The organism is Malonomonas rubra DSM 5091, assembly GCF_900142125.1.
In the GTDB taxonomy this organism is placed as follows: domain Bacteria; phylum Desulfobacterota; class Desulfuromonadia; order Desulfuromonadales; family Geopsychrobacteraceae; genus Malonomonas; species Malonomonas rubra.
This window is the reverse complement of the sequence record NZ_FQZT01000009.1, coordinates 57,672-114,226: the sequence shown is the minus strand read 5'-3', so window position 1 is coordinate 114,226 and position 56,555 is coordinate 57,672. Positions and strand designations below refer to the sequence as shown.

The 56,555-nt window shown below is 51.0% G+C and carries 63 protein-coding genes (2 of these 63 cut by a window edge); 6 read left to right on the top strand and 57 right to left on the bottom strand.

The annotated features are described in order from the left end of the window. The 4 genes in view from BUB13_RS12720 to BUB13_RS12705 are tightly spaced (at most 24 nt apart) and all read right to left on the bottom strand, a layout consistent with a single transcriptional unit that may run on beyond the window. Positions 1–240, bottom strand: partial view of a hypothetical protein gene (locus BUB13_RS12720; protein ID WP_072909145.1) — the 5' portion only. It extends 120 nt beyond the left edge of the window; the window shows 240 of its 360 coding nt (coding positions 1–240); the start codon lies at positions 238–240; its stop codon lies beyond the left edge, outside the window. Between the two features lie 5 nt (positions 241–245). Beyond that, positions 246–710: a CYTH domain-containing protein gene (locus tag BUB13_RS12715; protein ID WP_072909144.1), complete on the bottom strand. Its 465-nt coding sequence runs from the start codon at positions 708–710 to the stop codon at positions 246–248. A 24-nt stretch (positions 711–734) separates the two neighbouring features. Continuing rightward, positions 735–1,139 carry a YchJ family protein gene (locus BUB13_RS12710; RefSeq protein ID WP_072909143.1) on the bottom strand — a complete coding sequence of 135 codons (405 nt, stop codon included), beginning with the start codon at positions 1,137–1,139 and terminating at the stop codon, positions 735–737. Position 1,140: 1 nt separating this feature from the next. Further along, the gene (locus BUB13_RS12705) at positions 1,141–1,605 is read right to left on the bottom strand and encodes an LEA/WHy family protein (protein WP_244151871.1); all 465 of its coding nucleotides are present in this window, start codon (positions 1,603–1,605) and stop codon (positions 1,141–1,143) included. Positions 1,606–1,698: 93 nt separating this feature from the next. Between BUB13_RS12705 and BUB13_RS12700 the strand changes: the two genes are divergently transcribed. Then, entirely contained in the window at positions 1,699–2,991 is a 1,293-nt protein-coding gene (locus BUB13_RS12700) for a hypothetical protein (RefSeq protein WP_072909141.1), read from the top strand. Here BUB13_RS12700 and BUB13_RS12695 read toward each other — a convergent pair. The 25 genes from BUB13_RS12695 to BUB13_RS12575 form a co-directional block, all read right to left on the bottom strand. Further along, complete coding sequence (locus BUB13_RS12695; RefSeq protein WP_072909140.1) at positions 2,985–3,863, bottom strand: amino acid ABC transporter permease; 879 nt, start codon at positions 3,861–3,863, stop codon at positions 2,985–2,987. The genes BUB13_RS12700 and BUB13_RS12695 overlap by 7 nt on opposite strands. A 15-nt stretch (positions 3,864–3,878) precedes the next feature. Then, positions 3,879–4,703 (bottom strand): transporter substrate-binding domain-containing protein, encoded by an 825-nt coding sequence (locus BUB13_RS12690; protein WP_072909139.1) that lies wholly within the window; start codon positions 4,701–4,703, stop codon positions 3,879–3,881. Positions 4,704–4,727: 24 nt separating this feature from the next. Further along, entirely contained in the window at positions 4,728–5,477 is a 750-nt protein-coding gene (locus tag BUB13_RS12685; protein WP_208610168.1) for an amino acid ABC transporter permease, read from the bottom strand. A 63-nt stretch (positions 5,478–5,540) separates the two neighbouring features. Beyond that, a complete protein-coding gene (gene msrA, locus BUB13_RS12680; protein ID WP_072909137.1) occupies positions 5,541–6,011 on the bottom strand; it encodes a peptide-methionine (S)-S-oxide reductase MsrA in 471 nt (156 codons plus the stop codon). 1 nt (position 6,012) lies between these two features. Further along, entirely contained in the window at positions 6,013–6,900 is an 888-nt protein-coding gene (locus BUB13_RS12675) for an ATP-binding protein (RefSeq protein WP_072909136.1), read from the bottom strand. Positions 6,901–6,985: 85 nt separating this feature from the next. Then, on the bottom strand, positions 6,986–8,578 hold the full coding sequence (locus tag BUB13_RS12670) for a DUF445 family protein (protein WP_072909135.1): 1,593 nt from the start codon (positions 8,576–8,578) through the stop codon (positions 6,986–6,988). Positions 8,579–8,586: 8 nt separating this feature from the next. Further along, positions 8,587–9,582, bottom strand: coding sequence for a sugar phosphate nucleotidyltransferase (locus BUB13_RS12665; RefSeq protein ID WP_072909134.1), 996 nt, complete (start codon positions 9,580–9,582; stop codon positions 8,587–8,589). Between the two features lie 42 nt (positions 9,583–9,624). Continuing rightward, positions 9,625–10,197 (bottom strand): Gx transporter family protein, encoded by a 573-nt coding sequence (locus tag BUB13_RS12660; protein ID WP_072909133.1) that lies wholly within the window; start codon positions 10,195–10,197, stop codon positions 9,625–9,627. Next, positions 10,178–10,570 carry a NusG domain II-containing protein gene (locus tag BUB13_RS12655; protein WP_072909132.1) on the bottom strand — a complete coding sequence of 131 codons (393 nt, stop codon included), beginning with the start codon at positions 10,568–10,570 and terminating at the stop codon, positions 10,178–10,180. The genes BUB13_RS12660 and BUB13_RS12655 overlap by 20 nt, the downstream gene beginning before the upstream one ends. Further along, positions 10,570–11,553, bottom strand: coding sequence for an FAD:protein FMN transferase (locus BUB13_RS12650; RefSeq protein WP_072909131.1), 984 nt, complete (start codon positions 11,551–11,553; stop codon positions 10,570–10,572). Before BUB13_RS12650 ends, BUB13_RS12655 begins: the two co-directional genes overlap by 1 nt. Before the next feature lie 3 nt (positions 11,554–11,556). Then, complete coding sequence (rimO, locus tag BUB13_RS12645; RefSeq protein WP_072909130.1) at positions 11,557–12,897, bottom strand: 30S ribosomal protein S12 methylthiotransferase RimO; 1,341 nt, start codon at positions 12,895–12,897, stop codon at positions 11,557–11,559. Between the two features lie 11 nt (positions 12,898–12,908). Then, entirely contained in the window at positions 12,909–13,394 is a 486-nt protein-coding gene (locus BUB13_RS12640; RefSeq protein ID WP_072909129.1) for a YajQ family cyclic di-GMP-binding protein, read from the bottom strand. A gap of 127 nt (positions 13,395–13,521) precedes the next feature. Beyond that, positions 13,522–14,256 (bottom strand): LolA family protein, encoded by a 735-nt coding sequence (locus BUB13_RS12635; protein ID WP_072909128.1) that lies wholly within the window; start codon positions 14,254–14,256, stop codon positions 13,522–13,524. A gap of 63 nt (positions 14,257–14,319) precedes the next feature. Further along, positions 14,320–14,901 carry a chemotaxis protein CheC gene (locus tag BUB13_RS12630; protein ID WP_072909127.1) on the bottom strand — a complete coding sequence of 194 codons (582 nt, stop codon included), beginning with the start codon at positions 14,899–14,901 and terminating at the stop codon, positions 14,320–14,322. Beyond that, the gene (locus BUB13_RS12625) at positions 14,902–16,734 is read right to left on the bottom strand and encodes a chemotaxis protein CheA (RefSeq protein ID WP_072909126.1); all 1,833 of its coding nucleotides are present in this window, start codon (positions 16,732–16,734) and stop codon (positions 14,902–14,904) included. A gap of 27 nt (positions 16,735–16,761) precedes the next feature. Beyond that, positions 16,762–17,127 (bottom strand): response regulator, encoded by a 366-nt coding sequence (locus BUB13_RS12620; RefSeq protein WP_139249379.1) that lies wholly within the window; start codon positions 17,125–17,127, stop codon positions 16,762–16,764. A 1-nt stretch (position 17,128) separates the two neighbouring features. Then, complete coding sequence (locus tag BUB13_RS12615) at positions 17,129–17,560, bottom strand: chemotaxis protein CheW (protein ID WP_072909125.1); 432 nt, start codon at positions 17,558–17,560, stop codon at positions 17,129–17,131. Continuing rightward, on the bottom strand, positions 17,557–18,840 hold the full coding sequence (locus tag BUB13_RS12610; RefSeq protein WP_072909124.1) for a methyl-accepting chemotaxis protein: 1,284 nt from the start codon (positions 18,838–18,840) through the stop codon (positions 17,557–17,559). Before BUB13_RS12610 ends, BUB13_RS12615 begins: the two co-directional genes overlap by 4 nt. Positions 18,841–18,912: 72 nt before the next feature. Continuing rightward, positions 18,913–19,812: a CheR family methyltransferase gene (locus BUB13_RS12605; protein WP_072909181.1), complete on the bottom strand. Its 900-nt coding sequence runs from the start codon at positions 19,810–19,812 to the stop codon at positions 18,913–18,915. Further along, on the bottom strand, positions 19,796–20,776 hold the full coding sequence (gene thiL / locus BUB13_RS12600; protein WP_072909123.1) for a thiamine-phosphate kinase: 981 nt from the start codon (positions 20,774–20,776) through the stop codon (positions 19,796–19,798). The genes BUB13_RS12605 and thiL overlap by 17 nt, the downstream gene beginning before the upstream one ends. Before the next feature lie 130 nt (positions 20,777–20,906). Next, positions 20,907–22,490, bottom strand: a complete 1,584-nt coding sequence (pckA, locus tag BUB13_RS12595) for a phosphoenolpyruvate carboxykinase (ATP) (protein WP_208610167.1) — start codon at positions 22,488–22,490, stop codon at positions 20,907–20,909. A gap of 294 nt (positions 22,491–22,784) precedes the next feature. Next, on the bottom strand, positions 22,785–23,264 hold the full coding sequence (locus BUB13_RS12590) for a HyaD/HybD family hydrogenase maturation endopeptidase (protein ID WP_072909122.1): 480 nt from the start codon (positions 23,262–23,264) through the stop codon (positions 22,785–22,787). After that, positions 23,264–23,917: a Ni/Fe-hydrogenase, b-type cytochrome subunit gene (gene cybH / locus BUB13_RS12585; protein WP_072909121.1), complete on the bottom strand. Its 654-nt coding sequence runs from the start codon at positions 23,915–23,917 to the stop codon at positions 23,264–23,266. The genes BUB13_RS12590 and cybH overlap by 1 nt, the downstream gene beginning before the upstream one ends. Positions 23,918–23,933: 16 nt before the next feature. After that, on the bottom strand, positions 23,934–25,646 hold the full coding sequence (locus BUB13_RS12580; RefSeq protein ID WP_072909120.1) for a nickel-dependent hydrogenase large subunit: 1,713 nt from the start codon (positions 25,644–25,646) through the stop codon (positions 23,934–23,936). A gap of 3 nt (positions 25,647–25,649) precedes the next feature. After that, complete coding sequence (locus tag BUB13_RS12575) at positions 25,650–26,774, bottom strand: hydrogenase small subunit (protein ID WP_072909119.1); 1,125 nt, start codon at positions 26,772–26,774, stop codon at positions 25,650–25,652. 287 nt (positions 26,775–27,061) lie between these two features. Here BUB13_RS12575 and BUB13_RS12570 point away from each other — a divergent pair, with 287 nt between their 5' ends. Next, positions 27,062–27,949, top strand: a complete 888-nt coding sequence (locus tag BUB13_RS12570) for a complex I NDUFA9 subunit family protein (RefSeq protein WP_072909118.1) — start codon at positions 27,062–27,064, stop codon at positions 27,947–27,949. An 82-nt stretch (positions 27,950–28,031) separates the two neighbouring features. Here the strand turns inward: BUB13_RS12570 and BUB13_RS12565 are convergent, their stop codons facing one another. Then, positions 28,032–28,742 carry a GntR family transcriptional regulator gene (locus tag BUB13_RS12565; protein ID WP_072909117.1) on the bottom strand — a complete coding sequence of 237 codons (711 nt, stop codon included), beginning with the start codon at positions 28,740–28,742 and terminating at the stop codon, positions 28,032–28,034. A gap of 160 nt (positions 28,743–28,902) precedes the next feature. Between BUB13_RS12565 and BUB13_RS12560 the strand changes: the two genes are divergently transcribed. Together BUB13_RS12560 and BUB13_RS12555 are read left to right on the top strand one after the other, a co-directional pair. Continuing rightward, positions 28,903–29,901 carry a potassium channel family protein gene (locus BUB13_RS12560; RefSeq protein ID WP_072909116.1) on the top strand — a complete coding sequence of 333 codons (999 nt, stop codon included), beginning with the start codon at positions 28,903–28,905 and terminating at the stop codon, positions 29,899–29,901. Positions 29,902–29,904: 3 nt separating this feature from the next. Then, positions 29,905–30,681: a sugar phosphate isomerase/epimerase family protein gene (locus BUB13_RS12555; RefSeq protein WP_072909115.1), complete on the top strand. Its 777-nt coding sequence runs from the start codon at positions 29,905–29,907 to the stop codon at positions 30,679–30,681. A gap of 66 nt (positions 30,682–30,747) precedes the next feature. Here BUB13_RS12555 and BUB13_RS12550 read toward each other — a convergent pair whose 3' ends face one another. The 27 genes from BUB13_RS12550 to rpmH form a co-directional block, all read right to left on the bottom strand. Continuing rightward, positions 30,748–31,221, bottom strand: coding sequence for a hypothetical protein (locus tag BUB13_RS12550; RefSeq protein WP_072909114.1), 474 nt, complete (start codon positions 31,219–31,221; stop codon positions 30,748–30,750). A gap of 64 nt (positions 31,222–31,285) precedes the next feature. After that, a complete protein-coding gene (locus BUB13_RS12545; protein ID WP_072909113.1) occupies positions 31,286–31,942 on the bottom strand; it encodes a cytochrome b/b6 domain-containing protein in 657 nt (218 codons plus the stop codon). A gap of 15 nt (positions 31,943–31,957) precedes the next feature. Continuing rightward, on the bottom strand, positions 31,958–32,998 hold the full coding sequence (locus tag BUB13_RS12540; protein WP_072909112.1) for a cytochrome C: 1,041 nt from the start codon (positions 32,996–32,998) through the stop codon (positions 31,958–31,960). A 24-nt stretch (positions 32,999–33,022) separates the two neighbouring features. Further along, a complete protein-coding gene (locus BUB13_RS12535; protein WP_072909111.1) occupies positions 33,023–33,289 on the bottom strand; it encodes a hypothetical protein in 267 nt (88 codons plus the stop codon). Positions 33,290–33,332: 43 nt separating this feature from the next. After that, positions 33,333–33,578, bottom strand: coding sequence for a hypothetical protein (locus tag BUB13_RS12530; RefSeq protein WP_072909110.1), 246 nt, complete (start codon positions 33,576–33,578; stop codon positions 33,333–33,335). A gap of 40 nt (positions 33,579–33,618) precedes the next feature. Continuing rightward, on the bottom strand, positions 33,619–34,014 hold the full coding sequence (locus tag BUB13_RS12525) for a response regulator (RefSeq protein ID WP_072909109.1): 396 nt from the start codon (positions 34,012–34,014) through the stop codon (positions 33,619–33,621). A gap of 15 nt (positions 34,015–34,029) precedes the next feature. Further along, on the bottom strand, positions 34,030–34,284 hold the full coding sequence (locus BUB13_RS12520; protein WP_072909108.1) for a hypothetical protein: 255 nt from the start codon (positions 34,282–34,284) through the stop codon (positions 34,030–34,032). A gap of 262 nt (positions 34,285–34,546) precedes the next feature. Next, positions 34,547–35,626 (bottom strand): sigma 54-interacting transcriptional regulator, encoded by a 1,080-nt coding sequence (locus BUB13_RS12515; protein ID WP_072909107.1) that lies wholly within the window; start codon positions 35,624–35,626, stop codon positions 34,547–34,549. Positions 35,627–35,823: 197 nt separating this feature from the next. Further along, positions 35,824–37,236, bottom strand: a complete 1,413-nt coding sequence (locus tag BUB13_RS12510) for a sigma-54-dependent transcriptional regulator (RefSeq protein ID WP_072909106.1) — start codon at positions 37,234–37,236, stop codon at positions 35,824–35,826. Beyond that, positions 37,211–39,562, bottom strand: coding sequence for a hybrid sensor histidine kinase/response regulator (locus BUB13_RS12505; protein WP_072909105.1), 2,352 nt, complete (start codon positions 39,560–39,562; stop codon positions 37,211–37,213). Before BUB13_RS12505 ends, BUB13_RS12510 begins: the two co-directional genes overlap by 26 nt. Positions 39,563–39,859: 297 nt before the next feature. Continuing rightward, the gene (locus BUB13_RS12500; RefSeq protein ID WP_072909104.1) at positions 39,860–40,267 is read right to left on the bottom strand and encodes a F0F1 ATP synthase subunit epsilon; all 408 of its coding nucleotides are present in this window, start codon (positions 40,265–40,267) and stop codon (positions 39,860–39,862) included. 41 nt (positions 40,268–40,308) lie between these two features. Further along, the gene (atpD, locus tag BUB13_RS12495; RefSeq protein WP_072909103.1) at positions 40,309–41,715 is read right to left on the bottom strand and encodes a F0F1 ATP synthase subunit beta; all 1,407 of its coding nucleotides are present in this window, start codon (positions 41,713–41,715) and stop codon (positions 40,309–40,311) included. Between the two features lie 57 nt (positions 41,716–41,772). Next, positions 41,773–42,642 (bottom strand): F0F1 ATP synthase subunit gamma, encoded by an 870-nt coding sequence (locus tag BUB13_RS12490; protein WP_072909102.1) that lies wholly within the window; start codon positions 42,640–42,642, stop codon positions 41,773–41,775. A gap of 20 nt (positions 42,643–42,662) precedes the next feature. Next, a complete protein-coding gene (gene atpA / locus BUB13_RS12485) occupies positions 42,663–44,171 on the bottom strand; it encodes a F0F1 ATP synthase subunit alpha (protein ID WP_072909101.1) in 1,509 nt (502 codons plus the stop codon). A gap of 10 nt (positions 44,172–44,181) precedes the next feature. Beyond that, positions 44,182–44,724 carry an ATP synthase F1 subunit delta gene (atpH, locus tag BUB13_RS12480; protein ID WP_072909100.1) on the bottom strand — a complete coding sequence of 181 codons (543 nt, stop codon included), beginning with the start codon at positions 44,722–44,724 and terminating at the stop codon, positions 44,182–44,184. Continuing rightward, positions 44,721–45,299: a F0F1 ATP synthase subunit B family protein gene (locus BUB13_RS12475; RefSeq protein WP_072909179.1), complete on the bottom strand. Its 579-nt coding sequence runs from the start codon at positions 45,297–45,299 to the stop codon at positions 44,721–44,723. The genes atpH and BUB13_RS12475 overlap by 4 nt, the downstream gene beginning before the upstream one ends. 25 nt (positions 45,300–45,324) lie before the next feature. Further along, positions 45,325–45,753: an ATP synthase F0 subunit B gene (locus tag BUB13_RS12470; protein WP_072909099.1), complete on the bottom strand. Its 429-nt coding sequence runs from the start codon at positions 45,751–45,753 to the stop codon at positions 45,325–45,327. Positions 45,754–45,969: 216 nt separating this feature from the next. Beyond that, positions 45,970–46,383 (bottom strand): bactofilin family protein, encoded by a 414-nt coding sequence (locus tag BUB13_RS12465; protein WP_072909098.1) that lies wholly within the window; start codon positions 46,381–46,383, stop codon positions 45,970–45,972. 28 nt (positions 46,384–46,411) lie between these two features. Next, positions 46,412–47,278, bottom strand: a complete 867-nt coding sequence (locus BUB13_RS12460; RefSeq protein ID WP_072909097.1) for a ParB/RepB/Spo0J family partition protein — start codon at positions 47,276–47,278, stop codon at positions 46,412–46,414. Next, positions 47,271–48,041 (bottom strand): ParA family protein, encoded by a 771-nt coding sequence (locus tag BUB13_RS12455; protein ID WP_072909096.1) that lies wholly within the window; start codon positions 48,039–48,041, stop codon positions 47,271–47,273. The genes BUB13_RS12460 and BUB13_RS12455 overlap by 8 nt, the downstream gene beginning before the upstream one ends. 116 nt (positions 48,042–48,157) lie before the next feature. Next, the gene (gene rsmG / locus BUB13_RS12450; RefSeq protein ID WP_072909095.1) at positions 48,158–48,796 is read right to left on the bottom strand and encodes a 16S rRNA (guanine(527)-N(7))-methyltransferase RsmG; all 639 of its coding nucleotides are present in this window, start codon (positions 48,794–48,796) and stop codon (positions 48,158–48,160) included. After that, on the bottom strand, positions 48,774–50,663 hold the full coding sequence (gene mnmG / locus BUB13_RS12445; RefSeq protein ID WP_208610166.1) for a tRNA uridine-5-carboxymethylaminomethyl(34) synthesis enzyme MnmG: 1,890 nt from the start codon (positions 50,661–50,663) through the stop codon (positions 48,774–48,776). Before mnmG ends, rsmG begins: the two co-directional genes overlap by 23 nt. A 28-nt stretch (positions 50,664–50,691) precedes the next feature. After that, positions 50,692–52,053: a tRNA uridine-5-carboxymethylaminomethyl(34) synthesis GTPase MnmE gene (mnmE, locus tag BUB13_RS12440; protein ID WP_072909093.1), complete on the bottom strand. Its 1,362-nt coding sequence runs from the start codon at positions 52,051–52,053 to the stop codon at positions 50,692–50,694. 17 nt (positions 52,054–52,070) lie between these two features. Next, a complete protein-coding gene (yidC, locus tag BUB13_RS12435) occupies positions 52,071–53,687 on the bottom strand; it encodes a membrane protein insertase YidC (protein ID WP_072909092.1) in 1,617 nt (538 codons plus the stop codon). A gap of 1 nt (position 53,688) precedes the next feature. Continuing rightward, positions 53,689–53,922, bottom strand: a complete 234-nt coding sequence (gene yidD / locus BUB13_RS12430) for a membrane protein insertion efficiency factor YidD (protein WP_072909091.1) — start codon at positions 53,920–53,922, stop codon at positions 53,689–53,691. Beyond that, positions 53,915–54,265 (bottom strand): ribonuclease P protein component, encoded by a 351-nt coding sequence (gene rnpA / locus BUB13_RS12425; protein WP_072909090.1) that lies wholly within the window; start codon positions 54,263–54,265, stop codon positions 53,915–53,917. The genes yidD and rnpA overlap by 8 nt, the downstream gene beginning before the upstream one ends. 6 nt (positions 54,266–54,271) lie before the next feature. Next, complete coding sequence (gene rpmH / locus BUB13_RS12420) at positions 54,272–54,430, bottom strand: 50S ribosomal protein L34 (protein ID WP_072909089.1); 159 nt, start codon at positions 54,428–54,430, stop codon at positions 54,272–54,274. Positions 54,431–54,722: 292 nt separating this feature from the next. On the opposite strand from rpmH, the gene dnaA reads away from it, so the two are divergent. Next, positions 54,723–56,075 carry a chromosomal replication initiator protein DnaA gene (gene dnaA / locus BUB13_RS12415; protein WP_072909088.1) on the top strand — a complete coding sequence of 451 codons (1,353 nt, stop codon included), beginning with the start codon at positions 54,723–54,725 and terminating at the stop codon, positions 56,073–56,075. Positions 56,076–56,300: 225 nt separating this feature from the next. Then, positions 56,301–56,555 carry the 5' portion of a DNA polymerase III subunit beta gene (gene dnaN / locus BUB13_RS12410; protein WP_072909087.1) on the top strand. Its footprint extends 861 nt past the window's final position, so only the first 255 of its 1,116 coding nucleotides appear in the window; it begins with the start codon at positions 56,301–56,303; the stop codon falls past the right edge of the window.

Here is a 56,555-nt window from a genome sequence, read left to right as displayed (position 1 = left end):
CCCCGGTTCTTTTTCGCGCAAGCGAACAAGCAGAGAGACAGACCCCATGGCCCAGAGTGCTGGCAGCAGAAGTGAGAGCGGCCGGGCAGTAAGCACGTACTGGGTCAGCGCCGGCAGTTGCGGCAAATCGGCATCGGCGTATTGGACGAAATGATTGTAGGCCGGCTCGGCCAGCAAGGCAGCAAAAACCCAGAAAAGCAGCATCAGAAAACTATTCGCAATAATCGTCAGTTTCCACATCGCTGCTACCACTCGGTAAACGGATCTTTCACCAGATTAGAATTATAGTAGCGCGGATTATCAGAGACCTCCTGCCCAGCCCAGTCGGGGAGCTCAAACTCAGCGTCTTCCGAATCAAGCTCAACCTCTGCTAGAATCAATCCTTCGTTGGCGCCGTAGAATTCATCTACCTCCCAGACCATTCCGGCATGTTCAACCCGGTAGCGGGTTTTTTCAATCAGGGGTTTCAAACAAAGCTTATCAAGCAGCTCCATGGCATCCTGCTGCGGAATTTCGTATTCATACTCGCTGCGGCTGATCCCCCGAGATTTCCCTTTGATCGTCAGCTTGCCTTTATCCCCTTCAAGACGCACCCGCAGGGTGCGATCCGCTTCGGCCGAGAGGTAGCCTTGGCGGAACAGGATACCCATGGCATTCTCTCGCCAGCTATCATTCGTCACCAGAAATTTTCGCTCTATTTCGATGGCCATTGCTTTTCTCCAAACCGGTCTTTTTTATTCGATGACACCATCAACATAGACCCAACGCTTCTGGTAACGTTTGAAGCGGGAAAGTTCGTGCATCTGTTTTTCCTCACCAAACTGGCGATAGTAGGCGATAAACTCAACCTTGCCTTCTTTATCGAGAGCGCCGCCCTGCTTTTTCCCCAAAATTTCCAGATCGGTGAATTCCGCCCGGTTGGCCCAGGCCTCCATCTCGGTCCGGAAATTTTCATCCCGCTTGTTCGGGTGCGTCGTCTGGTAGAGATAATCGATGTCTTTTTTGGCATAAGCGGAAAAGCGCGAACGCATCAATTGTTCGGCGGTTTTCGCCACAGCTTCGCCACGGTGAAACGGGCCACAACATTCAGCATATTGCTTGCCGCTGCAACAGGGGCATTCTTCAGTCATATTCAGCATTTTAGCGGTTTTTGACAGGAAATGAGATTAAACCCGATTTTTCAACACTGATTTTCGGCAGGAGCTTGCCGACATCGAGTCGGGCGGAAAAATTGTAATTGAACTGCTCGCGCGGCTGATTGAGCAGCTCGGTAAACAGGCCGATAGTGCTGAACAGGTCGGGGGTCGCCCGCAGCAGGACATCGCCCTCCCCGTATGCTCCGATCAAGGGGAGCTCACTGGCAACCCCGGTCAACACCCGATGCCCTTCCAGCTCAACCTCGTAGCTTAAACCGAACAGTTTCAGCGGCACCCGGTTGGGATTGATCACATGCAAGCCGATTTCGAACTGCGGCAGGACACCGTCCGACGGGAGCATGCGAATACTGCTGAGACTGACCTGCGGCTGTTCAAAAACCGGTGAAAGGGTCGCGCAACTGCAGAGGAGTAAAAGCAGCAGAGCAAGAAAAATATGTCCTTTTCTCATCATTCGCCTCATATTTCCGTTGGGGTTCAAAAAGCGCGCTTGATGGTCGATAATACAACGATAACATTTGAACGAAAGAGATTTCTTAATCCGATGCTGCGAAAAACCATTATCATCTGCCTGCTGCTGACAATCCTTCTGCCGATCTTTGTTATCAGCCAGGTTATCGACGACCAGCCGACCGTGACTTCTGCGCGCACACCCGAAATCGCTGATGCACAACGAACCAAAAGGTTGCTGCAGAACAGCTGGGATATGTTGAAACAGAACCGGCGGGCCGAGCTGATCGTCGCGGTTGATGATCTCAATGCAGCGATCTCCTTTCTTGCCCGTGGAACCTCCTATATTTCTGGAGGATTTAACCTGCAGCAAAAACAGCTGGAGGGAACATTTTCTCTCAAAATACCCCGAACTCCTTTCGGTGAGTACATCAATCTCAAAATGACCATTTTACCCAGCGAACAGGGACTGGACCTGGGCAGCTGCAAAATAGGCAGTATACCCGTCCCGGGCTCACTATTACTGCTTCTCGGCCGCAGCGGGCTTGATCTGCTCAGTGGCGACCAGCTCGGCAGCCAACTGCTCGGCACCGTTGAGCGGATCTCTTTTTCTCCCGGCCAACTGCAGATCGGTTTCCGTTCCGGTCAGGAGTTTGCAACGCTGAAAAACCGCCTGATTACCCAGCTGAAAAAGATGCGCGGTGACCCCGACAGCAGTGAGGAACTAAAACGAATCCATTTTTACCTGCATCAACTGGAAAACATCAACAACCGCCAGACAGAACGATATGTCTCATTCGGCAACATTATCAATCCGCTCTTCCTGCAAGTGGTGGAACAATCCAGAACCCACTCTGCGTTAGAGGAAAATCGGGCAGCGCTCTATGCGTTGGCAATCTATCTCGGCGGACGCGAATTTCGCCAACTGGCAAGCTACTTGCTGAATCCAGAACAGCCCTTCCCCCGCAACCGCACCACTCGCTATACCCTGGCGGGTCGGCGAGACCTGCTGAAACATTTCCTTGTTTCGGCCGGGATCAAACTGATATCAGACGTGCAGATCGGTTTTGCCGTTGGCGAATTCAAGGAGATGCTCGATGCTTACAATGGCGGTAGCGGTTTCAGCTTTATCGATCTGGCCGCCGATCGCAGTGGGCTGCACTTTGCTGAAAGTGCAACAGCTTCCGCTGCGGAAGCCAAAAGGTTTCAACAGAGAATCCTGGCCATCAGTCACGAAAGCGATTTTTTTCCAAAAATCAGTCTGCTGGAAGAAGGTTTGAGCCAAAGGAAGTTCATCGACCGCTATGGCAATGTCGATACCGAACGCTACAAAGAAGTGGTGTCGCTCATCGATCAACGACTGGCGGTGTTGCCGCTTTATCAATAGCTCCGGCGTAGCCGCAGTTCCACCCATCCAGCCAGCTGAGAACAGCTGAAGGTCAGGATGAAATAGAGCAGGGTAACGGTGATCCAGACCTCGAAAGTCAGGTAGGTGGCGGCCATCAGCTCCATCCCCTGAAATGTTAATTCTTGAATCGAGATGACCGAAACGATGGCCGAATCCTTGATCGTCGAGATCGCCTGTCCGGCCAGCGGCGGGATCATCTTCTGGAACGCTTGCGGTAACACGATATACCGTAGCAGTTGCCAACGCCTCAAACCCAGAGCCTTTGCAGCTTCCCACTGTCCGGTTTCTATCGAGTTTATTCCGGCCCGAACGATTTCGCCGATGTACGCTCCTTCGAATAATGCCAGCGTCATCACCGCGGCAAGAAAAGCTTCAAGCTGATCAGCCGGTGCGAGCAATACGACAGAAAGAGCTTTCAGCCACTGAGGTGCAGCCTCCAAGCGTTCGCCAACCTGCAGAAGCGGCAAAATCTGATCACTGAGAAAAAAATAGAAGATCAGTACCAGCACCAGCGGTGGCAGGTTGCGCAACAGAGTGACAAAGGTGCCGCCGAGCAGGCGATTGAACAGGTGCAGGCTGGTGCGCAGCAGACCGGCGGCCAACCCGACCGGCAAGGCAAGCAGCAGACTCCAGAAACTGAGCCGGATGGTGGTCAGCAGCCCCTGCAGCAACAGGTTCGTAGTCCAGCCATCAGTTTCATCAAAACGCAGCAAGTACTGGGGGATGACCGACCAGTTCCAGCGGTACTCCAGGCCCGCTTCAACCCGGTAGCCGAGATAACCGACTACGGAGATCAGCAGCAGCAAGAGAAAAGTATCAAGGCGGCCCCAGCGGAGCCGCCGTTGCATCATCACGAGGATCTGTTCCTATTCGACCTGGCTCTTCCAGTCCTGGGTAGTGAACCAGTAGTCGTAGCGTTCCTGCAGCCAGCCGTCGGAGTTTTTGACCAGAACCCAGTTGTTCAGGTAGTTGAGAAAATCGATATCCCCTTTGCGGATGGCGAAACCAATCGGTTCTTTCGTGAAGGTTTTGCCCGCAAGCGGCAAATAGGTTTTGTCGGCATACTTCAACGTCTGGAACTCCGGGAACGGCTGTGAAGAGACCATTGCAGCAGCACGGTTATTCAACACCTCTTGTAGCGCCTGGCCTTCATCATCAAACAGTCGAAGTTGCGCTTTCGGCAGAAACTTCTTCGCGGCCGCCGCAGCTGTCGTACCGATTCGAGCCGAGATTGTCATCTCAGCAGTATTGAAGGCTTCCAATCCCATCTTGCTGCCTGCCAGCTTTTTATTGGCGATAATCGACATCCCGGTAAACTCGTATGGGTTGGAGAAATTCACCTTCAGGTTGCGCTCCGGGGTGATTCCCATGCCACCGATGATGATATCGAACTTGCCGGTCAGCAGCGCCGGGATGATACCGGACCACTTGGTCGGAACGAACTGAACCTCGACTCCCATATCGGTCGCCAGCTGCTTGGCGACTTCGATCTCGAAGCCGGTGTAACCGCCCTTTTTATCCTTCATCGCCCAGGGCACGAAAGTGGAAAAGCCGACTCGCAGTTTGTTATCGGCGATCACTTTCGCCAGGGTACTCGCATCAGTCAGCTCTTTGCGCACTTCGCTGGCACAGAGCGGCGATGCCAGCAGAGCAAACAACACCAATAAAATCAGACCGATTCGCATTTTCATGGGAAAACCTCCGAGAATTTCAGGTTATTGAACAGAAAACAAAGATTCCAGATATCTTACCAGAAGAGAGAGTAATGTGGTGACCAGCAGGTAAATCGCTGCCACCGTGAACCAGATTTCAAAAGTAAGGAAGGTTTCTGCCACGATCTGTTGCCCCTGCATGGTCAGGTCGTAAATAGCGATAGTCGACACCAGCGCGGAGTCTTTGATCAGCGAGATCCCCTGACTGGTCAGCGGCGGAATCATCTGCCGGATCGCCTGCGGCAGAATGATGAAGCGATAAATCTGCGGCGGCTTGAGGCCGAGAGAGGCGGACGCTTCCCACTGACCAAGCGGGATCGCGAGAATTCCTGCACGGATGATCTCCGAGGCGTAAGCGCCTTCGAACAGGCTGAGCGCCAACACCGCAGAACTGAAACGGCCGAGATCAAGGATCGGTGCGAAGACGAAATAGATGATGAAAATCTGGATCAGCAACGGCGTATTGCGGATCGCCTCCAGGTAAACCCAGGCGATCCCCTTTGCCATTGGGCTGCGGGAGAGGCGCATCAGCGCCGTGAGCAGACCGATCACTAGCGACAGTAGCAGGCTGACAACCGTAATTTCCAGCGTCAGCCATAATCCTTGCAACAAGGGGCCGGCCTGCCAGCCTTCATCAGTGATTTTGTAGAGGTAGCGCGGTACCCGGGTCCAGTGCCAGCTATAACCGAGGTTTTCTGCCCCCTGCAGCAATCCCCAGAAGCAGCCGAGAACGACCAGCAGGAAGGCGGCCAACTGAAGCAGATTGGTTAAACGCAGCGATTTTTGCAGCGAGGAAAAAAGGATCGTTCTGCTCCTTTAGCCACCGCAACTGGAAGGCTTGTTTTTCAGAATGTAGTGCTGATGATACTCTTCCGCGCGCCAGAACGGCCCTGAAGGCGTGATTTCCGTCACAATCACGTCGTCATAGCGGTCACTTGCGTCCATCTCTGTTTTCGACTGCTCGGCAACAGTGCGCTGTTGCTCACTGTGATAAAAAATCGCGCTGCGGTACTGCGTGCCGATATCCCAGCCCTGCCGGTTGAGTGTCGTCGGGTTGTGCTTGCGCCAGAAAATATCCAGCAGCTGTGCATAGCTGATCACCTCTGGGTCAAACCGCAGATCGACCACCTCGGCATGGCCGGTCTCGCCCGTACAAACCAATTGATAGGTCGGGTTTTCGACACTACCCCCCATGTAGCCAACCTGGGTTTCAATCACCCCTTCGGTGGTGCGGAAGACTTCTTCAATGCCCCAGAAACAACCAGCGGCAAAAGTTGCTCGTTCCATCTCAACTCCGTTTCAACAGCTGCTGACCGACCCAGTAGCGGGAAAATTGTAATGCCGTCCGGCCACAGCGCTTGCTCTTGTCATGCGACCAGCGCAAAGCCGCGTCGCGTAATTCCTTGTTCCATTCTACGCTGATTCCGCTCTCTTGCGCCAGTCGGCCAGTGATCTGTTTCACCAGTTCAAAATACTGATCCTGGGTAAAAAGATGGAAAGGCACCCAGAGACCGAAGCGATCAGCCAGCGAACTTTTTTCTTCCACCCCCTCACCAGCGTGCAGCTCGTTGTTGACCATTTTGAAACCAAGGTTGTCGGTCTCATACTCCGGCAAGAGGTAGCGCCGGTTGGAGGTGACGTAAAAACGGACGTTCTGCGGTGCGGCGTAAACCGAGCCGTCGAGAGCGCTTTTCAACATCTTGTAACTCGATTCCCCGGCCTCGAAGGAAAGATCATCGCAAAGAATGATAAAGTGATACTCCTGCCCTTTGATCGCGGAAAAGATATCGGGCAGATAGATCAGGTCATCTTTATCGACCTGAATAACCCGCAAACCACGATCAGCATAGGTGTTAAGCAGCGCCCGTACCAGCGTCGATTTACCGGTGCCGCGCGTCCCCCAGAGCAACACGTTGTTGGAGGGATAGCCGCTGACGAACTGGCGGGTGTTTTCATCGAGGACCCGCTTCTGCTTGTCGATGCCGAGCAGGTCATCCAGCTGCACTGGATCGACCTCATCGACCGGTTCCAGGTAACCGGCAAAAGAATGGCGACGCCAGTTGGCGGCTATGGTCCCGCTCCAGTCGACCTCGCCCACCGCCTGCGGCAGCAACTGCTCCACCGAAGCCAGAACCCGCCGTAACTGCCCTTTCAGATCCTCGTCATTTTCGAACATCCGGCTCTCCTTTTACCATTGAATGTAACCATTCAGCACGGCTCAGAGTGGGCAGGAGCTCCCCAACGAACCGCTACAATTCAAATCACATAAACTGCAACGCCAACAGGTTGATAAACCCGATCAGGAAACCGAGCAGCGCCCCGAACAGGTTGATGTACTTGAACTGCTCTTTCATGATCCCCATCAACAGGCCTTCAACCTGCAGGATATCAAGACCGTTAACTTTCTCCTCAACCATCTTCTTGACGTTGAGGGTCTCGACCAGGCGCGGCGCTTCCTTTTTCAGCAACTCTTCAACCAGTTGGCAAACAGCCGCTTCCAGCTCGCTGCGCAGGTCCCCCGGCAAACGGGCGGAGAGCAGACCGAGCGGTTTTCGGTAAATCCATTCCTCGCTCTGTTCAGTGAGGATGGTTTCCAGCGCCTGTCGTGCTTCCGCGGAACGGATCACCGACAGCAGCTTCTCAGCGAGTTGATTGCGTGCCCGCTCGACCCCGCCGTCCGGCATCGTCGTACGCAAAAGGTTGTCGAAGGAGCGATCCTTGATCCGGTCGATGGCGCTCTCGGTGAGAATCAGTGCGGTGTCGATGGTTTTACGCGACTGAATCGTCTCGACCACCTGGTTGCGGATAAACTGCCGTGTACCGACCACTTTTTCGTAGGGTAGCTTCTCCAGATAGCTGGCTAGAGAACGTTCAAGTAACATATCGACCCGCTCGCGCAACAGCTTCGCCAGTTGCTCCTGGGTTTCCGCTTCGCGCAGCCACTTGGCGATCTCGTCACCCGCCTTGTCGAGAAATTCAGGAATTTTATCGTAAATCTTGTTCAGGTCGATAAAACCGCTGAGCAATCCGGCCAGCCCACCGAGAGAATCGAGGAAGGAATCGATCGCCTTTTTGCCCTTTTTCACCAGCCGCTTGCGAAACTGCGGATCGTACAACATGCCACCGAACTTCTCCGCCAACGGTGGCAGTTCCTTCTCCAGCTGGGCCAGAAGCAACTCGACCAGATCTTTCGGTAGCACATCCTTCAGCGGCTTATCGCTGGAAAACAGTTTCTCGGTCTTGGCATCGATATAGTTGCCGACGGCGTTGGCTACCTTCGGCGACTGAAAGAACTCGGCGTATTTGCCATCGAGGTGCAGCTGCAGGTCGCGGTAACGTTGCGGGGTGAGGAAGCTGGCGAGATCGCGCGCCAGCAGCTGATCCCCCTGCCGCTGCAGGTAATCGCGCAGCTTCTGCTCAAAGGCATCGCTTTGCAGGTAATCGAACACCAGCTTGACCACTTTGCCACGCAGCAGGTCGACCAGTTCGCGGAAACGGGCACGGAAACGATCCGGTATCAGCGACTCCAACGGACCCAGTTCACGGTCAAGGAACACACCAAGCTTGTCAGTCACTGCCAGCCGGAGCTCACGCTGAATTGAATCTTTTTCAAACGCCCGGCCGACATCATCGACCGTCAGCAGATGTTCACCAACCATCTCGCCCATCTTGCGCGCCAACTCACCCCGTTTGGACGGGATAATTCCAGGCGTCAGCGGAATGCGGATACCGAGAAAGCGCCAGGGGCGTAGCGGCCGGAACAACATGCGGATGGCAATGTAGTTGGTCACGTAACCGATCAAAGCCCCGAGCAGAGGAGGAATCAGATATGGCAGATACTGCTGGTAGTCCATAATTTCTTTTACTGGTCCATTTCTATCAACGAATGATCGCCGATGTTCATTCTACGGGGAGAGCCGACGAGCGTCACGGAATCTCCCAGCAACGACTCCTCCAGAATCAGGTTGCTGACTTTGTTTTCGGCGTTGATGATCGAATTGCTAATAACGGAATTTTCAATCCGGCTGCCGGCGGCGACTGAAACGTTCGGGCCGATAATCGAGTTTCTGACGATCGCACCGCGCTCGATATGCACCGGTTCGATCAGCACGCAATTGACCGCTTCGCCATGAATGTGATGCCGTCCCTTGAGCAGAAAACGATTAGTTTCAAGCAGAGTTTCCGGCTTGCCGCAATCGAGCCAGTCATCGATCTCCGGTGCTTTGAACTTGGCACCTTCGCCGATCATGCGCATGAACACCGATGGCAAATAATACTCACCCTTGACCGTTTCACCCGCTTCGATCGTCTTTTCGATCGCCCGAATGAACCCGGCGCCATCCTTCATATAATAGAGACCGACCTGCGCCAGCCTGGAAATCGGCGTATCCGGCTTCTCCACCATATCGACAATGTAACCATCGCGCATCACGTTGACGCCGAAGCGTTGATAATCTTCGACCTCTTTCGAATAAATCAAGCCGTCGGCATCTTCACAAAGCTTGGGGATCTTCGCCAGATCGGTGACAAAAATAGTGTCGTTGAAGACCACCAGCAAATCATCCCCCTCGCTGACCTGTGGAGCCGCCAGAGCAACCGCGTGCGCCGGACCGAGCCGCTCTTTCTGCACCAGGTAAGAGCACTTGAGCTCGGGAAACTTACTCTGCATAAAATTGGCAACCTGCTGACCGTTCTCATCTGTAATGAAAATGAACTCTTCAACATCGATCGCCTGCAGGCGTTCGATGATGTGTTCCAGGACGGTCTTACCGGCGACATGTACCAGTGACTTGGCCTTGGTATGCGTATGCGGGCGCAAACGGGTGCCTTTGCCAGCGACGGGAAGAACAACTTTCATTCTGATTCTCCATTATCAATGTAAGGGTTGAATAAAAACATCTCACCCCTGTTTTGCAAACATTGTGCGCAATCGGCCAAAGGCCGGATGTCCGCTCAAGGCTTCCAGCAAATAATCGGCGACCAACCCATTGAGCATACCACTGATCAGGGCGAACAGCAGGAAGAAAGGCAGCATCATCCAGATTGAGGGGTGACGCACAATCAGCAGCCAGGCGATCAGCATTTGACCGCCGATATGACCGACAGCACCACAGAGCGAAACCCCGACAGGGCCGATCTTCGGCCGAAAGAGACGAAACGACAACCCCATCAGCAAGGTTGCCAGCAGACCACCGGAAAAAGAGAGCAGAAATGCCGGGGAAAACAGGTTGCCGAGCAACAGGCTGCCAACCAGAATGCGCGCCATGTTGACGATCCAGAGCGCCTGCACTCCGTAAATAAACAGCGCTGTTAGTGCCATAATGTTGGCCAGACCGATGCGGAACCAGGGCAACGGGTTCGGCAAAAGTGCCTCAAAAGTGTGCAACGCCACTGCCAGAGCGATAAAGAGCGCCATGAAAACCCGCTGCCGGGTCTGCTCAAGGGCAACCGGATCAACGGCTGAGGAGGTCATAACCCCGCTCCTTTTCTTCGTCCCCTTCGATCCGGATCACCAGCCTGTTCGGCACACAGGCGAGCAGGTCGCCGGAGTGCTTCGCTTTGCCCAGCCCGATGCAAATCTTTTGTGGGCAAGGGGAACTGATAACCCGCGCTGCATGATCCTCGATCTGCAGTACGGTAACACCGAGCGGTCCCTGCAGCTCAACCTGCTGATCATGATCTAAATCAGCGGTATAAATCACCTTACCATCCCGTTCAACCAGGACTCGCGCCCCAATCCCCTGCCGCAGCGGCAACAGAAAGCTTATGAAAACACAAATTGCCAGTATGGCCGTCAGCTTTCGATCGAACGGAGTCAACCGCCGTCGCCAACCGAAGACTTTCATCATTGGCTCTGTGGCAAACCGCTCGTTTGCCATTCTTTGCCGTTGTTCGCAATGATCAATCCTTCGACGTCCGGCAATTGTTCAAGCAACTGTAACCCCTCTTCCGGGCCAAGCACAAAGGCAGCAGTGGCCAAAGCATCGGCACTGGCGGCATCGGCGGCAACCACGGTCACACTCTGGCAGAGTCGGGCCGGCTGGCCACTACGGGGGTCGAAGATATGATGATAGCGGATGCCATCCTGCTCAAAGAAACGCTCGTAATCACCGGAGGAAACCACCGCCCGGTCGCTCAGCTCGAGAGCCGCCAGCAGTTCGCCCGATTTGCGCGGATGCTGGATGCCGATGCGCCAGGGGCGGCCATCGTGATCGCCCAGCAGGGCGATATCGCCGCCAGCATTGACAGACGCGGAGGTGATTCCAGCCGCGCGCAGAAGCGCCAGCGCCCGATCGACAGCGTAGCCTTTGGCGATACCACCGAGATCAACCTGCAGGCCTGGCAGTTTTTTGCGCACCCGGTTGCCATCCAGTTGCAAAGCTTCCGGCCCGACGCCCTGCAAGGCTACGGCAATCTGCTCCTCGCTGGGAACTTGTGGATTCTCACTCTCGATCGCCCAAAGCTTTTTCAAGGCTCCGAGGGTCATATCGAACGCGCCGTTGCTGCGTTCGGCGATCTTTCGCCCCAAGCTGATCAATTCAATTGTTTCCGGGCTGGCAACAAATTCATCAGCCGAATTCGACAGGCGGGAGATCTCACTCTTCGGCTGGTGACTGGATAGCAAAGCTTCCAGCCGGGTCATCTCGGCAAAGGCTTTACTGATGGCGCTGTCGAGCTGCTCCTCGTCATCGCCGAAAGCTTTGATCTCAACCAGAGTGCCCATCACCAGTGCGGTGCGGGAGAGCTGCTGCTCACCCGGAGGCAACCGCCACCAGAGCAGCGCCGCAATCAGCACCAGCAGCAGAGTCACCCATTGGCGCCCGAACATCGCTTACTCCTCGATGATCTCACCGATCAGGTCGTATTCGGAGGAATCGGTAATTTTAAGTTGCACCAGCTCGCCAACATCGGCTTGTCCGGAGGTAATCAGGAACTGGCCATCGACATCTGGTGCCTGCCGGGCACTGCGCCCTTTCAACAACAGATCGGTTTCGTCGCTATAACCTTCCACCAGAACTGTCTCGGTGCGACCGATCAGAGCACGGTTCTTGTTAAAGGAAACGCGCGCCTGCGCCTTCATCAGGCGGTTGAGACGACCTCGTTTGGTCTGGCCCGGCACTTGGTCCGGCAACTCAGCCGCCCCGGTCCCCTCTTCACGCGAGTAGCGGAAGACGCCGACTCGCTCGAAGTGCCCCTCTTTGACGAATTCGAGCAACTTGTCATACTGCTCGCGGGTCTCGCCAGGGAACCCAACAATGAAAGAGGTGCGCAGGGTCAGGTCGGGGATCCGTTCGCGCAGCTTTTTCAGCAGCGCCCGGATACCCTCTTCGCCCAGGCGCCGATTCATTGCCGCCAGCACCTGATCATCAATATGCTGCAGTGGTATGTCAAGGTAGTTGCAGATTTTATCCTCTGTGGCAATCAGGTCGATCAATTCGTCGGAAACACCTTCGGGATAGGCATAAAGCAGGCGAATCCAGTCAATCTCTTCGACTTTTACCAGCTCTTTAAGCAACGTCTCGATCGTTGCGCCGTCCGCCCGGTCCATCCCGTACGCAGTAATATCCTGAGCGATCAGGTTGATCTCCTTCACCCCCTGGGCTGCCAGGTTGCGCGCTTCTTTCACTACCGAATCTATGGCGCGAGAACGCAACCCACCACGCAGTTGCGGGATGATGCAGTAGGAGCAGTAATTTGAGCAGCCTTCGGCGATCTTGATGTAGCTGCTGTAGAAGGGAGACGAGTTGACCCGTGGCGTTTGGTGATCGTAAAGAAAATCGGGTTCGCCAACCTCAACGCTCGGCTTGCCCTGCTGCAACTGACGCTCTATCAGTTCGACCAAACGCGGCACCTCACCGATACCGATAAACAGGTCGACTTCCGGCAGCTGCTTGGCCAGATCCTCCTTGTAGCGTTGCGGCAGGCATCCAGTCACCACCAGCAGCTTGCAATGACCCTCCTGCTTAAAATCAGCCACTTCAAGAATGGTGTCGACCGATTCTTCTTTAGCATCGTTGATGAAGGAACAGGTATTGACGATGATGATATCAGCCTGGCTGTCATCAAGAACAATCTCGTAACGATCGAGTGGCAGATGCCCAAGCATCACCTCGGCATCGACCAGATTTTTCGCACAGCCGAGGCTGACTAAACTGACTTTGAATTTTTCCACAGATTTTCCCGTTACGAACGCATGTTTTCGAACTGCAGCTCGATGCCAAGATCTTTGCCCTTGAGCTCCTGCATCACTGCCTGCAGATCGTCGATCTTCTTGCCGGTCACCCGTACCTGGTCGTCCATGATCTGTGCCTGGACCTTCAGCTTGGTATTCTTGATCAGCTTGACGATCTCCTTGCCCTTCTCCTTACTGATCCCTTGCTGGATTGACGCCTTGACCCGCACGGCACCGTGAGAGGCCGGCTCTTCCTTGCCGTAATCGAAGCATTTCGGCGACACCTTGCGCCGCACCAGTTTGGCGATGATGATGTCCTTGATCGCCTGCAGCTTGTAATCATCGGCAGCGAGTATGGTCAGGGTCTCGTTCTCCAGCGTTAACTCGTTGGTCGTGCCTTTGAAATCGTAGCGCTGGCCGATCTCTTTGGTTGCCTGGTTGATGGCGTTGTCAACTTCCTGCAGGTCAACCTTGGAAACAATGTCAAAACTTGGCATTTATCTACTCCTTTTATATCTGTCTATTTCTCAATAATCCTCAAAGAATCAGAGCCTTATAACACAAAACCGCCCCGGCATGAAAGCATCGGGGCGGTGAATTTATCTCTCTTTTTTCTCTGCTCGATTAAAAACCAGGATAGCTATCGGCCGGGCGCACCAACTCGACCCCCTGCGGGCGCAGAAAAACAAACTCTTCTGTGACGAGGCCGGTGTTCTGCTTTATCGACTGAAACTCGATGTCAGTACGGTTGCCGTTCGGATCGGTCAGGCTGGTAGCGAGGATCGGGAAATACTTGCCACTGCGCTGATGTTCAACAAAATCGACGACCGCCTTCCGGCTGACAGTGAGTCGCAGGCTGTGAATCAGTTGCGAGGCTTTTTTCGGTTGCAGCTGCAGGATCAGGTTATCGTTGCTATCGGTTTTCGGCGCGCCCCAACCGATCTGAAAATTACGCGAGACATCCCCAAGATGGCTGAGAAAGGTCACCGGGTTATCACTTTGAGCGACTCCGCTGATATCGCTTTCAATCACCTGCCGATTCTCCGGCTGATAGACCCACATACTGGTGCCGTCGGAAATAATCTGCTGTTCTTCCGGCTCGCTGTAGTTCCAGCGGAACATCGCCTTTTCTGTTGCGAATTTAAAGCTGACATCACCGCGACCGCGCTGGACCCGATCGATAGAGGCAAGGTGCGACTGCTGCAGAAAATCGGCCTGGAAATCATGGATTCTCACCTGTGCTCCCGCTTTGAAAGGGGCTTCCAGCGCAGCGACAACATCCTCCAGCGTAATTTCTGCAAACGCGACAGCAGGCAGAAACAAACAGCAAAGCAGCAAGGCGAACAATTTATACTTCATCAATTTACTCCTGATAGGACGTCATCGGCAGGATAGTAGCAGGTTTTCCCCGGCGGGGATAGTTCAGCTGGCCTGGTCGATCCGCTGGTAGAGCAGATCGAGTGAAGCTTGCTCCGGCAGCAGAAAGATTGCCCCTTCCACCGGTCCAGTCTCGGCGCCGACAAGGTCGGTACGCACGGCCAGGCAGGCATCCTTCTGCTGTGTCCGATGCTGTTCCAGCAATCTGTCCAGCTGTGCGACATGAAGTTGCGGTGGTTCCGGCAGTGCCCGCAAACCGAGCTGATCATCAATGCTGGCAAGAAAGGCGGAGGCAACGATATTGCCGACTTCACGCAGGGTTGAACAAGCAGGCTCTTCGGTCAAGGCTGCACCAACCGGCATGCCGAGGAGCTGCTGGGCCATACTCCGGGCTCTTTTTTCGCTCAGGACCAGCAGAAGACCGCCCTGCAGCTCGCCACAGACCCCCATATAAACCCCGAGCCAAACGGAATCAGCATCACCAAGACAGCCACAATCTCTCGACCAACTCCCGCTGACTTCGATCTGTATCTGCTGTCGCAGCAGGCGTGAAAGCATGGCCGCGGCCTGATCCAGACCCTTCTGGGTCATCTGCCGCAGTTTGACTTTTTGCAGCTCCTTCCCCATTCAGCTCCCTTTCGTCCGACGCTTTTCCAGCATCGACTGCAGATCGATCAAAAACAGAATCCGGCCGTCGCCGAGGATCGCTCCGCCGCTGTTGCCACGTAAGCGATCAAAAGGGCTCGGCAGTGGCTGCACGAACACTTCCTGCTGGCCAACCAGACGATCAATCACCAGCCCAACCTTGCGACCAAACACCTCGGTCACCACCAGCGACAGCAGGTTTGAGGCCGGCCCTTTCGGTTGACGCAGAATTTTCCGCAATGACAGGAGCGGCAGCAGTTCACCATGCAGGGAAATCACCAGCTGTTTACCGCTGGTCTGGACCTCTTTCGGCGAAATTTCAACGGTCTGCAACACACGGGTGATCGGGATACCGAGCAAGCAGCCGGCGCACTCGATCATCAGCACACGAATAATCGCGACCGACAATGGCAACTTCAGACTGATGCGGGTGCCTTCGCCCGGAGTCGAATCGATCAGCAGCACTCCGCCAAGCTTTTCTACAGAAGTTTTCACCACGTCCATGCCAACGCCGCGACCGGAGGTTTCGGTCACCTGCTCGGCGGTTGAAAAGCCGGGCTGACAAATCAGCTGCAGCACATCATAGTCGCGCATCACCTGTGCTTGCGCCGGGCTGATAAGATTACGCTCAATGGCCCGCTTACGCACTTTTTCAGGATCAATCCCACGCCCATCATCCGCCACCTGAATCAGGACCTGATCCCGCTCCCGCCAGGATTTAATCTGCACACTACCTGTTTGCTCAATACCGTGATCGATGGCGTTGCGGATCATGTGGGTTAAAGGATCGGCCAATTCTTCCAGGATCGCCCGATCTAACTCGATAGATGCGCCTTCAACGCTGAACTCAACCTCTTTGCCACTGCTGCGACAGAGATCGCGCACGGCGCGCGGCAGACGTCCGGTAATGCTTTCCAACGGCATCATCCGCACCTGCAGAACCTGATGGTGCAGGTTTTTCACCAGTCGTGCCAGCTGGCTTAATCCCTCGTTCATTTCGCGCCAGTTACGTTCTCCAGCAGCGCTCTGTAACTGGTACCGGTTGGTCAACAGTTCGCCAGTCAGGTTGATAAATCGATCGAGCAGATCGGTATCGACCCGCACTGTTGTTCCACTCTTCCGTGAGACCTTGCGCTGCTGGTCCTTTTCCAGCACAGCGACGGGGAACTCGATAGCGTTCAGCTCGCGGTAACATTGCAGTCGTTGCCGGATCTCTTCCTGCGATGCCTCGGTCGCCAATCGCACCAGCAGAATTCGACTGATCTCCCCCTGCAGTAGCTGCTCTTCGCTCGGTTTGGCTTCGAGAACAGTCCCGAATTCGGCCATTCGTGTCAGCAAAACCAGCAGGCGTGGGCCCGGTGCGGCAACGCTGTCGGCCAACCTCAGTCGCACCAACACCCCCTCACCAGCCAAATCACAGCTGTCTTCTTCAGGGATCGGCTCCAACTCTTCTACCAGCATCACGCCATTGATAAAGTCGTCAACACTCCGCTCGGCACGTCCCTCGGAAATATCCTCCAGCAAGGATTCCAGCAGGTCGACCCCGGTCAGCAGCCGATCGATCATCTCGCTGTCAACTTCTCCCTGCTCGCGGCAATTCTGCAGCTCGTCTTCCAGGCGATGGGACACGCGCGCAGTGGCATCGTAGCCCATGGTTGCAGCCATCCCCTTAATAGAATGAGCCTCGCGGAAAAGAGCATCGATTCCGTCACTGTTCTGTGGATCGGCCTCTACCGCGACCAGCTGCTCGGCCATCTTCTCAAGATGTTCGCCGGCTTCGCTGAGAAACATTTTGCGATATTTTTCAATATCCATCAAAAATCCTGCCTAGGGAGCCTGTTTTCAAGCAGCGCAGACCCGATCAACAACGTCAATAACCTGTTCGTCCTGAAACGGCTTCACAATAAAATCCTTGGCTCCGGCCTTGATCGCTTCCATCACCATGCTTTCCTGACCGAGAGCACTGCACATCACCACTTTTGCTTCAGGGTAGTCACTGAGGATTTTCTGCATGGCGTCCAGCCCGCTCATCTCTGGCATGACAATATCCATGGTCACCAGATCGGGCTGGTGCTGAGCGAACAGCTCAACCGCCTGTTGACCATTTTCTGCCTCAGCCACCACCTGCCAGCCGGCCGCTTCAAAAATATCGCGCAACATGCTGCGCATGAATAACGCATCGTCAACGATCATCACCTGTTTTGCCACTTCAGCCCCCTGTTTCGCTGCACACCCGGTCAAGCACCAGGCGAAGCTGCTCCAGATCGAGCAGACTGATCATTTCTCCGTCGCGGTCGATGACACCGCGAATACAATCCTCTTCCGACTCACTCTGCGACAAGGTGCAGTGCGCCAGGTCGAGAGTGATAATCCGCTGCAGTCGGTCAATGCTCAAAGCAACCGGGCCGTGCACGTCGGTCAGCACGATCATTCGGTCGGAGCGTGGACCTGCGTCGAAACCGAGCAATAATGGCAGATCAACAACCGGCACAATTCGCCCATGGAAGCCAATGGCTCCACTGATCGTTGTGGCCACCCCCGGCAGCGGGAAGACAGCCTGATGCTCCACGACCTCCTGCACATCGGCCAGTTCCAGAGCATAGATCTCCAGGCCAAGATTGAACGGCAGCAGCTGGCTCATGCCTGACCGTTACCGATATCGGCGCCGAGGTTAAAACGGCTGACCGAGGTCAACAGTTCATCCGCTAGTTTCGACAGCCGCTGAGAAGCAAAAGTCATCTCTTCCATCGAGGCCGATTGCTCTTCGGTCGCCGCTGACACTTCTTCGGTCGAGGCGGCGTTATCCTCGGCAACGCGGGCAATCTCTTCGATCGCTTCAACGATGGCGTGAGCCCCGGTGTGCTGATTGCCGGTCAGCTCGGTAATCTTGGATGCTTTAATCTGGGCTGCTTCGGCTTTATCGATAATTGCAGCGAAAGAGCTACCGGCGATATCGATCGCCTCACGTCCTTCATCGATCGATTTGACACTTTCGGTCATCGACTGATGGACCTTCAAGCTTTGCTCGCGCGTAGATTCGATCAGGCGGGTAATTTCCCCTGCTGACTCTCCTGTGCTGTCGGCCAGCTTGCTGACCTCTTCAGCAACGACAGCAAAACCATGACCATATTCCCCGGCACGGGCCGCCTCAATGGTGGCGTTAAGTGCAAGCAGGTTGGTCTTCTGCGCGATCGTCGTAATCACGTCGATAATGCTACCGATCTGCTGGACCTGCTCGCTGAAAGAGACGATCAGCTTACTGTTCTCTTCCACCTGCTCCAGCACCGATTTCATGTTGCCGAGAGCAGTCGTCGCCATATTTTCACCCTGGCGGGCCGTCATGGTGGTCTCTTCTGCAGACTGAAACAGCTTGCCGGCCGAAGTCGCGATCAGCTCGATTTCGCTGGCCATCTCTTTGGTTACTTTGGAGACCCGCTCGACCATCTCTGCCTGGGTTTCGGCACCGCGGCTGATCTGTTCGATGGACCCTGCTATTTCGTGTGAAGTCGCGGTCATCTCCTCCGCCGTCGTCGCCAGCCCCAGCGAAGACTCGTTGACATTCACCGAGCTGCTGCGAATCTGCCCGACCAGGTTGCGCAAGCTGTCGACGACGAGATTCAGAGAGTTGGACAAATCTTCCGTTTCATCACTGAATACCCCCTGGCGCAGTTTCACCTTGCGGCTCAGATCGCCATTGCTCAGCCTGTCAGCACCTTCAGTCAAAATGCTGATATTGGCGGTAAAGGCCTTGGAAAACAGCCATCCGAACACCAGGCCAACCAGCAGGGCCCCAACGATGGTAATCCACTGATGGGTCCACTCAGGAACATCCATTTTCGGAACCAGCAGGTTCAGAAACACCACCGAAGCCACCACGAAGATGAAACCGATGACAAATTTGTAGCTGATCTCAACGCGCATGAATTTTCTCCTTCAAGCCGACAGCATGAATCATTTAAATGCCGGGTAGTTTTTCCCTTTACTGCAAAATATCTAAAAATTCTGTAGCTGCTGCACCAGTGAGGTCGGCAACAGCTGCTCTTCTTTTTTCAGCCGCTGGTAAACCCGCTCTGCCGGGTCGATACAACGGAACAGCTCGCGGCACGAAGAGACCAGAGTCTCCGCCCGCCCCAGGACCAGATAGCCCCCCTCAGGCAGTGCTGCGGCCAGAATCTGTAAAATTCGCTGCTGCTGCTCGCGGGAAAAGTAAATCAGTACGTTGCGACAAAGAATCAGGTCAGCCCGATAAAAGGGCTGATCACTGAGAATGTCGTGGCGAAAAAAACGTACCAGGCGCCTTATCTCCTCATGCAGACAATACTGCTGCTGCCGCACAGTGAAAAAGCTTTCCAACTGTTCTTCCGACAATTCACGTAACCGGTTCGCTTCATAGCAGCCCCGCTTAGCCCGCTGCAGAGCCTCAGGGCTGAGGTCGGTCGCAATAATCGACATCTGTTCCGCCTCAATCTTCATTTTTTTGCAGAGCAGAGCCAACGAATAAGGCTCTTCGCCGTTCGCGCAACCGACACTCCAGATTCTCAATTTACTCTTCTGTTGGACGGCTCGCCGCAGCAGCTCAGGCAGCACTTTTTTTTCCAACATTCGAAACGTGCTCGGATTGCGAAAAAAATGTGACACGTGAATACTCAGCGCCGTCAGCAGCTGGCGCTGTTCTTTTTCACTTGCCGCCAGTTTTTCTACGTACCCTTCTGCACAGCTCTCGCCCACCGCCCTGATACGCGCAGCGATCCGTCTCTTGATACAGAGATCTTTGTACCCATCGAGAATAAAATTCTGCTGCTCGCGCAGGACCTCGCTAATTTGTCGATAGGCCTCGTCGGGCACATCACCACCAACAAAAGGGGATTTGTGCTCTTCAGCCGAAGTGGTCAAAACCACCTCGCGAGCAGCGATACAGCGATCCGTCCTGATTCTTCACCTGCAATCCCGGCTGAGAGCAAATCGTGCCAATTCTTGTCAAATCTACACTTGAAAGTGTCTTTTCAGACAAATTTTTCAATGGGGAAGTCAGCAACAATTCATAATCCTCGCCGCCAGCCAATGCCAGATCGAGCAAGCTTCCGTCCTGCTGCAATGCTGCGCGGAATTCATCCGACAGCGGCAATCGGGCTAACTCAATTTCTGCACCGACGCCGCTTGCTTCGAGGATATGCCCCAAGTCAGAGAGGATACCGTCAGAAACATCAAGCATGGACGAGGCCAGCTGCTCCTGTACAAGGCGGCGACCGAGTGCGACGCGTGCTGTCGGCGTATTGTGCCGCGCCAGTAGGTAACGGTTTGGCTGCTTGCCTGCCAAGAGTTGCTGCAGCGCCAGAGCACTGTCTCCCAAAGTCCCGGAGACGTAAATCGCGTCTCCCACCTCGGCACCGTCGCGGCGGATTGCCCTCCCGCTTTCAACCTCGCCCTGCACAGTCACGGAAATCATCAATGGCCCGAGGGAGCGGCAGGTATCCCCACCTGCGAGAACGGCATCGTAAGCATTGGTTTCGGCAACGAAGCCACGGCTGAAACTTTCCAGTTCATCGACCGGGATATCGCCAGGGCAGGCAACCCCGAGAAACAGGCTCTTGGGTCGTCCACCCATGGCGGCAATATCGCTGATGTTGACTGCAGCCGACTTGCGGCCAAGCTCTTCCATCGAGATCCATTGCCGATTGAAATGAACGCCCTCAATCAGCAGATCGGTACTGGTCAATAACTCCCAGCTGTTATCCTGCCGCTGGATGGAGCAGTCATCGCCAATCCCCAAAACGAGATGATCACCACCGCCGACTTGGCGCTGAATCCGTCGAATCAGTCCGAACTCCCCCACATCTTGTAATTTTTCGTTGTGCATAAAATATCACCAAAATTTAATTTTTAGTCTTTAATTATTAATTTTCTTCTACTGGCTGTCAAGTGAATGAGCATAAAAAAAGGCGACCAGCTGTTCGCTGGTCGCCTTGATTTTTCAAACCGCTGCAGGCTTAAATCTGCGGACCGGCCTTGGTGAAGTCAAAATCATCGTTATCGGACGTGTACTTCTTGAAGTTATCGATGAACATGGTCGCCAGCTTGTTGGCGGTTTTATCGAAGTCATCCTTGTTTGGCCAAGCGTTGCGCGGATTGAGCAGGTCACTGTCGACACCCGGCAGCTCTTTCGGAATATGCAGCTTGAAGAAACGGGTCTGGTCGAACTCGACGTTTTTGATGCTGCCATCAAGGATAGCGTTGATGCAGGCGCGGGTCGCCTTGATGCTCATCCTCTCACCAACGCCGTAGCCGCCACCGGCCCAGCCGGTGTTGACCAGGTAAGCGTTAACGTTGTACTGCTCCATCTTCTCACCCAGCAGCTTAGCGTAAGCGGTCGGGTGCAGCGGCAGGAAAGCCTCGCCGAAGCAAGCGGAGAAAGTTGCCTGTGGCTCGGTGATACCACGCTCGGTACCAGCGACCTTGGCGGTGTAACCAGAGAGGAAGTAGTACATCGCCTGCTCTTTGGTCAGCTTGGAGACCGGAGGCAGAACACCGAAAGCATCGCAGGTAAGGAAGATGATGTTCTGCGGATGCCCGGCTTTGAGGCTCGGCTCATGGTTGTCGATATGCTCGATCGGGTAGGAAACCCGGGTGTTCTCAGTCTTGCTGCCGTCGGCGAAATCAATCTCGCCAGTATCCTCGTCATAAACCAGGTTTTCCAGCAGGGCGTTACGCTTGATAGCGTTAAAAATTTCAGGCTCGCTCTCGGAGGAGAGGTCGATACATTTCGCGTAGCAACCGCCTTCGAAGTTGAAGATACCGTCGGCATCCCAACCGTGCTCGTCATCACCGATCAGCTTGCGGGCCGCATCGGTCGACAGGGTGGTCTTGCCGGTGCCTGAGAGTCCGAAGAAGAGACAAACATCGCCGTCTTTGCCGACGTTAGCGCTGCAGTGCATGGAGAGAATGTTCTCCAGCGGCAGCCAGTAGTTCATCATGGTGAAGATGCCCTTCTTCATCTCGCCGCCGTACCAGGTCCCACCGATGATAGCGACATTTTTTTCGATGTTGAAGATGACGAAGACTTCGGAGTTGAGACCGTGCTGCTCCCATTTGGGGTTGGTCAGGCCGGCGGCGTTGTAAACGGTAAAACCGGGCTTGAAGTTCGGCAGATCGGCGTCATCCGGGCGGATGAACATGTTCTTGACAAAGTGGGACTGCCAAGCAATCTCAGTGATGAAACGAACATCGCGACGGGTGCTTTCGTTGGAACCGCAGTAACCGTCAGTGACGTAAACATCTTTGCCCGACAGGTACTCGATAACTTCAGCATGGAGTTCGTCGAAAATTTCAGCAGAGACAGGCTTGTTGATGTTGCCCCAGGCAATGTTGTCCTGAGACGGGGACTGCTTGACAAAATACTTGTCCTTCGGTGAACGACCGGTAAATTTACCGGTGTCGACCATCATGGTGCCGTTCGCAGAAATCTTACCTTCAGCGTTGTCGGTCTCATGGGCAAACAACTCGTCGTAACTGAGGTTACGATAAACCTTGCCCACACTTTTCAGTCCCAGCATCTCTGCTGTCAGCTCGCTCATCAATTCCTCCATATCGGTTTTTTTCTTTTGGAAAGCGAAAAAATTTTAGCCAGCCACGAATCAAAAGCGAACGCTGTTTTGCTGTGACCGGCCTGTAACGGGCCGGACTATAGCTTAATCAGCTACGTCCTGACAAGCCCAGATGGCTATTTTTTCGGGGAAAAATCACTTTTTTTGTTTCAATAGACATAATTTCGGCAGAGAGAAAAATGAAACGAAAAACGACTATTGTTTTTAGCCTCACTAAAACATAGCCGTTTTCCCGTCCGGATTGACTTTTCAACCGCAACAGATTCAAGCTGCTAGAGACACATCCACCCCCCAGGCAAGCAACTCGGCCGCAACCGCATCAAGCAATCGGGGGAGGGCAGCCTCGACTGGCGAACTCATTTCCAGTCCCATTTCGATCGATTCAGCCTGTACGCCAAGAACAACCAGTTGTGACGGCAGAATTCCCTGAAGTTCAGCGACCGCCAGCAGGTCCTGCAGCCCCATCTGGTGAACAGAAAGCTTGTTGGCAAACGCGCGCGGGACCTCATCCCCGTGCAAACGGAACAGGGTTCCCGGCTCTGCCTTCATCTGCAGGGCATCAATAACCAGCAGCCTGTCAACAGGTTCCAATCGCGGCAATAAATCGAGCCCCAGAGTTCCACCATCCAGCAGCGTGACCGACTCTGGAAAAACAAAACGCTTTTCCAGCTCGGCCACACATCGGCTACCGAGAGCATCATCAGTCATCAGCAGGTTACCCAAACCAAGTATCAGGATCGACATCAGAGATCGTCCTTTTCGACAAACTTGTAGCCACTGAAAATACTGCTCATGACACCGTTCATCTCTTTGACGTCCATCAGCCAGGCACTGTAGAGGTGGTTGATGAAGAAACCGATCAACAGCCACATCACGACATGATGAGCCAGACGCAAGGTCTGCAGATCGATCAGCGGTGGCAGCCAACCAAAGATCGCAAACCAGAAACTGTCCGGCTGAAACTGACCATAAAGGGTAAAGCCGCTGACGATCTGAACGGCAAACAGGGTAAAAACAGAGGCATAAGCCATACAGGCGAGTGGATTATGGCCAACCTCATAGGGCAGCTTCGGCCCGGTGAAGGTGTAGTAGCGGAAAAACGTCAGCGCATTCTTGCGCCCTTCCGACGTCGCCCAGGGAAAAAACATCCGCCAGGACGAATGCTGATTGCCGACGAGAAACCAGTAGGCACGCGCCATCATCGACACCAGCAGAATATAGCCGAAAAGGAAGTGGATAAAACGGTTCCAGCCCATAATGTATTCTGCCGAGCTGCCCGCGGTGTAAAACGGATTGCCGATATAATAGCCGGTGACCGATAGTACCAGCACGCAGAGAGCATTAACCCAGTGGGTGATGCGAACCGGCAGTTCCCAGACGTAACGTATCTGTAACATGGCTTCGCCTCCTCTGCTAAAGAGCCCGCACCCTGATGATTTCGTTGCCGTGGCCGTCGAGCAGATGCACCGCACAGGCCAGGCAGGGGTCGAAGGAGTGGATTGTACGCAGAATCTCCAGCGGCTGCTTCTCATCGGCGATCGGCGTACCGATCAAGGCCGATTCGTAAGGCCCAAGGTTCCCGCTCGGATCGCGTGGCCCAGCGTTCCAGGTTGAGGGAACCACCGCCTGGTAGTTTTTGATCGCCCCGTTTTCGATGCGGATCCAGTGGCCCAAACCACCGCGCGGAGCTTCGTGATAACCGAAGCCCTGTGCCTCTTTCGGCCAGGTCGCCGGATCCCACTTTTCACCGTTATGCACATCAAGTACGCCACGTCCCATGTTATCGGCCAGCTGATTCAACCAGTGCTCAGCCTTCTGCGCCAGCATCAAGCAATCGACACCACGTGCCGCCGTTCGGCCGAGGGTTGAGAAGAGCGCTGCCGGGCCAACTCCCAGCTGTTCGAGAACGGAATCGACCGCCCCCTTGGCGTCGGCGTTGCCGGCTGCGTAAGCCACCAGCACCCGCGCCAGCGGACCAACCTCCATCGGGTGATCCATGTAGCGCGGCGCCTTGACCCAGCTGTACTTGTTGTCGGTATCGAGGAAATCGTAGGGCGGTTGCGGCCCAGTGTAGTTGTGGTTGGTCTCGCCGTCGTAAGGATGCTTACCCTTGTCATCGCCATCGCTGTAGCTGTACCAGCTGTGAGTCACGTACTCAGTGATCATGCTCTCATCCAGCGCCATCACATTGGCCAGATCCTTACCCATGATGATGCCACGCGGGAAGTAGAGGCTGTCGACTCCACCGCTGTTATCCATCGGGAAATCACCGTAGCTGAGATAGTTTCCGACACCTTCACCGATCCCGGCCCAGTCTTTGTAAAAAGAAGCGACGGCAAGCAGGTCAGGGATATAAACCTGTTCAACAAAAGTACGGGATTTTTTCAGCAGTTTACTGATCAGCGCCAGCTTATCTGCATTGATGGCATTCTGGCTGTTGGGATCGACCGGAATTGACATGCCACCGACGAGGAAGGTCTGCGGGTGCGGATTCTTCGAGCCGAGAATAGCGTGAATTTTGATGATATCTTTCTGCCATTCGAGCGCTTGCAGGTAGTGCGCAACCGCCATCAAGTTCGCTTCCGGCGGAAGCTTGTAAGCGCTGTGCCCCCAATAGGCATTGGCGAAGGGGCCAAGGCGACCGGTGCCGACGAAGGCCTTGACCCGTTCCTGGACACCCTGAAAGTATTTGACGCTGGCCATCGGCCAATCGGAGATCGATTGTGCCAGCGAGGCTGTCTTCTTCGGGTCGGCCGACAGAGCGCTGACCACATCGACCCAGTCGAGGGCGTGCAGGTGGTAGAAATGGATCACATGATCCTGCACGTTCTGGATCGCCATGATCAGGTTGCGGATCAGCCGGGCGTTATCCGGGACCTGGATCCCCAGGGCATCTTCCACCGCACGAATACTGGCCATAGAGTGAACCGTGGTGCAAACCCCGCAGAAACGCTGGACGAAGTGATGAGCGTCACGCGGGTCTCGTCCTTTGAGGATGGTTTCTATACCGCGAAAGGCCGTTGAAGAACTCCAGGCATTCTGGATCTTGCCCCCTTCGATCTGTGCCTCTATCCGCAGGTGACCTTCAATGCGTGTGATCGGATCGACAACGATTTTTTTCGCCATAACCTAATCCTCCTTCACCACTTGATCGGCCTCGAGTTTATCGCCTTTGCGGAGCGAACTGGCGACGCCGTGGGCGGCAAAAGCCCCGGCGGTCGCAGCAGCAAGGGCCAGTCCGATCTTATCGACGGAGGACTCGATACCGAAACCGGGCACCTCTGGCAGCCTTTTGTAGAAAGGAGTCATGCTGTCCCAGAAATAGGGCTCACTGCAACCGATACAGCCATGACCAGCCTGAACCGGCCAACTGGTGCCCTCGTTGTAGCGTACCGTCGGACAGTTGTGGAAGGTCTCCGGCCCTTTGCAACCCAGCTTGTACAGGCACCACCCCTGTCGGTGCCCGGCATCACCGAAGCTCTCGGCATACTGGCCTGCATCGAAATGACCGCGGCGCTCGCAGTTATCGTGAATCCGTTTGCCGTAAGCAAACTTGGGCCGACCGAAGCGATCTGTTGCCGGCAATTTGCCGAAGGTCAGGTAATGAACGATGACAGCTGTCAGGTTATCCGCATTCACTGGGCAGCCCGGCATATTGACCACCTTTACCCCGGGAACCGCTTCAGCGACAGAAGCGGCACCAGTCGGGTTCGGGTTGGCGGCAGGAATACCGCCATAGGAAGAGCAGGAACCGACGGCGATGGTCGCCGCGGCGTTACTGCAGATTTTACGCACGATGTTCAGCGCCGAATCACCGGCGATGGTGCAATAGACACCGTTATCCGCCATTGGGATTGAACCCTCGACCACGGCGATATACTTGCCTTTATATTTTTCAAAGGTTTGGTGCTTGGCTTCTTCAGCCTGATGACCGGCGGCCGCCATGATGGTTTCGTGGTAATCGATCGACAGGTAATCGAGGATCACCTCGGCCGCTGTCGGCTGGTTGGCTCGCAGGAAAGCCTCGGAATCACCGGTGCACCCTTGAAATTCCATCCAAATCACCGGTGGCCGATTGTCAGCCTCAAGCGCTTCGGCAACCTGCCCCATCAAGCCTGCTGGCAGCGCCAGGGTTGCTGTCATCAAGGAGCAAAACTTGAGAAAACTGCGTCGGCTGACACCGCGCAATTCCCATTTTTTCAGGATTTCTTCAGAGACAGCACCAGTTTGAGAAACTTTTTCCTGATCGTGCATCCGTCATCCTCCTCTCTAAATTTTCCCGACCCCTGTCGAGCGGCGATACAAATTGATACACTAGAGGCATACAGGTCGCTGCTGGAAAAGACACACAAGACAATAACAACGTTATGGGACCATAAAAATAAACCCATCACGAAAACTTAAAAATTTATCTATAGGCATATATGAACAACTAATTTATAAAGCATAGAAAAGAACATTTTAAAGGCAACAATTCAAAGAACAGTGTTTTACTAACAACCAATTATACTTTTGTTTTCCGGGTTTTCAAGGAGCGCTCTATGAAAGTTTTTCTTACTGGCGGGACAGGTTTTGTTGGTCAGGAAGTGCAACGGCAATTGCTGCAGAAAGGTCATCAGGTTCGACTCCTCTGCCATAGTCAAAAGCAGACTGCAGAAAATCCAGATGTCGAGATCATTCAAGGCGACACAACACTAGCAGAAAGCCTGCAGGCAGCATTGCAAGGCTGCGATGTCGTTATAAATCTGGTCGGCATCATCCGTGAGTTTCCCGGTCGCAACATCACCTTTGAGCGCTTGCACACTGAAACAACCAGAAACTTGTTACACGCAGCCAAAGTGCAGGGAGTGTCTCGTTTCCTGCAGATGAGTGCCAACGGCACTCGTTCCGACGCCATAACGGGTTACCACAAAACCAAGTGGGCCGCAGAGCAACTCGTGCGCGAAAGCGGGCTTGACTGGACAATTTTCCGGCCGTCACTGATTTTTGGCAAGGATGACATGTTTGTGAATATGCTGGCCGGGCTGATCCGCAAACTGCCGGTCGTGCCGGTGATGGGAGATGGCAAATATCGGCTGCAACCAGTCGCCGTGACGGATGTTGCAGCGGGGTTCGTCAACGCCCTCGATACACCAGAGACATCTGGCAAAACTTACCACTGTGGAGGCCCGGAAGCTTACAGCTACAATCAGATTCTCGACTTGATAGGAGCGACATTAGGAAAAAAATCGGTCTGCAAAATCCATCAACCGCTGCTTTTGATGAAACCTGTCGTATCGGTTATGCAGTCGTTACCACAATTTCCGATGACCAGCGACCAACTGCAAATGCTGCTGGAAGAGAATATCTGTGACCCGGCAGAATGGCAGAAAGATCTACAGCTGGAACTAACTGATTTTAAAGAAGGAATTTCTCAATATTTGACTTGAAAACACTGAGGGCCCCGATCATCAACCGGGGCCCTCAGTGTTATATATTCAAGCGACGAGGTCGCGAATTTTTAAATCCAAATTAAACGTCGATACGTTGTTCAAGAATAGATTTCTTACCCTGACCTCCTTCCGCTTGGTTCAAGCTCTCGAGTAACACCTTCCCGCCAATCGCTGCAGTTTTTTTTACCAGGCTCTCGGCGGTTTCGCCATCGTGACGACGGAAAGCCTCAAGAAGCTTGTCATGTTCCGCCACCGAAATGTGCATGCGCCCCTCAACCGAAAGTGAGGCCATCCGCAGGCGATTGAACTTCATGCCAAGTTGCTGAATCAGCTCAACCAGCTTGTTGTTGCCGGAGGCTTTCAGAAACAGGTCATGAAACTCGTTGTGCACCCGATAGAAGGATTTGACATCCCCCTCTTCAGCCAGCTGTTTCAGCTTGTCGTTGATCCCTTCAAGCTTCTCCAGCTCTTTTTCCGAAAGCTTGTCAGCCGCAAGCTCGGCAGCATACCCTTCCAGGATGCTCTTGATGGCGTAGTACTCCTGCACATCCTGCTCAGATAGTGCGGCAACCACGGCCCCCTTTCGCGGGATAACGGTCAGGTACCCTTCCGATTCCAGTTGTCGAAAGGCTTCCCTGATTGGTGTTCGGCTGATCCCGAAACGTTCCGCCAGTTCCGGTTCGGCAACTTTTTCCCCAGGTTTCAAATTCCCTTTAAGGATTGCCTCGCGGATCGTTTCGAGGATTTTTTCCCGCAGCGTCTGGTGTCTTTCAATCGGTTTGCTCTTCACAGCTGCTTCTCCCCATCGTAAATTTTGTAAATTGTATACAGTATACAGTATAAGTCAATCATTTTCTGAGCCCCCCTGTATACGCGGCTTTTGCCCAGCTCTTCCTTGTTTTTTCCGCCCCGGATAGCTATCATAAAACGTCTTTTTCACTGGAGCTCCGATGGATCCCTTGCGTAAAGTCCTGCTCTCCCTGCTGACCCTGTTCATCCTGATCGGCGGCGGCACAGCCGGTTATGTCATCATCGAAGACTGGGCAACCTTTGAAGCCCTTTATATGACGGTCATCACCTTGGCAACGGTCGGCTACAAAGAGGTGTACGACCTGTCTTACGAGGGCAAAGTTTTTACTATCGTCCTGATCGTAACGGGCACAGGCACCCTTGCCTACACCATCGGCTCAATGTTTCAGTTTATGGTTGAAGGCCAGTTGCGCCGGGTATTGGGGAGGAAAAAATTGCAGAAGCAGATTAGTAACCTGAAAGATCATTACATCATTTGCGGGTACGGGCGAATCGGTCGCATGGTCTGTCAGGAGTTCTCCGCCAAGCCGCTCCCCTTCATCGTTGTCGAGCAGGAGCCTGAGCGCTGCCAACAGCTGGAAGAGGCCGGCATACTGTTCGTTCAGGGCGACGCAACCAATGATGATGTGCTGGAGAAGGCCGGGATTCGCGAAGCCAAGGGGCTCATCACCGTCGTCACCTCCGACTCAGCCAATGTTTTTATCACTTTGACCGCACGCGGCATCAACCCGGACCTGTTTATCCTTGCCCGCGCCAGCGAGGACAGTGCCCAGGTGAAATTGATGCGCGCTGGTGCCAACAAAGTCATTTCTCCCTACAAAATAGGCGCATCACGGATCGCTCAGGCAATTCTGCGGCCCTCGGTCGTCGATTTCATTGAAATCGCCATCGGAGCCAACAACATTGAGCTACAAATGGAAGAAATTCAGGTGAATGCCGCTTCCCGACTGGTCGGAAAAAATCTGATTGATTCCGGAATCCGAAAAAACCTGGGACTGATCATCGTCGGCATCAAGAAAAATCAGCAGATGATGTTCAACCCTGATCCTGGTGTCACCATTGATGCAGATGATATTCTGATTGCGCTGGGAAAATCTCCCGATATCAAAAAACTGGAAAAGATCGCATTGAACGGATAAAAAATGTCTGAAAAGCTGTTTGTTCATACCCCGGCTCATTTGCTCAGCAGTCGGCTGAATTTTCTGCTCAATCGCAACCTGCAGCCCGAAGTCGCCTGCCAGGAAGTGAGCATCGAACAGCTCGATTTCGGCGAGATAAAAGAAGCTTCTGCCCAGCTGCGGGAAAAACAGCTGAACACCACTCTGCATGCGCCATTCAGTGGCTTCAACCCAGGCAGCAGCAAAAAACGGCTGCAAAAAACCGCTCACAGCCTGGTACAGCAATCGCTGCAACTGGCAAAAGTGATTCAAGCCCGCTGTATCGTCTTTCACCCCGGCATCCCCTATCAATCAAAAGAAAAGGTACAACAAAGCTGGCTCGAACATGCCCTTGCTTTCTGGCCTGAATATATTGAGCAGGCGCGCGAAATCGGCACCATCATCACGATGGAAAATATTTACGAAAGCACCTCTGCCGTTTATCAGCAACTCTTCGCCAGTCTGGGATCAGACACTTTCGGGCACTGTTTCGATGTCGGCCATTGGAATATCTTCTGTGATGAGGCTCTGGAGGATTGGTTCGACAGGCTCGGTCGCCACGTGAAACATCTACACCTGCATGACAACTTCGGTGAAAGCGACCAGCATTTGCCGGTCGGAGCGGGAAATATCGATTTTTCCGCGTTATTCTCTCTGCTTGCAAAGCACAAACTCAACCCGACCATGACCCTTGAAGCCCACAGTCTTGGCGACCTGGAAATTTCTCTGCAGCAACTTCCCACCTATACCACGAGCATCTGAACAAAAAAGGGCCTGCCCCCTCTCCCAAGGGCAGGCCCTTTTTTCTACTGCATATTCAACCCCGAACTAGCGTTGTCCCAGGAGCTCTTCCTCTTTATGTTCCAGATGCTGTGCATATATCCAGACATGTGCCTGCTCAACGGCATAGAGGAAAAGGCCGATGAAAAAGACTGCCATAAAGTTGTTCGCCAGCGACCCGGAAACGCCGTAGAACACATAGAACATCGACCGGTAGCCGAGGTGCGACCAATGGGGTGTCGGCTCGGCATTGTTGGCCAGCTGGGTCAATGCGATAGTCAGGGCCGAAAAGCAGTAGACTGCTAAAGCGATACTGACGAGATAAGCCGGTGGCGGATAGCCAAGAAGATCTCGAACCGGAGCGGAAACGGAGGCGAGCAGATCGAAACTTCTCAGCTCGAAAGCCTCAATGCTGACCAGGATAAACAGCAAAGCTTCCGTGAGACTGCGACGTGAAACGGCCTGAATATCCAAGCTCTTCTGCCGAGCTGTCATCGCATTCTGCTGATTCTGTCTGATCATGCTTACCTCCGTTTTCATTTGCGAGGTCTTCTGATAATCCGACTTCCCTTAGTTCCGCTACTTCTCAGTGTGCTGCCGGTGAATGATGCTCTTCCAGCTCTTCTTCCCAACCGGTCCACATCGGCTTAAAGTGGGCAAACGGGGTGTGGCCCAAGGTTGCCAGGTAGATGTGGGTGAAGAGAAACGCGCAGAGCGAACAGGCCAACAGGAAATGCAGCCCCATCAAGATCTTCAGTCCGCCGACCATGATGATCAGGCCGCGCAGTGGGTCAACGTTGGTCAGCAGAATACCGGACAGGCTGACCAGCGGCACCAGCACAAACATGATGGCCAGATAAGCTGACTTCTGCAGCGGATTGAACTTGTCTTCCGGGCTCGGATGGTGCGGGTTTTCCCAGCCAAGGAAGTAGGTCAGGAAATAGAACTTGGCCTGGCGCAGGATCCCGGACTGCAGATCGTCTTTGGTCGGGACATAAATCTTACCCATGCTGCGAGCAACAAAAGCATAGTAGAAGAACCAGATCGAGAAAGAGATTGCGACCACGAAACCAGCTGTGTTGTGCAGCAGGATAGCGTTTTTGTAGTTACCGAACAAAGGCACGTATTCGGGGAAACGGATCTGGGCTCCGGTAACACAGAGAGTCACGATTCCGAGGGCGTTCAGCCAGTGCCAGATACGAACAGGTGTCGGTTGCAGGTAGATCATTTTCTTTTCAGCCATGACGATATTCCCCTTTTAGTGTTTTCTGTTTTTACGGGTCAAGAAGCGCAGAGTACCGTGTCCGATCGGCATCAAGGTTCCGCCGATGATGATGAGCAGGCCAATGATATTCAGCGAAGCGCTGCGGGTGGTGCCCATCATGTAAAAGTCAGGGGTACCGGTCAGGGCATGCAAAACTGCTCCCTCTTCAACTTCTATGCGAGAGAAGGTCCCTTCATCGTTCGGCAGCGCCAGGAAGCTGGTCTGCATATTTTCAGTTCCGGAGGTATGGCAAAAGCTGCAATCCCAACGGTTATCCAGGGTCTTGACCGAGTGGCTGGCTTCCTTCGGGGTCATGGTTGCCTGCAACCGCATCGACTTGTAGTCTGGATTACGATTGAAAGTGCGCAATTCCGCCAGGGAGATGAAGTTATCGCTGTTCAGATCGACCAGGCTTTGAACTTTTTTGTCACCGGCGAGCGCTTGCAGGTCCTGATGCTTGGAGATTTCGAAGTCACCGAAAGCTGCTTCGCTTTCCTTCTGGATAATATGCAGGATGATGACATAGTCTTCCGAACCTGTATGGCAGGAGATACATGGCAGTTTTGCAACGTGAAGATCGGCCTGCGGCAACCAGTCGGCATGACTTTCAACCACGTCGGTATTCTCGTGACAGTTGGAACACTGCTGGTTCATATCATGACCAGAAACATCAGCCAGTCCGAGCGCTGTATGCGGATTGTGGCAATCACCGCAGGTTGCATTCTCGGCATGCGCACTTGCCATGTACTCGGTTTCGACTTCTTCATGGCAATCACTGCAGCTTGAGGCTGAAATCGATGCACCATCGTCCGGATGCTCATCCGATACCTCTTCGTGGCAGGCCATGCAGCCCATCCCCGAATGCGCGGTATGGCCATAGGCCGCTTCATTGATGTAAAGGTCTTCACCAACTGAATCGATATCACCATGACAGCCCTGACATTCTTCACTATCCATTGCTAAAGCCCCCAGTGGGAACAGCAGCACAAGCAGTATGCAGAGCCACATAAAGCGTGGTTTAGAAGCGTTCTTCATTTTCATATCCTTTGACTTGAAGGCTCAGGTGGCTTCAGATTCTGTTTCAAAAACAACCGCGGGTGCCTCCTGTTTCTCCTCCCGACACTCCCGGCTTTCCGCCACTCTCCAATGACATAATGCACCCAATATTGAAGCTAACTGAGACAGAACGATGATGCTGCAATAAGCCAGAACAAAAACCGCCAGCAGCAGAACAAAAGCATCCAGCTTCTCGTGCAGCGACCAGATCAGAACCAGGCTCGCGACATAACTTCCCAGTAAAAGGGATTTCAATAGAGGCTGTTGCATCGTTACACTCCTGCTCTTTACTGCGGCATCATCGAACGTCCGATTAGCGGTACTTGCTGGTCGCTGTTTCCAGCTCGTCTTCCATGGCTTCCTTTTTACTGAAAACGCCCTTGATCAGGCCGAATGCCAAAGTGGCAACCGGAACCATCTGCAGGAAGATGATCAAACCGCAAATGCCCAGAAACGCCCAAACCAGAACATTACTGCTATCTTCCCGTGCACCGGTCTCGGCCAGAACAGGAGTCGCCAGTACCATCATGCTGAATGCTGCGCTCAATACCTTTTTCATCGTTTTCTCCTTTTCCAGGTTTTGTATGGTCGTTAAACCATTAAGTTAGAGCTGTTCCCAAATCCCCAACCGCGCACTCAACAACAGACAGAAGCTCTTCGTTGTCTTCACGGGTATGGGGTTTCAGGGAGTGATAAAAGATTCCTTTTTCCCTCACCTTGCGAAGCATTTCCGGTGAGTTCTCATCAGAAATCAGTATGATATTCAATTCTTTGTTGCATTCTCTCAGCAGGGAAACGACCTCCGCCGGACTGATCTTTTCCTCGAAGCTGTTACCCAGCAGAATGATCGGCTGATTCTTTTTGATGATATGGGCAACCACAAAAGCAGCTGAAGCAGTGGTATCCACATGGTAGTTCGATTCTTCAAAGAAGTCGGCCAACTGCTGACGAGCTACCGGGTCTTTATCAACAATGAGAATTTTCCGTGCCTTCATAATGCAATCCTCTATTTAAGAAGCAGCGCTTTTTTCGCTCTGGCTTTCGCTCAGAGCGTTTTTGCGGGCACCAAAGAGAACTTCTTTAACGATGCAACCGAATAGAATGGCTGCTGGAACAACCTGCAAAACAATGATGGCTCCGAAGAAGACCAGGAAAAACTTTGCCATAGGGGTCATACTCGGACCGAAATCCACAGCCATCAGTCCAGCTGCTGCAACGGCGGCAACGACCACTGCGACCACGGAATAGATAAGCTTCTTTTTCATCTCGAACTCCTTTCATTTCATGAAGTTGTTTCTGTAATTATTTCTATGAGCAACCAACGTACCAACTTGTAAAATGTTTTATTTTTTTGTTTTTTACCTTTAAAAATCAGCACTTTAACTTCTTCAAGGGATTACCTTTCCGAACCATCCCCCCTTCTTTTCCTGCGAGAAAATTCTTGCCCAGCAGTAAATTCCTGTTCGACAAGAATTGCCCTGCAGGAATTTTTGTTGCGAGAAAGGAATAAGGTCACCTGGTGACATCTCACAGGGGGTTGTCCGTCGCAAAGAGGCCGCCGAACAGATCATCATCGAAGCTGAAATCTTCAACAGCCTTCTTCTTCCGGCCAACAGATGATTTTTTCACGTGCACACGAATGTGAGACGGCAAATCTTTCGGGAACAGGGTCTTCTTGTTACGCGCCGCCAACAGCGCTTGAACGAGACTGTTTTCGAGCTCACGAACATTTCCCGGCCAGGGGTAGGAATTGAGCATCTCCTGGAATTCGGGAGACTGCTCTTTCAAAGCAATATTTCTCGATTTGCAGAAGTTTGTCAGGAAGTAGTCGGTGAGTAGAGAAATATCCCCTTTGCGCTTTCGCAAAGGCGGGATTTCGACAACGTGCTGTTGAAGCATGTGCAACAAAACAGGATCAAACTTTCCCTGCTCTGCCAACTGCTGAAGGTTTCTGTTCGTCGCTGCAATCAGGCGGAAGTTGACGCGGATATCCGTCACTGCGCCGACCGGTCGATATTTCTCATCTTGTAGCAGCCGGTAAAACAATCTCTGCGTCGAACTGGGCAGGTCAGCAACTTCATCAAGAAACAGGGTCCCTTTATTCGCCTGCGGCAGGAGACCGTGATGACCGAAACGAGCGCTGCGGGGCTGCCCCAGCAGGAGCTTCTCCGCAATAGATTCGGGGATGGATCGGCAGTCGACAACGACAAAGTTCTCCCCATCGCGGCGGCTGTTCTGATGCACTGCGCGGGCAAACAATTCTTTGCCGGTCCCGGTTTCACCGCAGATCAGAACCGCATCCTCTTTGCATGCGGCTCTTGCGACCTGATTCAGGCAGGTCTTCAGCTCCGGGCTGTTACCAACGATCTGGGAACGCTGGAGATTCGTAAAATCAATGACTTTCTCCTCAGCTTCCTTAATCGTCAAAACGTTTCCCGCCAACCGGATATCGAGCTGCCGGCGCTCGACGTCCGGCAGCTGCACCCAGACAATCAAATGGTGCAGCAGCTCCGTAGCTACCGATTCATCAATTGCCAGTTCGTAACGATTCCCGGGGCCGGGCACACTCTTCTCTTCAGTCGCTTTATAAACTTGCGTTTTTTTCATTTCACAATCACCTCTCGATTGTTACTCCGATACGCACAGCTTAATTAGCATTACGCATGCCAACCCGGCACAAACGACTAACTACCTGTTTTTATGGAAATATAAGGGTGATTACAGGGGAGGGAAGATCCCCTGTCCCGCAAGAAAATTCTTGCGGGACAGGAATTTTTCTTATTGCCGAGGAAGATTTATGGAAGCTAGCTATTGCGATTAATGGCGTATTTTTTCAGCAGCGCATACAGTCGCGATTGTGACAATCCGGAGATGCGACAGGCTTCCGGGATATCTTTGCCCGAAACCTCCATCAAATCGGTCAGGTACTGTTGCTCGGCCTGGGCATAGACCGTATCACGGAACTCCTGCAGTTTCGGCAGCCGCTGAACCGGTTGCTGAGGGGCATCAGGGAGCGGTTGCGAACCTCCTTCAAGGGAAGACTGAGCAACCTGCACTCGGATATGACTGGGCAGGTGTTTGGGAAAAAGGGTTTGCTCAAAGCGCGCCGTTGCTAACACACGATCAATCGTATTGACAAACTCACGAACGTTGCCCGGCCAGGAGTAATTGCACAGCGTGTCGATGAACTCCGGCGAAAAGCCCTTGGATGGTAACCCGTAGTAGGCGCAGAATTTATCGATATGGTAGCGGGTCAGATCTTTGATATCTTCCCGCCGTTCGCGCAGTGGAGGCAGTTCGATAATAAAAGAACGCAGCCGGAACAGAAGGTCGCTGCGAAACTTTCCCTGCTTGACCATTTCATCAAGATCACGGTTGGTCGCTGCAACCAGGCGGAAATCGCTTTCTACTTCGCGGTTACTGCCGAGAGGGCGGAAACGGTGCTCCTGCAGAACGCGCAAAAATGCTTTCTGCAGCGACATCGGTAACTCGCCCACTTCATCAAGGAAGAGAGTCCCTTTGTGCGCTTGCCGGACGAGACCATCCTGGGCTTTGTCGGCGCCGGTGAAGGACCCTTTTTCATGGCCGAATAACAGGCTTTCGACCAGCGTTTCCGGCAGCGAGGTGCAATCGACAACAACAAAATTTTCTTTGCTGCGGTGGCTGTTCTCATGGACAGCTCGGGCGAAGAGCTCTTTCCCTGTACCGGTTTCTCCGGTAATGAAGACATTGGCGTCGCTCTCCGCCGACTGCGCGATCATGTCGAGACACCCTTTCAGACTGACACTGGAGCCGATAATGCCTTCACGCTTCAATGTCGCCGATTTGCGCGCTTGTAATACTTCCCTTTTTTCCTGCCGATACTGCAATGCCCGCTCGAGCGAGAGAGTGATCTCTTTGACCGAGAACCCTTTTTCGATGTAATCCCAGGCGCCGCTTTTGATTGCAAGTTCAGCCCCGCTGGCATCACCGAAGCCAGTCATAATGATGACTTCCGGTGAAGATGGGCTAGCTTCTATCTTCGGCAAGGCGTCCAGACCATTTCCGTCCGGCATCTTGACGTCGAGAAAAACAACATCGAAGTCCTGTGAGTTAGCGGCAGCAATCCCCTCTTGCAAGGTCATACAGCTGTGCGCAGTATGGCCTTTGCGTTCTACCAGCGTGGTCAGGGTTGTGCACATCATGTCATCGTCATCGATGATAAGAATATTTGGCATACTCTCCTCGTGGCATTTCAATCACTTGGGCATTCAATTGGCGACGGATTGCATCGTTCATTTCATCTTTACCGACCGGTTTCAGCAGCACTTCCCGAATACCGATACTTTGCGCATTTTCCGGTCGCAATGCTGGATCTGTTTCCGGCGAGGAGCCAGAACAAAGAATTATCGGCAGATCTGGGCGGATCGCCAACAACTCACGTGCCAGCGCCTCTCCCGTCATGTTCGGCATAGTCTGGTCAGTAATCACAAGATCGAAATCGTTCGGGTTTGCGCGAAACAGCTCTAGACACTTCCTGCTATCGGTTTGCGGGGTGACACTATAGCCCATCCGACTTAGCATTTTCGCTTTGCCGCGAACATAATCCTCTTCATCATCGACAAACAGGATACGCTCATTTCCCTGATGTTCAAAATTCACAACGCGCTGCGGTATAATATTCAGCTTTTCTTTCAACTTTGGAAACAGTACTGAAAAAATTGTTCCACGATCCGGAACGCTATCAACTGTGATAGCGCCTTCGTAGCCCTTGATAATACCGTGAACTACCGATAAGCCAAGTCCAGTTCCCTTTCCTTGTGTCTTGGTCGAATAAAAAGGATCGAAGATTCGTTCCATGGTTTCCCTGTCCATGCCATGTCCGGTATCAGAAACCTGCAACTCAATATATTCGCCCGGCTCCAAACCTGGATATGACTTGCATGCATCTTCGTCAAGCTCAACCTCTTCCAGCACAACACCGAGGCTGCCTCCATTTTCTCTCATGGCATCAGCAGCATTGGTACAGAGATTCATCACGACTTGATGAATCTGGGTCGGATCGGCGGCAATTTCACCAACATCATTAGCAACCCACTTCTTCACTTCAATCGTTGTTGGCAAAGAAGCGCGCAGCAGATTGAAACATTCTTCGACAATGTTAGCTATCTGCACCGGCTGTTTCTCCTGCTCTGTTCTTCGGCTCAGAGTCAGGATCTGTTTAACCAGGTCTTTACCGCGAAAACCTGCTTTTAATACAATCTCGAGACTTTTCTTCAGGGGGTCATCATCGGGGATGTCTTCAAGGGTCATCTCGGTATTCGTAATGATAACAGCAAGAATATTATTGAAATCGTGCGCAATTCCCCCGGACAGTGTGGCGATTGCTTCCAGCTTTTGCGCTTGTCTCAGTTGACGCTGCAACTGAGTTTCATTGGTGACATCTCGCACGATAACCACATAGCGACTGACGCTTCCGGTGGCACCTCGTACCGGCGATATCCGCGCATGAACGACATAGCGGTTTCCATCACTGCGCTCATTATCAAAGTGTCCGCTTTGCACCATGCCGGTATCGATTGCCATCTTTATCGATTCATAGAAGCTTCGGTTGCGCAGGCAGCATTCAAAACTGTGGATACTTTTGCCAACGGAGTCTTCGGCAGCAGCACCACATATTCCTTCATACGAAGAATTCATGTACTGGATGATTCCATCACGGTCAAACGTTAATACACCGTTGGATGCCTGCTCAATGGCCGCTGCAAGGAGCATCCTTTCTTCCAGCGCGTGCTCACGTTCATCGTTCATACGGATTGTCTTGATACCGTAAGACAAATCATCGGCAAGCTCTTCCATACGGACGATCTCTTCGGGATCAAAAGCATTAACTTCGTCTGCAAAAATCACCAGAGCACCGAAAACTTCCCCAGCCTCCCGTAGCGGCAATGAAATCCCGGATTCGTAACCGCTTCTCAGTGCAGCATCACGCCAGGGCAGATAATCAGGATTTGTTTTAAAATTTTGAAAAACTGTTGTTTTCCCAGTTCTTATCGTCGTACCAGCAGGTCCTCGGCCCCGCTCTGAGTCGGCCCAGGTCGCTTGCATGTTGTCGATAAAATTATCTTCAAAACCCCAATAAGCCACAGGACGCAAGGTTTTGTCTTCATCCTGCTCAGCAAAACCGACCCAGGCACATCTGTAACCGCCAACCTTGACGAAGATACGGCAAATCTCCTTCATCAACTCCTGCTCGTCGGTGATCCGAGTAATAGCCTTGGTGCACTCACTGATACTGCGCAGTGCTCGGTTTGCTTCACGTAGAGATTCCTGCGAATAGCTGATAGCGACATCCCAAAAACGCAGCAACCAGTAAAGCAGGATGGCTGAAAAAGCGATAAACAGCCAGTGACTGAGGGCGACAGATTTGTGTGAGTTTTCTGGTTGATTCAGCAGAACAGCGAAAAGGCTATCTGAAAAGAATGTCCACATCCCACCAAGCGAGGCGTAAGAAATGGCAATCGTGTAGCATGTCAGCTTTTCTGGCTTCTTATACGCAATCATAAAATCCTACCGTATAACGATTGATTGCAGGGAATATATCACTTCAGCCGTAACTGACAGGCCGACACCGGGGAGTGACTTTGACCTGGATGATGTCGCAACAACATCACCTTCTTCAAAAAATCATTTAATTACAAAGGGGTAGCGAGCAAGCAAACACCCTATTTGTTAATTAATAACAAAGCGGCACCTCTTGTCAATAACCTATCGCTCTTGTCTGCTTTTCCCTCTGATTTTGACAAAAAAAAGGTGCCCGAAAATTCGGACACCTTTTTAGGATTATCTGACAAGCGCTGATTACTTTTTGCCAGCAACCTGAATACGGATCAAGGCCCGCTCAAGTGCAGCTTCCATAACCTTAAACTGCTTGTCTTCTTCAGACAGGGTTTTCAACGCATCTTCCGCGCGGCCAAGAGCTGCCTCAGCTCGCTTAAGGTCGATTTCATCAGCTTTTTCAGCAGTATCGACCAGCACTGTGACCTTGTCATCAGCAACTTCAAGATAGCCCCAGTTCACAGCAACGTGAAACTGCTCGCTTCCCCGCTTATAGGAAAGCTCACCCACTTTTAAGGTGGTCAGCAGCGGGGTGTGGCCAGGCAGCAGACCCAACTCACCGACAAAACCGGGAGCTGTGATCTCATCGACCTCCTCCGAGAGCACCTTCTTATAGGGGGTCACCATTTCGAGTGTAAGCTTATCAGCCATTGCGACTGTCCTTTACGTTTGAATCTTGTCTCTTAGCCCGATTAGGCAGCCATTTCCTTGGCTTTTTCGATCGCCTCTTCGATGGTCCCGACGAGGTAGAAAGCCTGTTCTGGCAGATTGTCGTGCTTACCATCGAGGATTTCCTGGAACCCCTTGATGGTGTCCTTCAGCTCAACGTACTTGCCCGGGGAACCGGTGAAGACCTCGGCAACGTGGAACGGCTGCGAGAGGAAACGCTGAATCTTACGGGCACGGGCGACGACCAGCTTGTCATCCTCAGAGAGTTCGTCCATACCGAGGATGGCAATGATGTCCTGCAGGTCCTTGTAACGCTGCAGCACGTACTGAACGTCACGGGCAACCTTGTAGTGCTCTTCGCCGATAACCTGCGGATCGAGGATCCGGCTGGTGGAGTCGAGCGGGTCAACCGCTGGGTAAATACCGAGCTCGGCAATCTGACGCGAAAGAACGGTGGTCGCATCCAAGTGAGCAAATGCAGTCGCCGGGGCCGGGTCAGTCAAGTCGTCAGCAGGGACGTAGATCGCCTGAACCGAGGTGATGGAACCTTTGTCGGTGGTGGTGATCCGCTCCTGCAGCTCACCCATCTCGGTCGACAGGGTCGGCTGGTAACCAACGGCGGAAGGAATCCGGCCGAGCAGCGCCGAAACCTCGGAACCTGCCTGGGTGAAACGGAAGATGTTGTCAACGAACAGCAGAACGTCCTGACCTTCCTCATCACGGAAGTATTCAGCAACAGTCAGTGCCGACAGAGCAACACGTGCACGTGCTCCCGGCGGCTCATTCATCTGACCGTAGATCAGAGCAGCTTTGTCGAGAACGCCCGACTCTTTCATCTCTTCCCACAGGTCGTTACCCTCACGAGTCCGCTCACCAACGCCAGCGAAAACCGAGAAACCACCGTGCTGCTGAGCAACGTTGTTGATCAGCTCCATGATCAGAACGGTCTTACCAACACCGGCACCGCCGAACAGACCGATCTTACCACCCCGGGAGTACGGAGCGAGCAGATCGACAACTTTGATACCGGTTTCGAACGCCTCAACCTTGGTTGACTGGCTAACGAATTCCGGAGCCGGGCGGTGAATACCCCAAGCCTTGTCATTTTCGACCGGACCAGCTTCGTCAACCGGCTCACCGACAACGTTCATGATGCGGCCGAGAGTTTTCGGGCCGACCGGCATCAGAATCTGATCGCCGGTATCAAGAACGTCCTGACCGCGAACCAAACCTTCGGTGGCGTCCATAGCGATGGTACGGACGGTGTTTTCACCCAAGTGCTGAGCAACCTCACACACCAGGTTCCACTCACGGTCGTCCAACGACGGGTTGGTAATTTTGACAGCGTGGAAGATCTCCGGCAGTTTGCCGGGCTCGAACTCGACGTCAACAACAGGACCAATAACCTGTGTGATCTTTCCCTTGTTCATAACTAAACCTTTCCTCCTTATCCCAGCGGAATAAGCTTTATATGTCTGAAACCTAACTTACTTAATCGATTCAGCACCGGAGATGATTTCCATCAGCTCCTTGGTGATAGCTGCCTGACGTGCGCGGTTGTACTGCAGTGTCAGTTTGCCGATCATCTCCGAAGCATTCCGGCTGGCACTGTCCATCGCCGACATCCGAGCTCCTTGCTCAGATGCATTCGACTCGAGCAGACCACGGAAGAACTGCACCTCAACCATCTTCGGCAGGATATCGGAGAGAACCCCAGCCTTATCCGGCTCGTAGATATAGTCGATGCTATCTTCGGCACCCTCTTCAGCTTCTTTCGGCTGAATCGGCAGCACCTGCTCCAGGGTCACGTTCTGTACGATGGCACTCTGGAACGCGTTGTAGAGGACGAAAACAGCGTCGTATTTCTCTTCGCTGTAAGCATCAACAACTTCCTGACCGATCAACTGGGCCGTCTTGTAAGTCGCGTCGGTAGTGATGTTCTCATAGACCTTGACGATCTTGTCACCGAGGCGACTCTTGAGGAAATCACGACCTTTGCGGCCGATGATCATCAGGTCGATGTCATCGAAACCCTGCTCGTTGGCACGGATGAAGCGCTCCGCCTCTTTCGAGACGTTGGCGTTGAAACCGCCACAGAGACCGCGGTCAGCGGTCATCAGCACGACCAATGCGCGACTGGTGCCCCGCTGGCTAAGCAGCGGATGGGCATCAGCCTCTTCCCGTGCAGCCAGGTTCGACAGTACCGACTGCAGCTTTTCCGCATAAGGGCGGGCAGCAACAGCGGCGTCCTGGGCACGACGCAGTTTGGCCGCGGCGACCATTTTCATCGCCTTGGTGATCTGCTGGGTATTTTTAACCGAGCCGATCCGTTTTTTAATATCCTTCAGACTTGGCATCTGTCCAAACCCTTATCGAATCAGGCTACAAACTGACCTTTGAATTCATCCAAAGCCGACTTGATCTTTGCTTCCAAATCGTCGTCAATCTTGTTCTTCTCGGTCAGCTCTTTAACGATATCGCTGTGCTGAGCGCCCATGAAAGCCAGCATTTCACTCTCGTAGCGCTGAACGGCGGTGGTCGGGTACTCGTCAACGTAGCCGTTGTTAGCTGCGTAGATAGCGAGGACCTGAGTTGCAACCGGCATCGGCTGGTACTGGCCCTGCTTGAGAATCTCAACCAGACGGGCACCACGGTTAAGCTGGGCCTGGGTCGCAGCATCGAGGTCGGAACCGAACTGTGCAAACGCTGCCATCTCACGATACTGAGCGAGTGCCAAACGCAAGGTACCGGCAACCTGCTTCATCGCTTTGACCTGAGCCGAACCACCGACTCGGGAAACCGACAGACCAACGTTGATCGCCGGGCGAACACCGGAGTAGAACAGGTCGGTCTCGAGGAAGATCTGACCGTCAGTAATCGAGATAACGTTTGTCGGGATGTACGCGGAAACGTCACCCGCCTGGGTCTCGATGATCGGCAGAGCAGTCAGGGAACCTGCACCCTCTGCATCGGAGAGCTTCGCTGCACGCTCGAGCAACCGGCTGTGCAGGTAGAAGACGTCACCCGGGAATGCCTCACGTCCTGGCGGGCGACGCAGCAGCAGGGAAAGCTGACGATAAGCAACCGCCTGCTTGGAGAGGTCATCGTAAATGATCAGAGCATGCTTGCCGTTGTCACGGAAGATCTCGCCCATGGTAACACCGGTGTAGGGTGCGATGAACTGCAGCGGAGCCGGGTCGGAAGCGGTCGCGGAAACGACGATGGTGTAATCCATCGCACCGTGCTGACGCAGCTTCTCAACAACCTGGGCAACCGTGGAACGCTTTTGACCGATAGCGACGTAGATACAGATAACGCCGTTACCCTTCTGGTTGATGATGGTGTCAGTGGCAACAGCGGTCTTACCGGTCTGACGGTCACCGATGATCAGCTCACGCTGGCCACGACCGATCGGAACCATGGCGTCGATCGCTTTGAGGCCGGTCTGCATCGGCTCATGAACAGACTTACGGGAAACAATACCCGGGGCCTTGATCTCAACCTGGCTGTAGGTGTCGGTCTTGATGTCTCCTTTGCCGTCGATCGGAATACCGATACCGTTAACAACACGGCCGACCAGGGCGTCACCAACCGGAACCTGCACGATCTGTTCGGTCCGCTTGACCAGGTCACCTTCTTTGATGTGTTCGGAATCACCGAGGATCGCCGCACCGACGTTATCTTCCTCGAGGTTCAGAACCATACCCATGGTGCCGCCAGGGAACTCGAGGAGCTCACCGGACATCGCCTTGTCAAGACCGTGGATACGGGCGATACCGTCACCAACCGAAATGATGGTACCGGTTTCGCTGACTTCTACTTCGCGACCGAAGTCTTCAATCTGCTTCTTGATAATCGCGCTGATTTCTTCTGCTCTGATTTCCATGATAATCCTGTTACCCCTTTGCTAAGGTATCTTCAATCCGTTTCAGCTGGGTTTTCACACTACCGTCAAAAAGTCTGCCGCCCATCTCGGCCTTGAGGCCACCGATGAGAGACTTATCTGTTTCTAGGCTAAGTACGATCTTTTTACCGGTCTGCTGCTCAAGGCTTTTCTTCAGTGCCTCAGAGCGTGCCTTGGTAAGCTTGTTGGCCGAAGTGATCGTTGCCCGCACAACGCCGGACTGCTCATCAGCGAACTTGCGGTAGCTCTGTTCAATCTGCGGAACATAGCCGATCCGGTCTTTTTCAAGGAGCAGGCTGAGGAAAGTCTTCATCCCCTCGCTCAACTTGAGAAGCTCACAAAGATCGTTCATGATCGCTGTTTTCTTTTCCAGCGGAAAAGTCGGGCTGTCGAGCAACAGACGCAACAGATCTTCGCTCTTCAGGACCGACGCAACATTCGCCAGCTCTTCAGCGTAGGGCTCAACCTTTTTCTGCTCGGAAGCAATGTTGAGCAACGCCTTGGCGTACCTTATTCCAATCGCACTGCTACTCAATGTAACTCTCCCACCTTCTGCATATACTCGTCGATCAGACGGGCATCATCGTCCTTGGTGAAGTTCTTCTTCAGCAAACCTTCAGCCAACTCAACGGCCAGTGCTGTCGCCTCTTGTTGCAACTCACGACGTGCCTTGGCAACTTCCAGTTCGGCCGCTTTTTCAGCATCCTGCTCAATCTTGACTGCCATCTCTTTAGCGTTGGCAATGATTCTCTGCTTCTCCAGCTCACCTTCGCGGCGGATGGCATCGCTGATTTCGGCAATCTCTTCAGTAGCCTGATCCAGCTTGCGATCATACTCAGCGAATTTAGCTTCGGCTTCTTCTTTGGCTTTTTTCGCTTCTGCCAGAGCTTTCTCGATCTCTTCGGTGCGGCCAGCCAGCCCTTTCTTCAGCGGCTTGCGCAGGAAATAGACCAGAATTGCAACAACACAGCCAAAGTTCAGAATCCGCCAGAGGAAGTCTTTCAGCAGAACACCGCTATCCGCATGACCACCACCAGCAGCGAGCGCCACACCAGTCATCGACACGAGCAGCAAGGACGTCAGCAGAACTGTTCTTGTTTTCTTGTACATAACTACCTTCAACCCTTCCAGATCTTTATGCCAGTTCACGTCCGAGAACCTTGGTGGCAATCTGGCCGGCCAAAGATTCTGCGTCACTTTTCAGAGTTTTGCTCGCTGAAGCTGCTTCCTCACCTACCTGAGCCTTGATCGCCTGCAGGCGGGCAGTCGCTTTGCCCTGAGCATCGGAAAGAATTTTAGTTTCTTCTTCCGTTGCGGTCTTTTTCAGCTTGTTGCGTTCTTCATTTGCAGCTTTTTTCGCTTCACCTAGCTGCTCCTGATAACGCTGCATCTTATCCTCGATATCCGCTTCAAGGCTTTTTGCATGTTCATGCGAACCGTCAATCGCCTGCTTTCGCTCAGCAATGATATTACTCAACGGCTTATATAGCATTTTGTTGAGAATAATCAGCAGGATAATAAAATTGACAAATTGTAAACCGAGAGTCCAGTCAACACTGATCACCTAACTCACCTCATTTTGTAAGTTTATGGTTAGTTTTTAGGTATACTGTATACAAGATTTGAGATCAAAAAAGCCTGCCCTTGGGGCAAAGCAACGCATAGCTACCACAACGCGCATATCGTGTCAAGAAAGATTCCTTCGTTTCTACAACAGTGTTCGCTTTTTACGGAACAGCTGCAGCAAAAGACATTTCATATTAAAAATCATATAAGCAGCTTATTTTTCCGACTTTTTTGCTTTTAAATCTAGCGGCCCGCTCGTCATCTTTACCTGACCATTAAAAATAACTTTTTCTTCTATCTTTAATTGCGGGGTTTCAATTGTCCCCTCTACCTTTGCTGGAGCGCGCAACTCCACCATCGTCGTCGCTTTGACATTGCCAGAGAACTGACCACTGAGAATTAAGGCTCCGACATTGATTTCACCTTCTATAACGGCAGTATCGCCAACCACCAGCGTATCGCTTGAGTTTATTTCACCAACAAAGCTGCCATCCAGCCTTACCATCTCATCAAAACTGAGCTTACCTTCAAACTTGCTGCCTGGTCCAAGAAACGCTTTGATATCTGCTTTTTCAATCGACACCGGTTTTTTCATTTCTAGCTGCTCCTGTTTTTTTCCACCGAACATTTACTTCACCATTTAAAAGAGAGGCGGATCAGGCTGTGACCCCGAACATTTCTAGCAATCGCTCCAATTCAACCTGATCGTGGTAGCTGATTTCTATTTTCCCTCCCTTCCCCTTAGGAGAGAGCTTAACCTGTGCCCCCAAAGTCTGCTTTAAAGAGGACTCAAGCTCGAGAATATTTGGATCAACTTCTTTGATCACTTTTTCTACCGGTTTTTTATCTCCGGTAAAATTTTTGATTTTCTTGACCAGTTTCTCTGTTTCACGCACCGAGAGTTTCTTACGGATAACCTCTTCGCTCGCTTCAAAAATATCCTCATCATTCTCCAGCGAGAGCAAAGCACGTGCATGTCCCATCGAAAGGCGATTTGCCAACAAATCATCCTTTACCTTATTCGGCAGGCGCAACAGGCGAAGAGCGTTGGCCACCGTTGAGCGATCCTTACCGACACGCTTGGCAACCTCTTCCTGGGAGAGATCAAAACTATCCATCAAGTGACGATACGCCGTCGCCTCTTCTACGGCATTGAGATCTTCCCTCTGGATATTTTCGATCAGTGCAATTTCCAGCGCCCAGTCTTCTGTAACATCCTGAATAACAACCGGAACCCTTTCGAGGCCTGCTTTCTGGGCAGCTCGCCAGCGTCGTTCTCCGGCGATGATCTGATAGTGGTCAGACATCTGCCGGATGACAAGGGGTTGAATAACGCCCTTCTCTTTAATGGAAGCAACCAGCTCTGCCATTTTTTCATCATCAAAGGTTTTACGCGGCTGCTGGCTGTGTGGTCGCAACTCTTCTATTGGGCAGGAGAAGTATTTTTTACCCCCCTCCTGCGCTGCAGAACTGAGCAGAGCGCCAATTCCTTTTCCCAGTGCCGGGCGTTTCGGTTTAGCCATGGGTCCCTCCCGTCAGCATCTCTTTGGCAAGTTCCATATAGGCCTGTGCACCACGTGAGGCAATATCATACATCAGTGCTGGTTGACCGTAGCTGGGGGCTTCAGAAAGGCGGACATTCCGTGGCACGACAGCATTAAAAACCTTGTCGCCGAAATGATCACGGATTTCGCTGCTGACCTGTTTGCAGAGGTTGTTACGTCCATCATACATGGTCAGCAAAATGCCACCGATTTCAAGTTGAGGGTTCAGTTCCTGCTGCACCAGACGGATGGTCTGCATCAGTTGTCCGAGACCTTCCATTGCATAAAACTCGCACTGCAATGGAACCAAAACCGAATTTGCTGCCGTCAAGGCATTGACCGTAAGCAGGCTTAAAGAAGGGGGGCAATCTATAATTATATACTCGTATTGATCGACGATCTCGGCTAAAACATTTTTCAGTTTCTTGTCGCGATCTTCTTCTTCGATCAATTCAATCTCGGCACCAATCAGGTCAGTTGTCGATGGCATCATCTGGAGGCATTCAAGGTCCGTCTGGCAAATAACTTCAGAGGCTGATTTTTCGCCCAAAAGAGCATCATAAACCGTTGAAATCATTTCTGTTTTATCTATTCCGAGACCGCTACACGCATTTGCTTGAGGGTCCATATCAACCAGCAGAGTTTTCTTTTCCGCTGCCGCCAGGGAGGCTGAAAGATTGACGGCGGTTGTGGTCTTGCCAACTCCGCCTTTCTGATTTGCTACGGCGATAATCTTTGCCATTCTCTTCTCCTTGAAGCTTCAAACGCGAATTTCAGAGATTATCATAGACGGACCCTGAATTCAGCCAATTTCCTTGAAAAATAGATTAAAAGTGGATTTTAGCCGAAAACTACAGATCAACAGGATTTTTGTAGGACGTATAGTTGCCGTTCTGCCTTACTTTGCGGAAGAAAATAGTTATGCTGCTGCTTAAACGCAAACCCTTCAGCAGACTCTTTTCCTAAGAATGCATCCAACTCGCTCGGACCTTCTGGGCCCTTCATGATATAGAGCAACCCATTATTTCTCAGTACTGGTTTTGCCCACCGCAAAAGATCGGAGAAATTGCTCAATGCACGAGCTATAACAAAATCAAAATCAGCGGCTGCATTGATCTTTTCCAAACGCGAGCAAACTGGTAGCAGATTTTCCAATTCCAAAATTCGTCTGACATGCTTTTGAAAATTTATTTTCTTGCCGACACTATCTACGGAGACAACCTCCATTTCAGCGAGCGCTATAGCTAAGGGAATCCCAGGAAGTCCGCCCCCAGATCCCATATCAAGCATGCGGCCTTTTTTTTCTATGAATTTCAACAATAGGAGGGAATCTATCAGGTGTTTTTCTAAAGCTTCGGCTGGATCGGTTATTGCGGTCAGGTTTATCCGTTTATTCCAGCGCAACATTTCCTGAAGGAAACAAACTTGCTTTTCCAGAATACCTATGGATAGATCAATTCCATTGTCTCGCAGATTATCTTGCAGAATTTTTAGCATGATATTTTTTCCGCAAGTAGACATTTAAAATAGCAACAGCGGCTGGAGTTACCCCTTGAATTCGTCCTGCATGGGCCAAATTAACTGGTCGAACTTTATCTAAATATTCGCGCACTTCCGTCGACAGACTATCGACATCAGCATAGTCTATATCTTCCGGTATTTTTATTTTTTCGTATTCTTTTGAGCGCTCAACCATTTCGAGTTGTCGCTCTATATAACCAGAATACTTGATCGCAATTTCTAACTGCTCCAGTGCTGCTGGGCTCAATGTCTGCAGGTCAGCATGCTCAGCTGCTATTTTTTCAATTGTCATCTCCGGGCGGCGCAGCAGCGACTCCAGATCGAGACCGCTTTTCAATTGGCCGAGACCGAACTTTTCTACCAACTCTTTATTGGCAGAGGTAATCATATTTTCGCGCAAAAACCTTTCACCCTTGGCAACCTGCTCCTGCTTTTCCTGATACAGTTCCCAGCGATCATCTTCTACTAAGCCTATACTACGACCCAACTCGGTAAATCTTTGATCAGCATTATCTTCACGCAGTAACAAGCGATATTCAGAACGCGAAGTAAACATCCGATAAGGTTCGGTTGTCGACTGAGTTACCAGGTCATCAATCATGACGCCGATATATCCTTGATCACGGCCAACTATCAATTCACCTTTTTCCTTGCAGCGCAAAGCGGCGTTAATACCGGCCAACAATCCTTGTGCAGCCGCTTCTTCATATCCGGAAGTCCCATTAATCTGTCCAGCATGGTAAAGGCCATTCACGTTGCGGGTTTCCAAAGTCATCTTTAACTGTGTCGGCTCTACGAAATCATACTCAATGGCATAGCCTGGTCGCATAAGTTCGACTTTTTCCAGACCAATCATTGTGCGGAAATATTTAAGCTGTACATCTGGTGGCAGAGAAGTCGACATACCACTCGGGTACATTTCACTGCTCATCCGCCCTTCCGGTTCGATAAAAGTCTGGTGAGAATTACGATCGGGAAAGCGCACGACCTTATCTTCTATGGATGGACAATACCTTGGGCCTATTCCTTCTATATTCCCTGAGAAGAGAGCAGACTTATCCAGATTGTCACGAATAATCTGATGTGTTTCTTCGTTAGTGTAAGAAATATAACAATTTACTTGTTCACAAGTAATTTTATCGGTCATAAAGGAGAAAGGCTTAGGCACTGCATCTCCTGGCTGACTTTCCAGTTTTGAATAATCGATAGACCTAGACGACAGTCGAGCTGGTGTCCCTGTCTTTAGACGGCCAACATTTAGCCCTAATCTTCTTAAAGATTCTGACAATCCTTCAGATGACGGTTCACCCGCCCGGCCGCCAGAGTAATTATTCAAACCGACATGAATCAGGCCACGCATAAAGGTGCCAGTTGTCAAAACAACTGTCCGACTTTCGAATTTCAATCCTTCACGAATTCTCACCCCTGTTATCCGATCAGCCTCAGACAACAGATCGACAACCATTCCTTGCTTTAAATCAAGCAACGGTTCTTTTTCTACGATTGATTTCATACGGGCACTATACGCCATACGATCTGCTTGTGCCCGTCCTGCCCGAACTGCAGGGCCTTTTTTTGTATTAAGTCGGCGGAACTGTATGCCGGTGGCATCAATATTCAGACCCATTTCCCCACCAAGAGCATCGATTTCTGACACCAGATGTCCCTTGGCCAGACCACCTATTGATGGATTACAGGACATTTGAGCAACCGTGTCTAACCCCATGGTCAGCAAAAGAGTTAGGCAACCCATCCGCGCTGTAGCGAGAGCAGCTTCACACCCGGCATGCCCTGCCCCTACAACAATGACATCATATTTTTTACCGTAACTAGACATTTTCACAACCCGTGAAATGTTTCACGTGAAACATTTACTTGCCTATACAAAACTGAGAGAAAATTCCACTCAAAACACTATCTGTAGTGGTCTCTCCGGAAATCTGCCCAAGATATTGTAGCGAATCACGAATATCAAAGGCAATAAACTCAAGAGACTGTCCTTCACACAGAGCAATAAGAACATTTTGAAGATTTTTCAATGTCGAGACAAGAGAGTCATAATGACGTTGTTCAGAAAGCATGACAGATTCATTTGCAGCAATATAATCACCCAAAAGATATTCACCTATCGCTTCTTTCAACTCATCAAGCCCTTCTCCCGTTTTTATGGATATCGAGTATAAAGGATGGGTAACAAAAGAAAGATCTGCAATTTTTTCTAAATCTGATTTTGTTTCAACAACAAAAGTAGGAGCAGTTTCGCAAGATCGATAAGAATAAATATCTTGATCATCAACCTCTTTCGACCCATCAATCAGCAGGAGAACAAGATCAGCGTGCCCAATTTTATCAATGGCTCGCTTTACTCCTTCCATTTCCACCGGGTCATCAGACTGGCGCAACCCAGCAGTATCGACCAATCGGACGGGAACGCCTGCCAAGGTGATCCCTTCTTCCAAAAGGTCGCGTGTTGTTCCAGGTATATCGGTAACGATAGCCCGCTCTTCACCCAGAAGCTTATTAAGCAAAGAGCTCTTGCCAGCGTTTGGGCGGCCAACTAGAAGTATAGAAGCACCATCGGCCAACACTTTGCCAGAATTAAATGTGTCAATCAGAGTGTTAATTTCTTCAATAACAGATGAAACAGTCCGCTCAATGTGTTCAAGGTCTTCTCGAGGTAGCTCCTCTTCTGGAAAATCTATCCATGCTTCAACCAGGATTTGAATTTTTCGTAAACGCTCTGTGAAGTCATCAATACAGCGGCTAAGTTGTCCCTCTACCTGAGAAAGGGCCAACTTTCGAGAAGAATCTGTCTTTGCATGAATCAGGCGTGCAACAGCCTCGGCTTGCGATAAATCGAGACGACCATTAGCAAAAGCACGATAAGTAAATTCCCCAGCATCTGCCAGACGCAGCCCATAATCAAAATAAAGATTGAGGATAGATTTTACAACCTGCTGGCTACCGTGGCAGTGAATTTCAACAACATCATCACAGGTGTAAGTGTGAGGGGCAGACATATAAACAGCCATAATTTCATCAATATGCTGTTCATCTTGATCAACTAGAGTGCCATGATAAAGGCGTTGGGAAGAAAATTTGATATTGTGCGTGGTCGGTCGAAAGTACTTTTTCAGAGAATCTAATGCACGTGGTCCGGAAATACGGACCACGGCAATACCACCCTCTCCGACTGCTGTAGCCGGAGCAATTATAGTGTCACTCAGGTTCATGACGCCTCACTGGTAAATCAGTCAGGCTGACGTTTAATAAGATACTGCTGCAAAATGGTCAGCAGGTTGTTTACCATCCAGTAAATAACCAAACCGGAAGGAAAATTCAGGAAGAGGAAAGTGAAGACAACCGGCATCATCAACATGATCTTTGCCTGATTCGGATCCATGTTGGTCGGTGTCATCTTCTGCTGAATAAACATGGTTGCACCCATGATCAGCGGAGTTATGTAGTAGGGATCCTTCGCGGACAAATCGGCGATCCAGAACATAAAAGGAGCATGACGTAATTCGATAGCACCGAGCAGAACCTGATAAAGAGCAAAGAAAACCGGAATCTGAATAAGCATCGGCAAACAACCACCAAGCGGATTAACTTTGTTCTCTTTATAAAAAGTCATCATTTCCTGATTAAGGCGCTGCTTGTCGCTGCCGTATTTTTCCCGCATCTTCTGCATTTCAGGCTGCAGTTTCTGCATACCCTTCATCGACTTATAACTCTTCTGTGTTAACGGCCAGAAAATAACTTTGATGCAGATGGTCAGCAGAATAATAGCCAGTCCGTAATTGCCGAGATAACCATAGAAAAACTTGAGGACATGCATCAGCGGTTTGGCCAAAACAGCGAAGAAACCATAATCTTTAGCAAATTCGAACTGATGTCCTGCAGCCTGAAGCAGATCATAATCTTTAGGACCAATAAAAGACGTATAATCAAGTACAGTCTTCTGCCCAGCATCAAGAGAAATAAAAGGAGAAATGAACTTATTACGGATAAGAGTATCGGCTTTTTCAATCTGTATTTGCTTAGCGGAATCACCAGCCGCCATAATGGTCAGGAAATACTTGCTAACGTTACCGGACCAGACAATATTTTCACCATAAATTTTTGCAGAGGATTCAAGGTCTTCAACTTTATCTTCTATTAATTCTTCGCCATCGAAAGAGAGTGGCCCAACAAAAGAATACATATTCTGCATCCCCTCGCCTTCAGCACTCGGATCGAGAGAAACCAGAGAAAGATTGAAATATCCCTTTAAAGACGTAGAACCAGAGTTTATCAACTCAACATTGACATCAACCAGGTAACTGTCTGCATGAAAAATGTAACTTTTTACAATTGTCAGACCTGATGACGTCTGAGCAGTAAAGGAAACAACCTTCTTATCTGCATCGACAGAAACAGATGTCGGGGTACCATCAGCTAGACTGAAAGGCATATCAGTAGGTATAGATAATCCTTCGCTGCCACTGGTCTGAAAGGTTGCGTTTTTTAGGTCCGACATCACCATATATTCAAACGGTTTAGCATCTTCGTCGTTTGACTCTTTGAACTGCTTTAGAGTAATCCCACGAATAGTTGCGCCTGTTGTCGACAATGTCATTTCGAAAAGTTCAGAAGAAACCGTTATCAGTTTTTCCTGATAATTAGAACGATCAATCTTCTGCTCAACCACTGCTTCAATGTTCGTTGCAGTAAAAGGTGAAGTTTGCTCTACAGCTATATTTTTCTGTTCAGCAGCTTGCTGTTCTACTACCGGAGCCGGTGGCTGCTGCGGTTGAAAAAACATGCTGTAACCGGACCAAAGAAGAATTATCAGTGCAATAGCTATAATAGCTCTATTGTTTTCCATCTTAACTTTCCTGTTTATTCACCACAGGGACAGGGTCGAACCCACCCTGATGAAATGGATGACATTTAGACAAACGAATTAAAGTTAAAAAACAGCCTCGTAGAAGACCATGTGTCAGAAGAGCTTCGCGGGCATAATTGGAACACGAAGGGTAAAAACGACAAGACTGCGGCAACAGCGGGGAAATGCAGGTGCGATAGAAATCAATCAACAACACAAAAGGTTTTTCAACCATTGAGATGTCCTTTAGCTTCTAACGCATTTTGTAGTTCTGCAAAAATATCTTTATGCGACAGATCTGCAGCACCACGTTTTGCTACAACGGAAAAATCGACAACGTTAGTAAATTTACTCTGCTCACGACGAAAAAATTCACGAACATTTCTTTTTACTCGGTTGCGCATAACCGCATTACCGACTTTGCGACTTACGGTAAGACCTAAACGGCAGCGCAATGACGAATTTTCCGCCAATAAAAGAATAAAATGGGGTGTATGTATTTTACACCCCATTTTCCAAACCTGATGAAATTCCCAAGACTTGCGCAAACGGCAAAGTTTTGGAAAGTTCTGATGCATGTAATTTTATTTCTGCGGAGTGGTTACCGACAGAGATTTACGGCCACGACTGCGACGACGGTTAATAACCAGACGACCGCTCTTGGTCTGCATCCGCTTGCGAAAACCGTGAGTACGCTTACGCTTGATACGACTCGGCTGATAAGTGCGCTTAGGCTTAGACATCTTTTTATATCCTCCAGTTTCTTAGTGCTGACAAAGTAGTCCATAAAACATATCTTTTCGTTTAAGTCAATCAAAATCAGGGAACAAAATATTCTGGCAGAGAGTTAGGATAATGTTTTATACTGCTTCGATTATTCTAAGAGATACTCTATATTGCTTTAAAATTGGCTTAAAATGAAAATATTCAAATATATTTCATAAGCATTTGTATACTATTTTTCTCTTAAAAATTAAGTAAAAACAGATATTTAAGTTTCATAAACAGATGTTTATAAGTTGTGGATTAATATAAATGAAGAATATTTGGCAAACAACTCTTAAAAAACTGGAAAAAAATATAAGTCCACAAAATTTTTCCACCTGGATAAAACCAATAAATTTCATCAGCATCACTGATGATCAGGTAAATCTAGAAGTCCCAAATAAATTTATCAAAGGGTGGATAAAAGATAATTACCAAAAAGTCATTGAAGAAGCCATCTCCGACATAGGCACGGTTAATTATCGGATAAGCATCTCAATTAACGATAATCCGGAGATAAGAGAAAAACCACAACCAGAAAAACAAGAAAAAACTGAAATAGAAACTAATAAAAAAAATTTATCGCTTAAAGGAAATGATCAGTTTTCAAATATAAATAAAAAATACACGTTTGAAAGCTTCGTTTCCGGACCATCAAATCAATTTGCCCATGCAGCAGCTATGGCTGTCGCCAATAACCCAGCAACTACATATAATCCTCTTTTTATATATGGGGGTGTTGGTTTAGGTAAAACTCATATTGTTCATGCTATCGGCAATGAAATTCTGAATAAAAATAATAATCTTAAAATTTGCTATTACTCGTCAGAAAAATTTACAAATGAGCTTATAAACTCACTACGTCATGCGAAAATGGACGAATTCAGAAATAAATTCCGTTCCATAGATGTTTTACTTATAGATGATATACAGTTCATAGCAGGGAAAAAAAGTACCCAAGAAGAATTTTTCCACACGTTTAATGCTCTGTATGAATCACATAAACAGATTGTAGTTACTTCTGATAAATTTCCCAAAGAAATTCCAGATCTTGAAGAAAGATTGCGCTCACGTTTTGAATGGGGACTTATTGCTGATATTCAAGCACCAGACATAGAAACAAAACAAGCTATTCTCAAAATGAAAGCAGATCAAAATAATATTGAACTACCAGAGGATGTTTCTTTCTTTCTTGCTAATTCAGTGATAAGCAACGTTCGCGAGCTCGAAGGTTACCTGATCAGAATAGGAGCTTTTTCAAGTCTGACATCAACCCCTATAAACCTTGAAATGGCCAAGAATATCCTCAAGGATATTATCATCGAACAAAATAAAGAAATTACAGTAGAGAATATCCAGAAAACTGTAGCGACGCATTATCAGATTAAAACCAGCGACCTTAAATCTTCTAAACGATTAAAAACTCTGGTTTTACCGCGTCAAGTAGCAATGTATATAAGCCGTAAACTAACGTCTTCTTCATATCCGGAAATTGGCACAAAGTTCGGTGGTAAAGACCACTCAACAATCATTCATGCTATTAAAAAGATAGAAAAAAACCTGGAAGAAGACTTGCAACTGAGGACAACAGTTGAAAAGCTTATAAACAGCATAAAACCATAAGTTGTTTATAAAAATGTTATCGATTGGTGATAACAGGTCAAAAAAAACTCAACCAACAATCTGAGATAAAAAATAGACAGACAATAAACATTTCTTATGGAAAAAATTTTAGCGTAAAAATAAGCAGTTATTGAGTTTTCCACAAATTCACAGCTGCTATATATAGACTACTATTTTTTAAATAATTAAATAATAATAAATAGATAACTGTGGACGGAGGAATGCATGCAGTTTCACATCAGCAAAGAGACTTTTCTCAAAGGCCTAACAAAGGTTCAAGGAATTATTGAAAAAAGACATACCATCCCAATTTTGGCAAATGTCCTGATTGAAGCTAAAAATAATGAAATAATTATTACAGCTACAGATCTCGAAGTAGGTATAAAATCAAATTACAATGCTGATGTTATCACAGAAGGAAAGGTGACAGTTTCAGCAAAAAAACTTTTTGAGATAATTAAAGAATTACCTAATAAAACA

Bases quoted from the DNA above. Each gene is read 5' to 3' on its own strand.
- BUB13_RS12570 (WP_072909118.1), top strand. From the start codon at position 27,062: ATGAAAGTTTTTCTTACTGGCGGGACAGGTTTTGTTGGTCAGGAAGTG.
- BUB13_RS12550 (WP_072909114.1), bottom strand. From the start codon at position 31,221: ATGATCAGACAGAATCAGCAGAATGCGATGACAGCTCGGCAGAAGAGC.
- BUB13_RS12670 (WP_072909135.1), bottom strand. From the start codon at position 8,578: ATGGACTACCAGCAGTATCTGCCATATCTGATTCCTCCTCTGCTCGGG.
- BUB13_RS12510 (WP_072909106.1), bottom strand. From the start codon at position 37,236: ATGCCAAATATTCTTATCATCGATGACGATGACATGATGTGCACAACC.
- BUB13_RS12690 (WP_072909139.1), bottom strand. From the start codon at position 4,703: ATGAAAATGCGAATCGGTCTGATTTTATTGGTGTTGTTTGCTCTGCTG.
- pckA (WP_208610167.1), bottom strand. From the start codon at position 22,490: ATGAGCGAGCTGACAGCAGAGATGCTGGGACTGAAAAGTGTGGGCAAG.
- yidC (WP_072909092.1), bottom strand. From the start codon at position 53,687: ATGGAAAACAATAGAGCTATTATAGCTATTGCACTGATAATTCTTCTT.
- BUB13_RS12695 (WP_072909140.1), bottom strand. From the start codon at position 3,863: ATGATGCAACGGCGGCTCCGCTGGGGCCGCCTTGATACTTTTCTCTTG.
- BUB13_RS12715 (WP_072909144.1), bottom strand. From the start codon at position 710: ATGGCCATCGAAATAGAGCGAAAATTTCTGGTGACGAATGATAGCTGG.
- atpD (WP_072909103.1), bottom strand. From the start codon at position 41,715: ATGAACAAGGGAAAGATCACACAGGTTATTGGTCCTGTTGTTGACGTC.
- BUB13_RS12660 (WP_072909133.1), bottom strand. From the start codon at position 10,197: ATGACCTCCTCAGCCGTTGATCCGGTTGCCCTTGAGCAGACCCGGCAG.
- BUB13_RS12490 (WP_072909102.1), bottom strand. From the start codon at position 42,642: ATGCCAAGTCTGAAGGATATTAAAAAACGGATCGGCTCGGTTAAAAAT.
- mnmE (WP_072909093.1), bottom strand. From the start codon at position 52,053: ATGAACCTGAGTGACACTATAATTGCTCCGGCTACAGCAGTCGGAGAG.
- BUB13_RS12515 (WP_072909107.1), bottom strand. From the start codon at position 35,626: ATGAAAAAAACGCAAGTTTATAAAGCGACTGAAGAGAAGAGTGTGCCC.
- BUB13_RS12555 (WP_072909115.1), top strand. From the start codon at position 29,905: ATGTCTGAAAAGCTGTTTGTTCATACCCCGGCTCATTTGCTCAGCAGT.
- BUB13_RS12615 (WP_072909125.1), bottom strand. From the start codon at position 17,560: ATGAGCCAGCTGCTGCCGTTCAATCTTGGCCTGGAGATCTATGCTCTG.
- thiL (WP_072909123.1), bottom strand. From the start codon at position 20,776: ATGCACAACGAAAAATTACAAGATGTGGGGGAGTTCGGACTGATTCGA.
- rsmG (WP_072909095.1), bottom strand. From the start codon at position 48,796: ATGCTAAAAATTCTGCAAGATAATCTGCGAGACAATGGAATTGATCTA.
- BUB13_RS12540 (WP_072909112.1), bottom strand. From the start codon at position 32,998: ATGAAGAACGCTTCTAAACCACGCTTTATGTGGCTCTGCATACTGCTT.
- rpmH (WP_072909089.1), bottom strand. From the start codon at position 54,430: ATGTCTAAGCCTAAGCGCACTTATCAGCCGAGTCGTATCAAGCGTAAG.
- BUB13_RS12575 (WP_072909119.1), bottom strand. From the start codon at position 26,774: ATGCACGATCAGGAAAAAGTTTCTCAAACTGGTGCTGTCTCTGAAGAA.
- BUB13_RS12530 (WP_072909110.1), bottom strand. From the start codon at position 33,578: ATGAAAAAGGTATTGAGCGCAGCATTCAGCATGATGGTACTGGCGACT.
- BUB13_RS12525 (WP_072909109.1), bottom strand. From the start codon at position 34,014: ATGAAGGCACGGAAAATTCTCATTGTTGATAAAGACCCGGTAGCTCGT.
- BUB13_RS12455 (WP_072909096.1), bottom strand. From the start codon at position 48,041: ATGGCAAAGATTATCGCCGTAGCAAATCAGAAAGGCGGAGTTGGCAAG.
- BUB13_RS12710 (WP_072909143.1), bottom strand. From the start codon at position 1,139: ATGCTGAATATGACTGAAGAATGCCCCTGTTGCAGCGGCAAGCAATAT.
- BUB13_RS12625 (WP_072909126.1), bottom strand. From the start codon at position 16,734: ATGGATATTGAAAAATATCGCAAAATGTTTCTCAGCGAAGCCGGCGAA.
- BUB13_RS12630 (WP_072909127.1), bottom strand. From the start codon at position 14,901: ATGGGGAAGGAGCTGCAAAAAGTCAAACTGCGGCAGATGACCCAGAAG.
- BUB13_RS12610 (WP_072909124.1), bottom strand. From the start codon at position 18,840: ATGCGCGTTGAGATCAGCTACAAATTTGTCATCGGTTTCATCTTCGTG.
- BUB13_RS12650 (WP_072909131.1), bottom strand. From the start codon at position 11,553: ATGTTCGGGCGCCAATGGGTGACTCTGCTGCTGGTGCTGATTGCGGCG.
- dnaA (WP_072909088.1), top strand. From the start codon at position 54,723: ATGAAGAATATTTGGCAAACAACTCTTAAAAAACTGGAAAAAAATATA.
- BUB13_RS12635 (WP_072909128.1), bottom strand. From the start codon at position 14,256: ATGAAGTATAAATTGTTCGCCTTGCTGCTTTGCTGTTTGTTTCTGCCT.
- BUB13_RS12655 (WP_072909132.1), bottom strand. From the start codon at position 10,570: ATGAAAGTCTTCGGTTGGCGACGGCGGTTGACTCCGTTCGATCGAAAG.
- BUB13_RS12705 (WP_244151871.1), bottom strand. From the start codon at position 1,605: ATGAGAAAAGGACATATTTTTCTTGCTCTGCTGCTTTTACTCCTCTGC.
- atpA (WP_072909101.1), bottom strand. From the start codon at position 44,171: ATGGAAATCAGAGCAGAAGAAATCAGCGCGATTATCAAGAAGCAGATT.
- BUB13_RS12520 (WP_072909108.1), bottom strand. From the start codon at position 34,284: ATGAAAAAGAAGCTTATCTATTCCGTGGTCGCAGTGGTCGTTGCCGCC.
- BUB13_RS12560 (WP_072909116.1), top strand. From the start codon at position 28,903: ATGGATCCCTTGCGTAAAGTCCTGCTCTCCCTGCTGACCCTGTTCATC.
- rnpA (WP_072909090.1), bottom strand. From the start codon at position 54,265: ATGCATCAGAACTTTCCAAAACTTTGCCGTTTGCGCAAGTCTTGGGAA.
- BUB13_RS12640 (WP_072909129.1), bottom strand. From the start codon at position 13,394: ATGCCAAGTTTTGACATTGTTTCCAAGGTTGACCTGCAGGAAGTTGAC.
- BUB13_RS12665 (WP_072909134.1), bottom strand. From the start codon at position 9,582: ATGAAAGTTGTTCTTCCCGTCGCTGGCAAAGGCACCCGTTTGCGCCCG.
- BUB13_RS12505 (WP_072909105.1), bottom strand. From the start codon at position 39,562: ATGATTGCGTATAAGAAGCCAGAAAAGCTGACATGCTACACGATTGCC.
- BUB13_RS12580 (WP_072909120.1), bottom strand. From the start codon at position 25,646: ATGGCGAAAAAAATCGTTGTCGATCCGATCACACGCATTGAAGGTCAC.
- yidD (WP_072909091.1), bottom strand. From the start codon at position 53,922: ATGGTTGAAAAACCTTTTGTGTTGTTGATTGATTTCTATCGCACCTGC.
- msrA (WP_072909137.1), bottom strand. From the start codon at position 6,011: ATGGAACGAGCAACTTTTGCCGCTGGTTGTTTCTGGGGCATTGAAGAA.
- BUB13_RS12475 (WP_072909179.1), bottom strand. From the start codon at position 45,299: ATGTACAAGAAAACAAGAACAGTTCTGCTGACGTCCTTGCTGCTCGTG.
- BUB13_RS12675 (WP_072909136.1), bottom strand. From the start codon at position 6,900: ATGTTCGAAAATGACGAGGATCTGAAAGGGCAGTTACGGCGGGTTCTG.
- BUB13_RS12535 (WP_072909111.1), bottom strand. From the start codon at position 33,289: ATGCAACAGCCTCTATTGAAATCCCTTTTACTGGGAAGTTATGTCGCG.
- BUB13_RS12700 (WP_072909141.1), top strand. From the start codon at position 1,699: ATGCTGCGAAAAACCATTATCATCTGCCTGCTGCTGACAATCCTTCTG.
- cybH (WP_072909121.1), bottom strand. From the start codon at position 23,917: ATGTTACAGATACGTTACGTCTGGGAACTGCCGGTTCGCATCACCCAC.
- BUB13_RS12460 (WP_072909097.1), bottom strand. From the start codon at position 47,278: ATGGCTAAACCGAAACGCCCGGCACTGGGAAAAGGAATTGGCGCTCTG.
- BUB13_RS12590 (WP_072909122.1), bottom strand. From the start codon at position 23,264: ATGTCGATCCTGATACTTGGTTTGGGTAACCTGCTGATGACTGATGAT.
- BUB13_RS12500 (WP_072909104.1), bottom strand. From the start codon at position 40,267: ATGGCTGATAAGCTTACACTCGAAATGGTGACCCCCTATAAGAAGGTG.
- BUB13_RS12465 (WP_072909098.1), bottom strand. From the start codon at position 46,383: ATGTTCGGTGGAAAAAAACAGGAGCAGCTAGAAATGAAAAAACCGGTG.
- BUB13_RS12545 (WP_072909113.1), bottom strand. From the start codon at position 31,942: ATGGCTGAAAAGAAAATGATCTACCTGCAACCGACACCTGTTCGTATC.